General features: G+C 36.1%; 48 protein-coding genes and 1 tRNA gene. 19 read left to right on the forward strand and 30 right to left on the reverse strand.

Going from position 1 to position 51,774, the window contains the following annotated elements; genetic code table 11:
- The 5 genes from L6N96_01910 to L6N96_01930 all read right to left on the reverse strand — a co-directional run.
- Positions 1–459: hypothetical protein (locus L6N96_01910; GenBank protein ID MCP8322919.1), on the reverse strand; the 459-nt coding region annotated here is incomplete at its 3' end.
- A gap of 153 nt (positions 460–612) precedes the next feature.
- Positions 613–687: transfer RNA gene (locus L6N96_01915), tRNA-Arg, on the reverse strand.
- 335 nt (positions 688–1,022) lie between these two features.
- On the reverse strand, positions 1,023–1,556 hold the full coding sequence (locus L6N96_01920) for an S-methyl-5-thioribose-1-phosphate isomerase (GenBank protein MCP8322920.1): 534 nt from the start codon (positions 1,554–1,556) through the stop codon (positions 1,023–1,025).
- 62 nt (positions 1,557–1,618) lie between these two features.
- Entirely contained in the window at positions 1,619–2,107 is a 489-nt protein-coding gene (locus L6N96_01925; protein MCP8322921.1) for a hypothetical protein, read from the reverse strand.
- Between the two features lie 163 nt (positions 2,108–2,270).
- Positions 2,271–2,843 carry a hypothetical protein gene (locus L6N96_01930; GenBank protein ID MCP8322922.1) on the reverse strand — a complete coding sequence of 191 codons (573 nt, stop codon included), beginning with the start codon at positions 2,841–2,843 and terminating at the stop codon, positions 2,271–2,273.
- Between the two features lie 495 nt (positions 2,844–3,338).
- Between L6N96_01930 and L6N96_01935 the strand changes: the two genes are divergently transcribed.
- Positions 3,339–4,187, forward strand: a complete 849-nt coding sequence (locus L6N96_01935) for an inositol-3-phosphate synthase (protein ID MCP8322923.1) — start codon at positions 3,339–3,341, stop codon at positions 4,185–4,187.
- A gap of 56 nt (positions 4,188–4,243) precedes the next feature.
- Positions 4,244–4,783 carry a tRNA-intron lyase gene (gene endA / locus L6N96_01940; GenBank protein MCP8322924.1) on the forward strand — a complete coding sequence of 180 codons (540 nt, stop codon included), beginning with the start codon at positions 4,244–4,246 and terminating at the stop codon, positions 4,781–4,783.
- Between the two features lie 42 nt (positions 4,784–4,825).
- On the opposite strand, the gene L6N96_01945 is transcribed toward endA, so the two are convergent.
- The 3 genes from L6N96_01945 to L6N96_01955 all read right to left on the reverse strand — a co-directional run bounded on the left by L6N96_01945 (position 4,826) and on the right by L6N96_01955 (position 9,274).
- Complete coding sequence (locus L6N96_01945) at positions 4,826–6,160, reverse strand: hypothetical protein (protein MCP8322925.1); 1,335 nt, start codon at positions 6,158–6,160, stop codon at positions 4,826–4,828.
- A gap of 89 nt (positions 6,161–6,249) precedes the next feature.
- Positions 6,250–7,710 (reverse strand): RtcB family protein, encoded by a 1,461-nt coding sequence (locus L6N96_01950; protein MCP8322926.1) that lies wholly within the window; start codon positions 7,708–7,710, stop codon positions 6,250–6,252.
- A gap of 229 nt (positions 7,711–7,939) precedes the next feature.
- Positions 7,940–9,274, reverse strand: coding sequence for a tRNA (N(6)-L-threonylcarbamoyladenosine(37)-C(2))-methylthiotransferase (locus L6N96_01955; GenBank protein MCP8322927.1), 1,335 nt, complete (start codon positions 9,272–9,274; stop codon positions 7,940–7,942).
- A 202-nt stretch (positions 9,275–9,476) separates the two neighbouring features.
- Between L6N96_01955 and L6N96_01960 the strand changes: the two genes are divergently transcribed.
- Complete coding sequence (locus L6N96_01960) at positions 9,477–10,547, forward strand: hypothetical protein (GenBank protein MCP8322928.1); 1,071 nt, start codon at positions 9,477–9,479, stop codon at positions 10,545–10,547.
- Between the two features lie 56 nt (positions 10,548–10,603).
- On the opposite strand, the gene L6N96_01965 is transcribed toward L6N96_01960, so the two are convergent.
- Entirely contained in the window at positions 10,604–11,233 is a 630-nt protein-coding gene (locus L6N96_01965; protein MCP8322929.1) for a PHP domain-containing protein, read from the reverse strand.
- Between the two features lie 146 nt (positions 11,234–11,379).
- On the opposite strand from L6N96_01965, the gene L6N96_01970 reads away from it, so the two are divergent.
- From L6N96_01970 to L6N96_01980, 3 genes are all read left to right on the forward strand, one after another.
- Positions 11,380–12,621 carry a hypothetical protein gene (locus L6N96_01970; protein ID MCP8322930.1) on the forward strand — a complete coding sequence of 414 codons (1,242 nt, stop codon included), beginning with the start codon at positions 11,380–11,382 and terminating at the stop codon, positions 12,619–12,621.
- The gene (locus L6N96_01975) at positions 12,605–13,285 is read left to right on the forward strand and encodes a fibrillarin-like rRNA/tRNA 2'-O-methyltransferase (GenBank protein MCP8322931.1); all 681 of its coding nucleotides are present in this window, start codon (positions 12,605–12,607) and stop codon (positions 13,283–13,285) included. The genes L6N96_01970 and L6N96_01975 overlap by 17 nt, the downstream gene beginning before the upstream one ends.
- Before the next feature lie 251 nt (positions 13,286–13,536).
- Positions 13,537–13,800 carry a GYD domain-containing protein gene (locus L6N96_01980; protein ID MCP8322932.1) on the forward strand — a complete coding sequence of 88 codons (264 nt, stop codon included), beginning with the start codon at positions 13,537–13,539 and terminating at the stop codon, positions 13,798–13,800.
- A gap of 118 nt (positions 13,801–13,918) precedes the next feature.
- Here the strand turns inward: L6N96_01980 and rnhB are convergent, their stop codons facing one another.
- Both rnhB and L6N96_01990 read right to left on the reverse strand, forming a co-directional pair.
- Positions 13,919–14,569 carry a ribonuclease HII gene (rnhB, locus tag L6N96_01985; GenBank protein ID MCP8322933.1) on the reverse strand — a complete coding sequence of 217 codons (651 nt, stop codon included), beginning with the start codon at positions 14,567–14,569 and terminating at the stop codon, positions 13,919–13,921.
- Entirely contained in the window at positions 14,550–15,134 is a 585-nt protein-coding gene (locus tag L6N96_01990; protein MCP8322934.1) for an NTPase, read from the reverse strand. The genes rnhB and L6N96_01990 overlap by 20 nt, the downstream gene beginning before the upstream one ends.
- 354 nt (positions 15,135–15,488) lie before the next feature.
- Here L6N96_01990 and L6N96_01995 point away from each other — a divergent pair, with 354 nt between their 5' ends.
- Complete coding sequence (locus L6N96_01995) at positions 15,489–16,652, forward strand: tRNA (guanine(10)-N(2))-dimethyltransferase (protein ID MCP8322935.1); 1,164 nt, start codon at positions 15,489–15,491, stop codon at positions 16,650–16,652.
- Positions 16,653–16,752: 100 nt separating this feature from the next.
- Here L6N96_01995 and L6N96_02000 read toward each other — a convergent pair whose 3' ends face one another.
- The 9 genes from L6N96_02000 to L6N96_02040 all read right to left on the reverse strand — a co-directional run bounded on the left by L6N96_02000 (position 16,753) and on the right by L6N96_02040 (position 24,702).
- Entirely contained in the window at positions 16,753–17,346 is a 594-nt protein-coding gene (locus L6N96_02000; GenBank protein ID MCP8322936.1) for an RlmE family RNA methyltransferase, read from the reverse strand.
- 26 nt (positions 17,347–17,372) lie between these two features.
- The gene (locus tag L6N96_02005) at positions 17,373–17,753 is read right to left on the reverse strand and encodes a transcriptional regulator (GenBank protein MCP8322937.1); all 381 of its coding nucleotides are present in this window, start codon (positions 17,751–17,753) and stop codon (positions 17,373–17,375) included.
- 29 nt (positions 17,754–17,782) lie between these two features.
- The gene (locus L6N96_02010) at positions 17,783–18,763 is read right to left on the reverse strand and encodes a transcription factor IIB (GenBank protein MCP8322938.1); all 981 of its coding nucleotides are present in this window, start codon (positions 18,761–18,763) and stop codon (positions 17,783–17,785) included.
- On the reverse strand, positions 18,750–19,001 hold the full coding sequence (locus L6N96_02015; GenBank protein MCP8322939.1) for a Gar1/Naf1 family protein: 252 nt from the start codon (positions 18,999–19,001) through the stop codon (positions 18,750–18,752). Before L6N96_02015 ends, L6N96_02010 begins: the two co-directional genes overlap by 14 nt.
- Before the next feature lie 132 nt (positions 19,002–19,133).
- Entirely contained in the window at positions 19,134–19,430 is a 297-nt protein-coding gene (locus L6N96_02020; protein ID MCP8322940.1) for a hypothetical protein, read from the reverse strand.
- Between the two features lie 77 nt (positions 19,431–19,507).
- On the reverse strand, positions 19,508–19,894 hold the full coding sequence (locus L6N96_02025) for a 30S ribosomal protein S8e (GenBank protein ID MCP8322941.1): 387 nt from the start codon (positions 19,892–19,894) through the stop codon (positions 19,508–19,510).
- Between the two features lie 33 nt (positions 19,895–19,927).
- Positions 19,928–20,539, reverse strand: a complete 612-nt coding sequence (locus L6N96_02030; GenBank protein ID MCP8322942.1) for an SMC-Scp complex subunit ScpB — start codon at positions 20,537–20,539, stop codon at positions 19,928–19,930.
- Positions 20,493–21,149 carry a hypothetical protein gene (locus tag L6N96_02035; GenBank protein MCP8322943.1) on the reverse strand — a complete coding sequence of 219 codons (657 nt, stop codon included), beginning with the start codon at positions 21,147–21,149 and terminating at the stop codon, positions 20,493–20,495. Before L6N96_02035 ends, L6N96_02030 begins: the two co-directional genes overlap by 47 nt.
- Positions 21,142–24,702, reverse strand: coding sequence for a chromosome segregation protein SMC (locus L6N96_02040; GenBank protein ID MCP8322944.1), 3,561 nt, complete (start codon positions 24,700–24,702; stop codon positions 21,142–21,144). The genes L6N96_02035 and L6N96_02040 overlap by 8 nt, the downstream gene beginning before the upstream one ends.
- 219 nt (positions 24,703–24,921) lie before the next feature.
- On the opposite strand from L6N96_02040, the gene L6N96_02045 reads away from it, so the two are divergent.
- The gene (locus L6N96_02045; protein MCP8322945.1) at positions 24,922–25,995 is read left to right on the forward strand and encodes an aminopeptidase P family protein; all 1,074 of its coding nucleotides are present in this window, start codon (positions 24,922–24,924) and stop codon (positions 25,993–25,995) included.
- Between the two features lie 69 nt (positions 25,996–26,064).
- Here L6N96_02045 and coaBC read toward each other — a convergent pair whose 3' ends face one another.
- From coaBC to L6N96_02070, 5 genes are read right to left on the reverse strand one after another with little or no spacing between them, the layout of a single operon-like run.
- A complete protein-coding gene (gene coaBC, locus L6N96_02050) occupies positions 26,065–27,309 on the reverse strand; it encodes a bifunctional phosphopantothenoylcysteine decarboxylase/phosphopantothenate--cysteine ligase CoaBC (GenBank protein ID MCP8322946.1) in 1,245 nt (414 codons plus the stop codon).
- Entirely contained in the window at positions 27,293–28,168 is an 876-nt protein-coding gene (panB, locus tag L6N96_02055; protein MCP8322947.1) for a 3-methyl-2-oxobutanoate hydroxymethyltransferase, read from the reverse strand. Before panB ends, coaBC begins: the two co-directional genes overlap by 17 nt.
- A gap of 11 nt (positions 28,169–28,179) precedes the next feature.
- Entirely contained in the window at positions 28,180–29,328 is a 1,149-nt protein-coding gene (gene mfnA / locus L6N96_02060) for a tyrosine decarboxylase MfnA (protein MCP8322948.1), read from the reverse strand.
- A gap of 59 nt (positions 29,329–29,387) precedes the next feature.
- Complete coding sequence (locus L6N96_02065; protein ID MCP8322949.1) at positions 29,388–30,173, reverse strand: phosphopantothenate/pantothenate synthetase; 786 nt, start codon at positions 30,171–30,173, stop codon at positions 29,388–29,390.
- Entirely contained in the window at positions 30,170–31,072 is a 903-nt protein-coding gene (locus L6N96_02070; protein ID MCP8322950.1) for a pantoate kinase, read from the reverse strand. The genes L6N96_02065 and L6N96_02070 overlap by 4 nt, the downstream gene beginning before the upstream one ends.
- A 95-nt stretch (positions 31,073–31,167) precedes the next feature.
- Here L6N96_02070 and L6N96_02075 point away from each other — a divergent pair, with 95 nt between their 5' ends.
- On the forward strand, positions 31,168–32,169 hold the full coding sequence (locus L6N96_02075) for a hypothetical protein (protein ID MCP8322951.1): 1,002 nt from the start codon (positions 31,168–31,170) through the stop codon (positions 32,167–32,169).
- Positions 32,170–32,239: 70 nt separating this feature from the next.
- On the opposite strand, the gene L6N96_02080 is transcribed toward L6N96_02075, so the two are convergent.
- Positions 32,240–33,856, reverse strand: coding sequence for a CTP synthase (locus L6N96_02080; protein MCP8322952.1), 1,617 nt, complete (start codon positions 33,854–33,856; stop codon positions 32,240–32,242).
- Between the two features lie 113 nt (positions 33,857–33,969).
- On the opposite strand from L6N96_02080, the gene L6N96_02085 reads away from it, so the two are divergent.
- Positions 33,970–35,322 carry a bifunctional hydroxymethylpyrimidine kinase/phosphomethylpyrimidine kinase gene (locus L6N96_02085; GenBank protein ID MCP8322953.1) on the forward strand — a complete coding sequence of 451 codons (1,353 nt, stop codon included), beginning with the start codon at positions 33,970–33,972 and terminating at the stop codon, positions 35,320–35,322.
- Between the two features lie 54 nt (positions 35,323–35,376).
- Here the strand turns inward: L6N96_02085 and L6N96_02090 are convergent, their stop codons facing one another.
- The 3 genes from L6N96_02090 to L6N96_02100 form a co-directional block, all read right to left on the reverse strand.
- Positions 35,377–37,344 carry an ASKHA domain-containing protein gene (locus L6N96_02090; protein MCP8322954.1) on the reverse strand — a complete coding sequence of 656 codons (1,968 nt, stop codon included), beginning with the start codon at positions 37,342–37,344 and terminating at the stop codon, positions 35,377–35,379.
- 201 nt (positions 37,345–37,545) lie between these two features.
- On the reverse strand, positions 37,546–38,598 hold the full coding sequence (locus L6N96_02095; protein ID MCP8322955.1) for a hypothetical protein: 1,053 nt from the start codon (positions 38,596–38,598) through the stop codon (positions 37,546–37,548).
- Between the two features lie 267 nt (positions 38,599–38,865).
- Positions 38,866–39,654 (reverse strand): corrinoid protein, encoded by a 789-nt coding sequence (locus tag L6N96_02100; GenBank protein ID MCP8322956.1) that lies wholly within the window; start codon positions 39,652–39,654, stop codon positions 38,866–38,868.
- 311 nt (positions 39,655–39,965) lie between these two features.
- On the opposite strand from L6N96_02100, the gene L6N96_02105 reads away from it, so the two are divergent.
- The 8 genes from L6N96_02105 (at position 39,966) to L6N96_02140 (ending at position 47,502) form a co-directional block, all read left to right on the forward strand.
- Positions 39,966–40,991, forward strand: coding sequence for a hypothetical protein (locus L6N96_02105; GenBank protein ID MCP8322957.1), 1,026 nt, complete (start codon positions 39,966–39,968; stop codon positions 40,989–40,991).
- 182 nt (positions 40,992–41,173) lie between these two features.
- Positions 41,174–41,731 carry a DUF2148 domain-containing protein gene (locus L6N96_02110; GenBank protein MCP8322958.1) on the forward strand — a complete coding sequence of 186 codons (558 nt, stop codon included), beginning with the start codon at positions 41,174–41,176 and terminating at the stop codon, positions 41,729–41,731.
- Positions 41,732–41,866: 135 nt separating this feature from the next.
- The gene (locus tag L6N96_02115; GenBank protein ID MCP8322959.1) at positions 41,867–43,519 is read left to right on the forward strand and encodes a hypothetical protein; all 1,653 of its coding nucleotides are present in this window, start codon (positions 41,867–41,869) and stop codon (positions 43,517–43,519) included.
- A 97-nt stretch (positions 43,520–43,616) separates the two neighbouring features.
- Positions 43,617–43,862: a hypothetical protein gene (locus L6N96_02120; protein MCP8322960.1), complete on the forward strand. Its 246-nt coding sequence runs from the start codon at positions 43,617–43,619 to the stop codon at positions 43,860–43,862.
- A 369-nt stretch (positions 43,863–44,231) separates the two neighbouring features.
- Positions 44,232–45,149 carry a dihydroorotate dehydrogenase gene (locus L6N96_02125; protein MCP8322961.1) on the forward strand — a complete coding sequence of 306 codons (918 nt, stop codon included), beginning with the start codon at positions 44,232–44,234 and terminating at the stop codon, positions 45,147–45,149.
- Positions 45,133–45,954, forward strand: a complete 822-nt coding sequence (locus L6N96_02130; protein MCP8322962.1) for a dihydroorotate dehydrogenase electron transfer subunit — start codon at positions 45,133–45,135, stop codon at positions 45,952–45,954. The genes L6N96_02125 and L6N96_02130 overlap by 17 nt, the downstream gene beginning before the upstream one ends.
- Before the next feature lie 43 nt (positions 45,955–45,997).
- Positions 45,998–46,162, forward strand: a complete 165-nt coding sequence (locus L6N96_02135) for a 30S ribosomal protein S30e (protein ID MCP8322963.1) — start codon at positions 45,998–46,000, stop codon at positions 46,160–46,162.
- Positions 46,163–46,284: 122 nt separating this feature from the next.
- On the forward strand, positions 46,285–47,502 hold the full coding sequence (locus L6N96_02140) for a glycosyltransferase family 4 protein (GenBank protein ID MCP8322964.1): 1,218 nt from the start codon (positions 46,285–46,287) through the stop codon (positions 47,500–47,502).
- An 8-nt stretch (positions 47,503–47,510) separates the two neighbouring features.
- Here L6N96_02140 and L6N96_02145 read toward each other — a convergent pair whose 3' ends face one another.
- Positions 47,511–50,792, reverse strand: a complete 3,282-nt coding sequence (locus L6N96_02145) for a glycosyltransferase family 39 protein (GenBank protein ID MCP8322965.1) — start codon at positions 50,790–50,792, stop codon at positions 47,511–47,513.
- An 84-nt stretch (positions 50,793–50,876) separates the two neighbouring features.
- On the opposite strand from L6N96_02145, the gene L6N96_02150 reads away from it, so the two are divergent.
- Positions 50,877–51,774, forward strand: an 898-nt coding sequence (locus L6N96_02150) for a hypothetical protein (protein ID MCP8322966.1), incomplete at its 3' end; no start/stop codon positions are given.

The following is a 51,774-nucleotide window of genomic DNA, read 5'->3' on the forward strand; positions in this document are numbered from 1 at the left end:
TTTACTATTGGGAATATGTTCCTTAATTTGATCTATGATTTTTAGCCTTTCTCTGTCCTTTTCCTTCAATATAATTTGTTTTAGGGGCTTGGTTTCACTCTTACTCTTTATAATTTTATGAGTAAAAGTGTCCATAAACCCAAATTCTAATAACTGGTCAAAAGCATTGCCCGATTCACCTAATCTTTGAACAAATTCAATGAAACTATCAGGTATTGCGATCTTCTCGTTATTGACTTTGTACGTTATTTTTTTATCAGATCGAGAGATAACTTCAAATTCATTTGGCTGGATTTCTCCCTTAATGAATGATGTGAATAGTTCAATAGGTAAGCTCATAAAATATATTTTCTTCATATCAATCTGTTCAGGATTCATGTATGCTTGGATGTATCCGAGTGAATGACCATCCAAATATAATGGAATTGTTTCATCTGCTATTTTTGTAATTTTATTCATAAAATTGCTACTCTATAATAAAAATGCTATAGAGTCTATAGCAATAAAAATAAATCGAAATAAAAATAAATCAAATTTTGTAGCTATATTCCCTTATTTAAATACGATTTAAATTACTTGATATAAAGGTTATAGAAGTTAAATTGCGGCGAGTGGGGCTAGTGGGATTTGAACCCACGATCGTCAGCTCCGAAGGCTGACGCCTTATCCATGCTAGGCTATAGCCCCAGTTATTGACTACAATACTCGATGTTTAATAATGTTCAGAACATGCTTCTTTATTGGTGGATAAGTTAAGGAATTATATAAAAAGAAATGCTTGAGTAAAACAACTATATCTGATAGTTTATATTGAAGAAACATCACTGAAAAGTCCACGGGCATCTATAGTTGATTAGGTGCAAATATGATAAGAATATTAATTTGGACAATCTCTAATTATTTAATAGTTGGTCCTGACATAATTAAAAAGTTCAATCATAAATGGCTTTCCCTATTAGATATTCTCTGCGTCTCATCTATAGTAAAATACGAATCCACATCCTATTTAACTTCGGTTTAAATTATGATTTTATATTAAAGATACTTTTGATAGATTCTTCATATGGTGGTAGCAATAATCCCTTATCCGTTATTATTCCAGTAATAAACTCTGGTGGCGTCATATCGAAGGCAGGGTTCAGCACCTTTATACCCTTAGGTGCTATCCTCTTTTCGTTTATCTTAACAACTTCTTCTACTCTTCTCTCCTCAACGATTACATCTTCATACTCAGTAGTTTGATCAAACGTTGAGATTGGTGCAGCTATATAAAAGGGAACTTTATGAATCTGAGCAAGTGCCGATATCTGGTATGTCCCTATCTTGTTAAAGGTATAACCAGACTTTGTTATCCTATCAGCACCAACTATTATTTTATCAATTAGTCCTTTTTGCATCACATAACCTACCATAGAGTCAGTTATCAGAGTCACAGGTATGTTATCGTTCTTAAGTTCAAAGCATGTTAGCCTTGCTCCTTGGAATGCAGGTCTCGTCTCTGTAGCTATAACCTGTACGCATCTTCCTCGCTCCCATGCCGCCCGAATTACCCCCAAAGCTGTACCATAACATACTGTTGCAAGTGAACCCGCACTCTGCTGACTTATTGAAAACTAAGTCATTTACAGTGGGTTAGCACTACATCTCCTTCTTCAAGGATTGTAATACCGTTTCTACCTATCGCATGGTTTATTTCCACATCTTCTTCTGAAATTTGTAGAGCTTCATCTTTCACAGATACTTTCACATCTTCTAGCTCACCTTCGATTGATTTCGCTTTTTCAATGACCCTTTTAACCATCCAAAATAAGTTCACTCCTGTTGGACGTGTCGCTTTAAGATTTCTTGCTACAACTTCAAGCTCTTTGATCAAGTCCTCTTTTGTTTTCGCCTTCGATTTTTGGGCAGCCAATCCAAGTGCCATAGCAGCAGCCACTCCTATAGCAGGCGCTCCTCTCACAGCCATATTTTTAATGGCTTCTACTATCTGAGGATAATCATTGCACTCTATAAATTCTAATTTATTAGGCAACTTCCTTTGATCGATTAAGACTATGCTTTCGTCTTTCCAACTTATTGTCCTTTTAGAATATCCACTCCAGACCATTTTTACTCCCTTTGACCTCCCATAATAAATAAAGAAAGATTTAGGGCTTAAAAATGATACCTAAATGACAATATAATAAGCATAACAGTTAGATCTGGTAAAATTCTAAATCTGTCTCTCAACACTATTGAGGAGGGGTTGATACATAGGAAGCTTTTAAATTTTAGAGCGTACCCTCTTCGGACTTTTGTGCCGCAGACTCCCCGCCTTCAAGTAGCCTCGCCAGAGTGCCTGCGTCATGCTCGTCCCAGAAGTAGATCGCATAAACTGAGTCTCTGGACTTAACCCCATCAGGCGCCTCGAATGACACGACGTGATCTTCCGACACTTTGTTGATTTGGGAGACGTATGGCAGGATGACTATCCACAAGCCGTTCCTGGCCCAGCCATGACCGATCTTCACACGCTTGACCGCGCTTATTGAGAACGAGGTAATTTTATGACCCCCCATATTAGCTATCTCCCAGAAGGAAGCTGCCCCGATCCCACCAAATAAGATATGAGCACCCAGCAAAGCTAGCGTGAGAACTAAGTACCACCAGTCCCAAAGTATTACCGCCGCCAAAAGAGACGGCACTATTAGCCCGAGGAGAACCACCTGTATGGCTATGAACAGGCGATATGTAGGAACTCCCACTCGTGGACCAATTACCGAGACCCTCATGTCATTTACTAACACTTTGACGCGGCTACCAAAACGGGAGCTGGTCCGGTACGAATACCCCTCCAACGTCATCTCTTGATCAACTATTGCCCTTCCCCCCAGATCAGCAAAATAAAAATTGTAATTTATAAATAAAAATTAGAGAATGATTACAAAACTAGTCATTGATTTCCTAAAATCAAAACAAGAAGTTCTCTAAGGAAGGAATAAAAAGAACCAACTATTAGGCGTTTACTAAGTTTGTTTAAGTATGAAAAATGGATCCTAAGGAAAGATTTATTTCTAACTAATTTCAAAAGCAGCAAAATTATTCAATTTGTGTTTAATACTCAAAGGGGGGTTTAAATATTAAGTAAAATAAAGGTCGCCATCGCTGGTGTAGGAAACTGCGCTTCAGCTCTAGTTCAAGGTGCGCATTACTACAGTAGCCTAGATAATGATAAAATACCTGGACTATCTTTTCTAACCCTCGGTGGTTACAAGATTAGTGATATTGAATTTGTAGCTGCTTTTGACATAGATGCTACGAAAGTTGGCAAAGACCTCTCTGAAGCCATATTTTCAGGGATGAATGATACAAGGCATTTTGCAAATGTACCCAAGCTTGATGTGACGGTGTCAAAAGGCCCAGTTATGGATGGATTTGGTAAATATCTTAAAGAAGTTTCGATCATTGCTGAAAAAGAACCTATTGATGTAGCACAAGTCTTAAAGGATACAAATGCTGATATGTTAATTAATTACTTACCAGTAGGTTCTGAGAAAGCCACACATTGGTACGCTGAACAAACTCTGAAATCGAGTTGTGCTTTCGTTAATTGTATGCCTGTATTCATAGCTTCAGACCCTGAATGGGCTATTCGATTCGAAGAGAAAGGTGTTCCAGTTGCGGGGGACGATATCCAAAGCCAGCTTGGTGCCACAGTACTCCATAAAACACTCGTGAATCTCTTAAATGAGAGAGGAGTAGTAATTGATGAATCTTATCAATTGAACGTTGGTGGTGACGCTGATTTCCTCAATATGTTAGAGCGTGAACGACTCCATTCTAAAGAAATCAGCAAGACTTCTGCAGTCAAAGCTATGGTACCCTATAATTTTCCAGTTAAAATAGGTCCCAGTGATTACATACCTTTTCTCCATAATCAAAAGATATGCTATATCTATGTTAAAGGAAGATACTTTGGCGATAGTCCTCTTGCGATCAATCTAAAATTATCTGTGTGGGATGCACCGAACTCAGCAGGTGTGGTCATGGATGTAATAAGAGGTGTGAAGCTTGCTTTAGATAGGGGTATTGGTGGTCCTCTGAATAGCATTAGTGCTTGGGCATTTAAACACCCACCAATTCATGCTCCAGCTTCAGTAGCAAAGCATTGGGTTGAGGAATTCATTAATAGTAAAAGGCTTCGATAATTACTATTGAACAAAGGAATTTCAATTAAATAGAATATATCTATTGTTGATGTATTTTGGTAGAAGAATTACCTTGCATATTAACTGGGCACTTATCAAAAAAAGGCGTCATAATAGACGATAAGATAGCTATTGAAGAATTAGAAAATAGAGGCTATGGAGAGAGGGTAGATGGAAAATTCGTGTTAAAAGATTATGAAACTATATTTCTGCTATACAATGATATGATAAAAATATTTGAAGGAAAAAAAGAAATGTCTGTCAATAAGCTGGTGGATTATGCTATATCTAAGGACTCGAGTGCCTGGACCCGCTTTTTAATTTATAGAGATTTGAGGAGTCGGGGATATGTAGTTCGTGAAGGGTTTGGATTCGGGTTTGATTTTAGAGTTTACGATAGAGGCGAATATGGAAATAAATCAGCAAAATATGTTGCCTGTGGTTTAAATGAAGGCACAAAAACGCCTATAAAAGAGCTAAATGAGATTGTGAACCAGATAAAAATAATGGGAAAAGAAGCGGTTATAGCCGTAATAGAAAGACGTGGAGAGGTTATATATTATAAGATTCGGATCTGGAGACCTTACCAAGATTAGTTCTATATTCTGAAAAGCATCTTTACTTATTACTAAAATATTTCAGCATAATTCAGAAAAATATTTTTCGACCTGTTCTTCCATCTCCTTATTCGAAATAGCGGTCATCCTGCCTTTTGCATACTTCTTTTCGACCCATTCACAGATTTTCTTCACCTTTTGATCATTTTTGTTTATCCTTTTGTTTCCATTTAATTTAAAGTATTGATTAATCCAAAAAGTTATGCCTGCCGCTCCAGAGTAGGGCGTTATAGCAATTGTTGGTGGTTGGTTCAAAATTTTCTCTGTATTAAAAGGAAGGTATATCTCTGGATCTTTAAGAATTCCATCAGCATGGATTCCAGCACGTGTTACAGTAAAATTCTTTCCTACAAGAGGGTAATAAGAAGGGATATCGTACCCTATACTTTCATAAAAATCTGCTATTTCGCTTATTACTTTTGTATCCATTCCATTATCAGTGCCCTTTAATTGTATATATTCCATCACCATCGCCTCAAGAGGTGTGTTTCCAGCCCTTTCACCAATCGATAGCAATGTACAGTTAACATATGTACAGCCATACATCCAAGCACTAGTTGCATTCACCACTCCTTTATGGAAATCGTTATGTCCATGGAATTCTAATCTTTCATGAGGTAATCCAGCATCGTTAATTAACCCATAGACCATTTTTGGAATACCCCTTGGGAGATCTGCTCCAGGGTAAGGTAGACCAATACCTAAGGTATCACTGATACGTACTTTGACAGGGAGTTTGTACTTTTCTTCAAGGCGTATAAGTTGCTTTACAAAGGGAACAACTGTACCATAAAAATCGGCCCTTGTAGCATCCTCTAAGTGACAACGTACGGAGATACCGGATTTAAGGGCTTCTTTACATATTTCAAGGTACTTCTCTACAACTTGGCTTCGGCTAAGACCGAACTTGTATAGGATGTGGTAATCAGAGATAGAAGCAAGTACTCCGGTCTCTTCAAAACCCATACTCTTTATCAACTGGAGATCGCTCTTTTTCGCCCTCATCCAACCTGTAACTTTGGGAAAGTCGTAACCTCTTTCCCTAACCCTCTCAATCGCTTCTCTATCCCTTTTCGTATAAGGAAAAAATTCACTCCATCGTATGATGCCTTTTGGACCTCCAAGTTTATGTAAAAGGTCGAAAAGATTTACCATCTGATCTACAGTATAGGGCTCTCTAGCTTGTTGACCATCCCTGAAAGTAGTATCCGTGATATAGATTTCATCGGGTAGGTTCATAGGTACGTTGTTAGAAGACCATGGTATCTTTGGTATGCCACCATTATTAAAGATATTTTTGTATAGCTCTATCTCATCATCTATAATCAAGTCTGATGGGGATTTCCTTTTATGCATAAAATCTATTCAAATTAGAATAGACTAGGTTAAATATTTTCTCATTAAAAGGTTATGTACGAAGTACTATTTTCTCGATAAAGGTTAAGTTACCCTTTTACAACACCCATAGGTATAAGCCTTGCCACTTTGGTCGCTATTCCTACTTCATGGGAGACTTCTGCTACTGAGTCTACGTCTTTATAGGCTCCTGGCGCCTCTTCAGCAACACCTTTCCAGCTGGCTGCTTCAACGAGGATTCCCCTTTTCTTTAGTCTCCTTTTAATCTCATTTGCAGGATATGTCCTTATCGCTTTTGCTCTTGACATCATTCTTCCAGCACCGTGAGCAGTTGAGCCGAAGCTCACCTCCATAGCTCTGGAAGTGCCAAGGAGAGCCCAGCTAGCTGTACCCATAGATCCTGGTAAGAGTACAGGTTGACCTACATCTCTATAAGCACGAGGTATAGTAGAACTCCCTGATGGGAAAGCTCTGGTTGCGCCTTTTCTATGTACAACAAATTTCTTCTTCGATCCATCAAAGGAGTGCTCCTCAATCTTGGCTATATTATGAGCTACATCGTATACAAGCTTCATTCCAATATCTTTCTCTGGCATCTTAAAAACCTTCTCGAAAACATTTCTAGTCCAGTGAGTAATCATTTGTCGATTACACCAAGCGTAATTTAACGCTGTTGCCATGGCCTTCATATAATCTTCAGCTTCTTTTGATTTATTTGGAGCGCATGCAAGCTCTCTGTCAGGAAGGTAGATATTGTACTTACGTACAGCGTTTTCCATAACCTTTAGATGATCGCTACATACTTGGTGACCAAAACCTCTTGAACCTGTATGGACTAATATAACGACTTGCCCAATTTGTAGCAAACCGAATCTTTTTGCAGCATCCTCATTGAATATATTATCCACTAACTGTATTTCGACAAAATGATTACCAGAACCTAGACTACCTAATTGGGATAGCCCTCTCGACTTGGCCCTCGATGATACTTTATTTGGATCAGCATTCTCCATCGTACCATTCTCTTCACAGAACTCAGCATCCTCGTCCCATCCATAACCATTTGAGATAGCCCACTTCACACCATCAGTGAGTACTTTATCTAATTGACTGACACTCAACCGGATTTGACCACGACTTCCAAGACCCGAGGGAATGGCTTTGGATAATTCTCTCAATAATTTTCCAAGGTTAGGTCGGACTTCTTTCTCTGTCAGATTTGTCTGGATCAGGCGAACTCCACAGTTGATATCATAACCAACACCACCAGGTGAAACAACACCTGTTTCAAGATCCGTAGCAGCAACACCCCCTATTGGGAAACCATATCCTTCATGACCGTCTGGCAAAACTATAACATGCTTATAAATCCCTGGAAGGTAACTCACGTTCACAGCTTGATCGATCGTCCTATCTGTAAGCATTTTGGTTAGAAGAGTCTCATCTGCAAAGATAGTTACGGGTACTCTCATACCATCTTTTGCATCGGTTCCGATACTATATTCTACGTCATTGATCTTTTTGATTGGATAGCGAAATTGTAGAGCCACGATATTATTCCACCAGAAAAAATTGTTAATTATTTTAAGTTATTTTTAAAATTATAAGTCTTTCTATATACAAAATTAGTACAATTAACAATTAGAATATTTATGCTAAATTTTCTAATAGCTTGATCAAGCTGTAAAAATATAAATTAGAGAAAACATAGGGAGATTGTTCAACTCTATTATGAAAGCTCACACCTTTGCAACTTTATATGTGATAGGTTTAGATAATTCAGATAATTTTACCCAATAGATAAGTACTCTTCGCCTCGACTATTTCGACATTTAAAAATTCACCAAATATGTTTTGCTCACTCTTTACAACTATAGGTTTATAAGCGAAATTTCTTCCTATCCATGTCCCATCCTTTTTTCCCTTCTCATCGATCAAGCATTTACCAGACCAGCCCAACCATTTTAAATTTTTTTTGTAAGATATGTCTCTTACTATTTGAACTAATTGTTTACATCTTCTATTAACTAAACTGTAGTTCAACTGTTTAAATTTTGAAGCTTTTGTTCCAGGACGTGACCCAAACTTTGAGATATTTACTATATCGGGTCTAATCGTCTGAACGAACTTAATTGTTTCATCAAAGTCTACAGTATCTTCTGTAGGAAAGCCGACGATTACATCAATTGATAGAGTCAGAGAAGGAAAATATTCCAGGAATTCGTCAATCATCTTGCTTACAGTATTCGGGGAGTATCCTCTCTTCATAAGCCCCAATATTCTTAAACTTGCTGATTGTATAGGAATATGCAGAAATTTGTAGATTTTTTTATCAAGATAAGACTCGATCAAACCCCTCAATATTCCTTTTACATGTATGGGATTCATCATTCCGACTCTGACAAAGAAATCCTTATCAATTTTACATATTCCTCTAAGAATATCTGGAAGTTCATACCCCTTAAAATTATAAACACCGTTGTCTTGAGAAGTGATCCATATCTCTTTACATCCTTTATCTATCAAACGATTAACTTCTTTCACTATCTCATAATCTGGATAACAGTAGACCGAACCTCTCGCTAATCTTGTACAACAATAAGTGCATGCCATAGTGCAGCCCTCAGATATCTGAATGATACCTATTATTGGGTTGATAAGATGTTTTGGTAATGAGGGTTTAATTGGAGGTTCATCTGAGAAGACTACTATATTTCGTTCTTGATCGATTTTTTCCAATATATCAACGATTAGATGAATAGATCTTGGATCCAATATCGCCGAAAAACTTGGAACAGTATTTACGATCCTTTTAAAATTTATTTTTGGCAGGCAACCAGATATAATCAACTTTTTATTTAATGAAGCGAGTTGCTTTAAAGTTGAGATAACTCTATCTTCTGTGGGTTGCTTTACCCCACAAGTATTTACTAAGACATATTCTGCCTTTTCCATTTCCGTTAAAGAGTAACCTGCTTTTCTAAGAAGCCCAATCATAATTTCTGTATCAGACTTATTCGCAGGGCAACCGAAGGTTTTTATAAAGAAATTTTTACTGAATGGAGATGATTCTTTTAATTCTTGGACTGCCTCTTCTGAAATTTCCTCATTCATCTAGAATAAATCTCATTAAAAGATATTGAAAAGCCTTTTAAATATTTTTAAGAGTATCCATTAACTTATAGTAACTTAATAGACTGGGAGAACATTTTAACCTTTCAATTTTAAATGGTTAAGACAATTTGTCTGATGGTTTAATATTTTAACCATACTAAAATTAATTTGAAAGTTGACTAAGGGATGGTGTGCGATCAATTTGAAATTTACTCGCTCTTATTCGTTATTAAAATCGGTAAAAGGTTGTTCAAATGGGTCAGGGATAGTTGCTTTAGGAATAGGAAGCGCTGGCTGCTGCATTCTTTCCCATCTTCATCGTTCTACCATCCCCTTTGAAAAATTTGTATACGTAAGCTCAGATGAACAAGACTTATGCTATTCTCCCATAGGAGAGAAAATGCTAATTTCAAAAGATTCTAACTCAATAAGATTGCCTTTAGCGATCAGAGGCATGGCAATGGATTATATCGAACAAATAAAAAACATATTAGTTGGCTTCAAGTATGTATTCATCATATCAGGCTTAGGTGGTAATGTAGGATCAGGGTTATCCCCTTTTTTTGCAAAAATAGCCAAAGATATAGAGGCAACAGTGGTTAGTATAGTAGCCATGCCATTTAAGTTTGAGAAGCATAAGCACTTCTACGCGGGGTTAGCTCTGAGACAAATGAGGAAATTATCGGATGCAGTGATAATCATCGACAATGAATCTTTACGAGAAAAAGTTCCAAAAAAGTCTATGTTAGATGTGTTTACGTTCATTAATAAAAAGATTTCAACTGCCTTCAATAAACTCATAAATCCTCCAAAAGTGGGAGAGGTAGGCATTGGTTTGAATAAGTTCATAAATATTATCAAAGAAGAAGGTTATGCTATTTTAAGTGTTTATGAATCGTTCGTAGAAACAGGAGAGTGTGTTTCAAGAGCAGCTCAATCGGTAAGTCAGATTGCTGAACCAAACCAATCAAGCAGGGCTATTCTATATCTTATGGGCGACAAAAAAATATCCACAGAAGAGACATCTACTTCGATAAGTTCTTTGGGATCGTTCTTCGGAAATGATTCTATTGAGATACAATATGGAATAAGCGAGAGTAGTGGACATGGGTCAACAGCGATCTTATTAGCTTCAGGTTTAAGAAATACAAAGTTCGATGATTACGATCCCATCGCTAATATTCTTTATAATCTAGAAAGAGACGATGATTTAGATACCAGTATAAATGTCAAATTACCAAACATATATAATCTAAATGAATGCCCTACTTAGTTCACAAATTAACTTAACTAGCAATATCGTTTACTTAATCGAATTTAACTCAGAATTCACAATTTAGATTTTGTTAAACGTAATAGATTTAATTTCACTTTATTCATGATAGAAGTAGGTTTACCGTAAACCCTTCCTTTACCTTTAATTATAGATCTTATCGCATCATTAAAGTCAGAACCTTCAACTTCTACAAAAGCATCTCCAACTGTTAATGGCATATGTGAATCACTGCCTGCTGTCACAGGAAGACCTAGCATCTTTGCATAAGCCCTTGACTGCCTATAGTTGAATTTGAACAGTAGAACTGAAGCATTTAAAACTTCAATTGCATCAATTTTCATCGATCTCCTTGGTATTTTTCCATGATGTATATCGAAGGGATGGGCAAGTACACTTATGCCCCCAGTTTCATGTATGGCATCGATTGGGTTTTCTCTCATAAATTTTATGTTCAGGGTATCTTGAATATCAATTCCTAAGACATGTCCATAAATGGTATTAATTTCGATTCCAGGGATGAACTTTACAGAATTGATAACTTCAGGTCTACTAAGGGTAACCCTCCCATGATCTGTGACAACAACTACATCTATACCTTTGAACCTTGCCCATTTACTAATTTCAAACAAATTACCAAATGCATCATGGGACCATTCTGTGTGAACATGGAAATCTATTTTCATTTAGATCACTAATATTATAAATGAGCCATTTCAATCAAATAAGTAAGATTATTTTGCAAGTTTAATTTATATACATATTCAAAAATTTTTTATGATATCCATTTATATTAAGTTAATTAAATCTATCTTGGAGATAGCAAAACCGAATGAAGGGCATATTATATATATGTGAAGTCGGGTCGATAGTTTTAGATGAGAATCTTGAGATCGTTTCGACCTGGAAATATCCAAAAAGCGCTCAAATAGATAGTTATGAGAAGCTAAAAAGAGGGGAGTTGCCCTCGGGACTAATGGACTTATTGAATTCTATAAAAAATATCGATGCTCTAATTGTAGTAGAAAGCGAATTAGGAAGATCATTGAGTAAAGAAGGTTTTCAAATAGAAGATGCATCTAACGAACTTATAGATGAACTCATGTTCAAGAAGATTAGTTTAATGGTAAAATCGGGATTAGCTAGCTCTAAAGATGATGCAAAGGATAAAATCAGGAATTTTGCGATTGCATTATCTGAATTTAAATTACGAAAAGTTTCAGCAAAGCCCGATCTCCACATAATAGAAGCTATACAAGCATTAGATGAGATAGATAAAACAAAGAACACATTATTCTCTAGAGTAAAGGAGTGGTATGGTTTACACTTCCCCGAGCTTATTTCATTTTTTGAAAACTCCACGGCATATGTAAAAGTAATCAGTAAATTTGGTGGTAGGGAGAATATTAAAAAAGAAGAGCTTGTAAAGTTGGGATTTTCTATAGAGAAAGCAGAGTCCATATCGATCTCAGCTGAAATTTCTAAGGGAGGAGAAATCCGTAAAGAGGAATTGAAGAGGATTTCAGATGTAGCTAAGGAAGTGATAAGACTAGATTCGCTAAAGGATAAGTTTACAAGTTATATTGAAAAAAACATGGGTAATGTAGCACCTAACATAACAGCTGTAGTAGGTGCAAATATAGGTGCTAGACTGATAGCAAAAATCGGAGGTTTAAAGAAATTAGCCATGCTTCCTGCTAGCACAATACAAGTGCTTGGTGCTGAGAAGGCGCTCTTTAGGGCTTTGCGCACTAATACAAGACCTCCAAAACATGGTATCATATTTCAACATAAAGCTATTCATTCAGCTCCAAAATGGCAGAGAGGCAAGATTGCCCGCTCAATAGCAACAAAGATAGCTATCGCAGCAAGAATAGATGCTTTCAGAGGCAGAGTAGACAAGGGTATAGAAGAAAGACTGCAGATCAGGTTAGATGAGATAGAAAGGAAATATCGTGAGCCGCCAAAAAAGAAAGTGAGAGAGATTCCCGAACAATTAAAGAAAAAAACGAGAAGGAAGAAGACTAGAAAAGAAAAGAAAAGAAGAGGGAAGAAAGGTGGAAAGAGAGAATAGAATAGATAGTGTTCATTGGTTGATAATAAATGGTGAAAAGAGAATAGCCACGGTCAATCTATTTCCAGGGGTGCAAGTTTATAATGAAAAGCTCATAGTTAAAGAGGATATTGAATATAGATTATGGGACCCATTTAGGAGTAAACTAGCAGCTTCGATAATAAAAGGACTCAAGACTCTACCCTTTCAAGAAGGTAGCAAAGTTCTTTACCTAGGTGCATCAACGGGAACTACTGCTAGCCATATCTCCGATATATTAGGAGAGAATGGTGTTATTTTTTGTGTAGAGATCTCTCCAAGGGTGGCAAGGGATTTATTAGACAAATGTGTGAAATATCGTAAAAATATGATACCTATAATCGAAGATGCGAGAAAATATGGTAACTATTATTCGTTATTTGGAAATATTGATGTGGTATATTGTGATATCGCCCAGCCAGATCAGACAGACATAGCCATATCAAATTGTAAGCATTTTTTAAAGAAAGGAGGTGACCTTCTTTTAGTAATCAAATCAAGAAGCATAAATGTGATTAAAAAGCCTTCTCAAGTTTTCAAAGAAGAGGAAAAAAAGTTGAGAAGAGCAGGATTTAAAGTAAAACAAATTATTCCTTTAGATCCCTTCGATAAAGACCACATACTCATACATACTATGTTTGTATGAATCATCAAATTACTATTTAATTCAAATTATTAAACTATATTAGATGCATTTTAATTTACGATTTCTGTCATCTTCCGCCTTCTATTCCGTCGGTTGTGGTGCCTCTTCTCTTGCTCCAAAGACTAATCGTTGTATGAAAATTATTACATAACCAGTAATTGTTATGCGATAGGTGAGCATGAGGAACTGCATTTTTCTAGTTTCATAATCATTATAAGTTAGATCATTTACAATAGATTCTGGAGATAGATATGTTCTTTATTGCTCTCATGAAGATGAAGACTAAGATAACGCCGGCTTTCATAGAAGCTACACAGAAGTCTTGTAAAAGCCCTCCTCCAGGTATAAAGTATCATAGTGTGTTCAGCACTCTAGGTCAATATGACTTCGTCATAACCTTTGAAGCACCCAACGAAAAGGAAGCCATGAAATGGGCTGTACCCTGGGCTGAGTTCTGTGAAACTCAAACCATGGCTGCGGTGCCATATGAAGAGACACTGAAACTCCTAAAATAAACTCTCCCTTTTTTTATGTTTAAAGTTATTAGAGTAAAATAAAAAAATCTAAAGAATCAATCATAGTTATATGTCATCTCAATATCTTTGTTAATTAGTGGATTATTGGTTAACTTAACTATCTATTAAGAAGCTTCCTTATAGTTTTCCATGATCTTCTGGCAAATGGAGGTGGATCTCTATACTCTTTTAACCAATTTTTTAAAAAATCCTGAGTTTGATGATCAGATGGATAGCCGCTACCAATGGATCCAAACTTTTCAGCCAATTCGGATATATCATGATCTCGGTTCACTTTTGCTATAATAGAGGCAGCAGATACTATAGGGAAAATTCTATCAGCATTATGAACTGAAACTAAATCTATCTTCTTTTTTAAATATTTTAAAATATTTTGCTTAAATCTCTCAACATTTACATCGGATGCATCAACATATGCGATATCAGCATCTAATGATTGTATTACCTTTGCCATAGAGATAGCCTCAAGATAATTTAACTTCTTATACTTCTTACCTTTCAAAACATACATATCTATTTGCTCAGGAGTAAGTTTGATTAAAGAAACATCATCAACTACATCTATGATCTGATAGTAGAGTTTGGCTCTTTTATATGAGGATAACAACTTGGAGTCTTTTACGCCTATCTCGATCAATTGTTTCAAGTCATTCTTGTCTATGCACACCCCCGCAATAACTAAAGGGCCTAAGACAGAGCCCCTACCTGAATCATCTACACCAGCTATCTTACATGTTTTTATTTGCATTGAATTCACTTCTGATCATTGATAATATTCTTTCAGCCAATATTTCAGGTAGTTTCGCTCTATTCTCTAATGTAACTTCTATCACTTCAACAAAAGGTTCTGACTTTAATTCTTGGATAAATGGCTCATTAAAACGCTTATGTATTACACCAAAAATGGGTTTTCCACTTTGTATTATAGTTTTAACGGCACGTCTGAAGTCAGGGCTAAAAAGCTCCATAGGTCCTATCTCGTCGCATACAATTACATCACAGAAATCGATAGCATTTAACAGCCCTTCAACTCCTATTTCAACCAAATCTATAAGATTCACTCGGTATTTACCAAGCTTAGGTCCTGTTTTGGACTTTATAGAAGCCAATAATCCTTTTCTTCCTGATGCAACATCGATTATTTCGAAGCCTGTTCTTTCTCCTTTAATTCTAACCTCTCTACTCAACATGCCACCTATCGCATATCCATTCACCCTTATGATATGGATTGTCTTCATAAGAACTGTTGTTTTGCCAATTCCTGGCTTACCTGTTATGAGCCAAACTTTTGTGTTTTGTTTCGAATTTTTCATATAGAAATTACTATATTTTTAAATATAATTTAAGTTAATATGTTAAGTAACTCTAAAGAATGAACCAATACCTTTATTTTCTTAGGACTATTGTAAAATGCCTCAGCAATCAGATAATTAGTAAAAGATACAGAGCATAAAATTTCTAAACTATTTCGATGAGAATAAAGGACTCAAAGAAGACCCTATCGAATAATGAATCATATATAAAGAATGTTTTCAAAGCATATTATAAAAATAAAAAATATTTCTCTTTGAGAAGTATTTAACATAAACATAGGTATAAATTATACTCTGGATTCTATTAAGTTAAAATAAGTGTTTTATTATGGTTTTTCTTCTGGAGTGAAGTTTTTGTGTATTTTCGATCAATCAGTTAAGATATTAGAAGGCAAGACTCTCCTTTTAGTGCCAAAAGTTAATGTCGAATCTAAGTTCTTACATAAGATGCCTGCATTTTATAACACTCATGCAAAGTTAAATAGAGATTTATCAGTGATCATCTACAGAGGCTTAACAAGAAAGTTTTCAAAGTATATTAAAATGGCAGATTCGTTGGCAAGTTTAGGAGCTAGGGGAATCAGAGTAGCTTTTGAAGCCCCTGAAGTTGATAAAGTTTTCATAAACGATCTCAACCCCATAGCTATAGAATATGCAAAAGCATCTGCCAAGATTAATGGTATATATGACAAATGTTCATTTTCTGTATTGGATGCATGCCATTTTTTAATAAAACACTCCGCTCCTAAAGAAAGATTCGAAATAGTAGATATCGATCCCTTCGGTTCTCCTGCTCCCTTTTTAGATTGTTCTATAAGGGCAGTTCGAGATGGAGGTATGGTTTCCATAACCGCAACAGATACAGCTGTATTATGTGGCATGTACCCAAAAGTTGCTGCTAGAAAGTACTTCGGCTATTCACTTAGAACAGAGTATTGCCATGAGATAGGAATCAGGCTATTATTAGGTGCATTAGCACATTCAGCCATGAGGTTGAATATAGGTATCCATCCTGTTTTTTCGCATAGCACAAGGCATTATCTTCGCATCTATGTTCTCTTATCTTCAGGTGCAAGTTATGCCGATAAATCAATGGAAAGTCTAGGATACATACTTCATTGTTTTAATTGTGGGAATAGAAGGGCAGACTTAACTTTTCGTGATAACTGTGAAGAATGTGGAAAGAAAATAAAAATTGCTGGACCACTCTGGTTAAAAGATATTCATGATCATAAGTTCTTATCGGATTTATTAAATTTGGGCCTTGATCTAAATACAAGGTATACAAACATGATTAAGATGGCCATAGATGAGACAAAAATGCCTCCTACATATTATATATCTGATAAAATATCTGATACTCTACAAGTTATCACACCAAGCTTAAATAAAATAATTGACTCAATAAAAGCTAGGGGTTTCAAAGCAACAAGAACTGTTATCAATCCTAAAGGTATTAAGACAGATGCACCATCGTCATTAGTTGTAGAAGAAATTAGAAAGTTATCAGGTAGATAGTAACTTATTTAACATAAAAGAAACTACGAACGATTAAAGTTTAATAATGATACATAATAGGGTTGAACACAAAGTCAAGTTCTTTGTAGTTATAGACCTATCAAGTATAACCTCTACACAATAAATACACTTCACTACTTTGAGACCTGCTGGCTGGAGGCTTCACGATAATCACTGATTGAAAATCCTTCTTGAGCTGATTCAATAAAATATCAGATTGTCCTCCTTGAAAGATTTTTAGAATGGCAGTTCCCCTTTTCTCAATTATTGACGGAAAGAGTTCAACAACCCTTGAAGTCAAATCAATCTGCCTTGTAACATCGAGCTCCCATATTCCAGATAAACTCTGTGATAAATCGGATGTGACTACATCTGCCTTCTTTGGTAATCTACTTACAATTTTATTTTCAATATCTGAATCTCTTACATCGGCAATTAAAGTTATTACGTTTTTCGCGATAGACTTTACTTGTTTCAAATCTATTCCAAGAGCGAAGCCTTTAGTTCCAATGACTTCAGATATGTATTGTAACCATCCACCTGGTGCACAACCGAAATCTACGACTACGTTATTACTTTTAAGGATCTTATATTTTGTGTCTAGTTGAATAAGCTTGAAGGCTGACCTACTTCGATAGCCTTCTCTTTTCGCCATTCTTCTATAAATATCTCTTTTAGCTTGATCTAGCTTCATCAATAATCTTTCTTAATATTATTATACTAAGCATCTTCTGCGCTATTCTGCTTTTCATCATACTCTTGTAATATCCAGTTCTCAAGCTTTCGACATTTGTAAGGACTCAATGTACCATCTAGAGAACATTTTTCTTCATCGGGGCAGACAATGCAAGGAGATTGCTCTATAGATTTTATCTGAACTGGTAACCTTATTGGGATTAAAAGATATGTCCATCTTCCATCATCCAAGACTTTCTCTCTTTTTATTATACTCCTCTTTTCGAGTCTTATAGCCAGCCTTGATCCATCCCTACTCGTAAGCCCAAGTTCCTTCCAGAGAGTACTTTGTAATATACCCTCCTTTCCATGTTCAATTATTAGCTTATAGACTTTCGTTGTTAGGTCGAGGTGCTCTTCTTCCATTATTTAATATACCCCATTATAATATAATATTAACCAAAATTTAAACTCTCATGGTAACTATGAGCAAACATACTCTTTGGGATAACTTTAAGGTGTTGTTTTATTATAAAGTTGTTGAGGATCTCTCGGCTTCTATTCCTAATTGTAACCTCTGTCACTTCTGCTGCCTCAGCTATCTCCCTCTGAGGAACATGAGCCCCCGATAGTACAGAAGAGATATATACAAAAGATGCAGCTAGACCTGCAGGCGCTTTACCATCAAAAATTTTTGAGTTGGATGTATCCGACATAAGTTTGATAGCTAACCTCTCCACTTTTGGATCTATCTTTATGATGTTCACAAGTTTAGAGATATATTTCCCAATAGATAAAGGGGGAACATAATTTTTTTCAGTTTCTTTAAGTACAAGTCTATAGTATTTCGCGATAGTCCTCTTATCTGCACCTGTGGCCCTCCCAACTTCCTTTAATGAACGACTAACTTTACATTTTCTGCAAGCTAAATATATAGATGCTCCTGCCATACCCATTACGGATCTGCTCTTCGCGACCTTTTTCTTTGCTAAGATCCTATAGGTATGTGCCGCTGTCTCGATAACTGTTTTAGGCAAGTTGAGATTTTTTGAGATTTCGTTTATCTTAGAAAGAACGATGGATAGACTTCTCTCCTCTGAAGAGGCGGTTCTTATCCTTCTCTGCCATTTCTTCATCTTCTTAACACTCACGCGCATATAAGGGCTTAAGGATGTTCCATGTGAATCTTTAAAACCAGTTCCTATTACGGTTGTTAGTCCATCATCATGAAGTGAGAGAGTTCTAGGTGATCCAACTCTGACCTTTCTTTCTTTTTCCTCTGGATCAATCGCTTTCCATTCTGGTCCTTGATACTCATTACGATCTTCTACTACGAACCCGCAAGCTGAACAGATAAGCTCACCCCTATCATAATCCCCAATGAGTGATTTACTACAAATAGGGCATTTTCTTCGAGAATCACTACTTTCCTGCAATTCTCATGCCTCGTTTCATATTGATCATAACTTTATTACCAGCTATTCTCTTTACATTTTTAGTTAGAGGAATTGCAGTTACATAAGGAGATTTTACCGGTCCAATAAGTTCCGTTACCTTCGCTAATTTTTTTCCACTAGAATCGAATAAAACTGTTCCCGGTTTTATCCATCGATCTACTTTAATAATCACACGACCACTTTTTGCCAGAAGGATAACATTGCCAACTTCTTCCAATTTATAAATCTAATGACTTCCTTGCTTTTAAACTAATTGATGAGCATAATTAATCATTTTTCTACCTTTTTTTACAAATATTAAATCAGATAAATGGATCATCATAATTATGCTTATTTAGCCTAAGATAATTTATCTTTTATATTCTTCACCTCTAACTTTGGTCAAAGCCTTAGAGATTGCTTTTAAAGCGATAGATTTTGGCTTAACCTTCTTGATAGATATATAACCAGAAGGGGTCAAACTTCTTTTTGGGTAAGATGCTACAAAGGGCTCAGGTTCATATCCCGTGATTTTCGCAGCTTTTACAAGTTCATCTAAAGTTGGGTTCTTGATCGAAATATTCAGGGGAACTTTTCTTCCTTCCGATCTTTTTAAGCTTGAGTTGAAATAATCTAGCCACATCACAAGCAAGTCATGATCCTTCAATTGAGTTCACACAAATTTAGAAATACGCCCAGAAAAAGTTTATGTAACTCTTAAAACGAGAATTAGAAATATTAAGATCATTTTATCAAAATGGCGTTGACTATACTTTCTTGCCCAGGTCTTGAAATAACTTTTGCCTTACCAAACTCTGTTTCAATTACGGCGCCCTTAGTAATTACGCCACGTCGGTCATAGTCTCTATTAGCCAAGTTCTCGACTACTTTGATGATCTTCATCTTCTTAACCTTTTTTGTAGAAGGATCGAGTACATTTGCATATGAGGTTCTCCTAAGAAATAATTTTATATTGTTTCCTCGTACTCTTTTTTTAACTACTTGATCATCTCCTAAAGTAGTTTCAGCTGGGTATCTCTTAATCTCATATGTTCTCCTCCCCCTATAGGCAGTTCTTTTACCACCTGTTGGCTTGCGCTTAGCTAAGTTTTCGATTGGTCTAATTGGCAATATCTCACCACGTTTTAGGCTTAAAACTTATACTTAAATCTTAAGTCTCTTTTGTTTTTTCATACGAGATTGACCTTTAGAGGCTCTCTCTTTCCTTTGGAGATCAATCTGTAAGAGTTGTTTCTTCATAGTTTCAAGATTGTTACTTAGCCCAAAATATTCAGAAAAAGCTGAAGTTGTTCTATAAATTTTTGTTCTGCCTGATGGTTCTCCTGAGATAAAACCTAGTTTTTCCAATGTCTTGAAGTGTGGGTAAGCATGTTTTCCCCTTTGCTCAACTAGTTCCAAACGAGATATAGGTTGAAAGTAGGCAATGTAAGAGAGAGTCTTAAGCGTTGAGTGGGGTAGAAGAGGCTTTATCGAGAACTTTTTAGCGATGGGGTTATACTTTTTTCTTAGTTGCATAACAAATTTTTGATTTTGGAGCTCCACGACCTCAATAGCCTTCAAAGTCGAGTTTAAAATATTCGCTATATTCCTAGTAATTTTTACTGCTTTTCTTTCAGATGTTATGCATGCAGCAGACGCTAGTTCTTTTGGAGTAAGAGGACGGCCAGCTGCGTAAAGTGCAGATTCTATTTTGGCCTGAATTTCATTATCATTGAGTAATGAATTGGACTTCTCTTTTAACTTTGATATCTTCACCCACCTGCTCTAAAGTTATGATGCCTTCTGTTGCAACAAATAGTAACATGATAAAAGATCGAATTGCATCTATGAGATGCATCCCACGAATATATTCGCTGAAGAAAAGCTCCTCTTTCTTTTTCAATACACTTAAAAGGTTAGATCTAAATGAAGAGATTAACTCTTTAATTTTAACTGAGAATGGGTCTACCTCTGAAAAGGGCTCATGTTCTACAAGTTGTTTTGGTTTTTCTTTCTTAGGTTCTGCAACCGCTTTCTTAATAATTCGTTCAAGAATAGTTATTAACTCATCTAAAGATGTTGAGTAAAGCTCATGTCTAAAGGGCATCTCAAAAGAAGGGGGTTCAGTGTATTCGATGGGTTTCCTCTTTGCCTTAAGTTTTTCAAATAAGAAGAGCGTTTCAACCTTTAACCTATAGATCAATGCTGACGATATTACAGCTGAACCACAAAGACGAAGGTCTAGTACCTCCGAGCTTTCAATCATTGAAGATAAAATCTCCAAAAGATCAATGATGTCTAACTCCCAAGGCTTTTGCCTTTTTATAGCTTCAGGATTAACTAAGAGATTAAGTGGAGGTTTTGAAAGTGAATGACGGTCAACCACTTCTAACCATCACCTCAACTTTAGGCTTATATCTGACAACTCGAGATAATCCATTTTTATTGTAAACTCCATATGTGGCAGATGATCGAGCTATCATAGATGGTTTCAAAGTAATCAAGATAATCTGAGAATTCATTGATCTTTTCTTTAAAAGATCTGCAAGCTTCTCAAGATTTATGGCATCAAGATGCGCATCTATCTCATCAAACAGATAAAAAAGAGATGGATATACAGATTGAATGGATAGTATAAATGCCAATGCAGTGACCGTCTTCTCCCCACCACTGATAGATGTCGACTCTCTTGGAGTTTTTCCTGGAAATTGAGTCATAAGGAATATGCCGCTCGAAAAGATGTCACTCGAATCTTCTATTTCAAGCCATGCAGATCCACCTGTTAAATCATTAAATATAGATCTTAGCTCTCTATCGATTTTCTCGAAAGAACTGATAAAAACATGCTTCTTTTCTGCTTCAACTCTTTCTATAAAACGAACTATTGCGTTTCTCTCGCTCTCCAATTGGTTCTTTCTTACAGATATATTCTTATAACTAGTTATTATCTCCTGATAGTTACGATTTGCTAATAGATTTACGCTATTTTTAAGTCGAGAATATTCAAGACTTATTTGTGAGAGTATCTTTTCGGCGCTATCAAAGGTTTCTGATGGCTCACAGTAACCTAAAGAAGATAACTCGTTTAAGATTCTTTGTTCTGTTTCAGATGATGATTCTAAATTTTTTTTAGCAAAGAATATCTCCTTTTCTATTCGGTTTATCGAGCGTAAGCAACCATCTCTAGCATTATGAATTTCTTTTAGCCTATTTTCGTAATCTTCTAAGATAGGTTTTGATTTTCTATTCGCTTCTATTAAGTATGATTCCTTGGACTTTAATTCTTCAAAATTCTCAGAGATTTTTTTAAGGTTTAAACGATCTTCCTTTAGAGAAATTACTTTCTCTTCTCTTTCTTTCTCTAATTGTGATATCTGTTTGATCAAACGCTCACAATTAGGCCGCAAGATATTTTCTAAATTTGCTTTATCTTTTGTTAAAAGAGTAATCAATTCACAGATTTGGGAGGAAAAATTCTCTAACAGATCATTAAAAGATTTTTTCTTCTCATCAATATGTATGATTTCTTCGTTCAAAGACTGAATATTAAGTTCAGAAATCTTTTTCTCATATTCCTCTATTTTCCTAAAACCATCTGTGCGAGTAGACAAAAACCTGTTGATCTTTTTCTCTTGTCTCTTTAATTTATTTTCAAGCTTTTGTATTTTTTTACAGATCGTGAGTTGAAGTCTTCGATACTTCTTTAAGAAATTTTTAATATTGGTGAGTTGAGTTGTTAAACGTTCAAGCATCAAAGATTTCTTAATTTTTTTCTTATTCAGTTTCGTAGATTGCTTATTAAGTTTTTTCAGATGTGATTTTCTTTTTGCGATAATATTTTTTAATGAATTTGATGCCTTCTTTACTTCTGAAAATGAAGTCTCATCACGAATTAAATCAAATAAATTATCTAATTTTACAATGTAACCAGTTTCAAAGGCAGATCCCTTTGGTTCAAAAATGTCACCATTCAAAGTAACTGCCCTATACCCCTTTGAGGAGGCGAAAAATGCAGCTTTATTTGAGCTTACCAAAATTGTACCGCCGAAGATAAAGTTCACAGCATCATCTAGATCCTTGGTTGTGGATATGAAGTCCGAGATAGTTCCTAATGATCCTTCTATCGGAGGGGGGGTTATTGGGTCGATGTTTGAAACTTCTGAAAGAGGAATAATCAATAATCTGCTCATCTTTAGCCTTTTTGCTGTTTCAGCAATTTTTAGCATTACATTAAGATTCTTTAATATTATTGCTTTCATCCATTTTCCTGCACTTGCTAAGATTGCTTGCTCGTATCTTTTTTCGTAATTAATCAGATCCTCAAGCTTGCCTATAAAACCTCCAATAGCCCCAGCCTCTGCCAATTCTTTCAATTTTCTAAAATTCGATTCGTATGAGGCTACAGTCTCCACAATGGAGCTTTGCGCTTCATATTTGAGGACAGCCCCACTTGCCTTATCTAGAGTTGACATTGCTTTTGTAATCTCTCTCACAAGTCTGATTCTCTGATCTGATAATAAGGTAAGAGATGCGTTAACTTTATGTAAAGATTCTTGTTCAATTTCTTTTAGATGTTGGAGTTCTGAGAGGTTCTTTTTTAATTGACTTAAAGTATCGAGGAAGGATTTGGACTTTCCTTTTAATGTATCAAGCTTTTCAGATGTCTCTGATTTTTGTATCTCCAATTCAGCGATTCTAGTGGATAGTATCTCGACAGTCTCCTTTTTCTTCATTATCCTTTGTTTTAATCTTTCATATCTTGGATTTACTTTCGATAAGAATGTGTCCAGCCTTTTCTTTCTATCCTGAATTTTTACAAGTTCTTTAATAGTATCGTCTTTATCCTTATTCAGTTCGCTCAAGTTTTCTGCTAACTGTCCGACTTCCTTCTCTGCAACTCCTAACTCCTTTAACTTTTCATCATGCATTTTATATAGAATAGGTAACGTATCATCAATTCTATTCACTGTAATTTCATTCTCTTCTATTTCTGTCCTTAACCTATCGATCTCATTTGATAATTTTGCAATAGCAAACTGTAACTCTAGATGTTCTGAACCTGATTCGTCAAGAACGCTAGAAAGGAAATCGCTACGCTCTTGCTCTAAAGATTTAATCTGGTTTTCTATTTTTTCTCGTTTAGATTTTAACTCATTTAATTTATTAGAACATTTTTCAACTAAATCATTTTGATCGAATATCTTATCTTTCACTGATTCAAGATTTTTTGATAGTATTACAGATTTTAACCAATTCATCTCTTTTTCTAAATGCTTTAACCTCAATTGATCATTCCTTTCACCCTCCAAGGAGTCAACTCTATCCTTGATTTCACCTATTCTGGCTAAAGCAACTTGCAACCTAAGATCTGCTTCCTTAAGTTGATTTTCAGCTTCAGACTTCTTTTCATCAAATTGTGAGACGCCTATTACATTTTCGATCAATCTACGCTTTTCATCGGGCGATAATTCCGAGATTCTAGTGATCATTCCTTGGGGTATAATATTTAGACCTGTTGACGATATAGTGGCAACATCGAGAAGCTTTAATATCGTATCCCTTCGAACACGTCTTCCATTTAAAAAATATGAACTCTCTCCACTTTCCTTAAGTTCCCTTGATACAGTAACTGTATCAGAGTCTACAGATATTAATCTATTGACATTATCGATCGTTATCAGTACTCTTGTTCTTTTGTTCGAGCTTTCTGGGATATCAGACTTGAGAAATTTTTGTTTGTTGACTCTTAAAGATTTAGGGCTATTCTCTCCCATACAGAACCTTATAGCATCGAGGATATTGCTCTTACCAGAGCCGTTTGGTCCTGTTATTATGTTAAGACCTTCTTCAAGTTTTAAAGAAGTTTTTAACCCAAAAGACTTGAAGTTGGATATCTCTAATTTTGTTATATATGTGCTTTTTTTAACATTAGAGTTCATCTTTCCACCAGACCTTCGATAAAGATTGAGAATAATTGAAAATAAATCCGATTAAGTACATTTTAATTTTCTTGAGCATTCATCACTCATATAGATGCTCAACTGTAGCAATTTATAAGTATAGATTTACAAATTTTTGACCTTTATGTGTAATTAATGACATTTTTAATTTGTTGATGTATAAGAATAATAATAAGTCGAGTGTATTTCCTTCAAAGCATGTTCATAAAAAGAAGAAGAGCGTTAATAAAGAGTGCAATGGAAAGTGGTTGTAATGTAGTTTGTGCTGCAACACCTCAAAATCTCTTCTATGTCACTGGTTTTTGGGGAGATGGTACTGCGGTCATAGATCAAGATGAGACAACCTTGTTTACAAACTCATTAGAAGGAGAGAGAGCGAAACTTTTTGCGAGGAATTGTGATGTTATTGTCAGTGAAATCGGAAAGAGTTTAAGAAAAATGGTTTTAGATAATATCTCCACCAAGGGGAAAGTATGCTTTGATGGTGTGCAGTTACCTTTACAGATTGCTATTAAGAAGGTTTTAAAAAAAGATGTTATCTTTAATCCAGATATCTTCTATTCCATAAGAAGGATAAAAGATGAGACGGAGATATCTGCTCTAGCTCGAGCCGGTCAGATAATGGATGGATTGTTAAGCTACGCCCTAAGTTTGATTAGACCTAAAGTAAGCGAGAGGGAGTTGGCTGCCGAACTCTTATCTAAAGCTATTTCACGTGGCTGCGATCTACCATCCTCCCCTACTACTCAGAATCCAATAATAGTTGCCTCAGGACCCAACTCATCTTTCCCTCATGGGAATTTGACAGATAGAAAGTTTTCAGAGGGTGATATTGTTATTATCGATATAGTAATTAGGTTCGAAGGTTACATAGTTGATACTACGAGAACTTTTGCGGTAGGAAAGGTTAAAGATGAAATTAAAGATGCATATGAAGCTGTCAAATCTGCTCAAAATAAAGGTATTAAAGTAATAAAGCCAAGTGTCCTCACTGGATACGTTGATGAAAAAGTAAGAGGGATCATTGATGAAAAAGGATATAGTCAGTTCTTCATTCATAGTACGGGACACGGAGTAGGATTAGATGTTCATGAATCTCCATCTCTCAAGATTGGTGGAAAAGAAGTCCTTCAAAAGAAGGAAGTAGTAACTGTGGAGCCGGGTATTTATATACCAAATAAGTTTGGCATAAGAATAGAGGACACAGTTCTTGTATCAGATAAGACTGTGCCTTTTACAAAGTTTTCGAAGGAGTTTTTAACCTTGGGATAAGTAAAAGATAGAGATCTTGTCATATCCATACTTAGATAAGATTGTAGATTTCTATAAGTGTTTAAAAATTTAATTAAATTTTTTACGTTCCTTTAATATCATATCAAGTATTTTTTTTGCTATGATATCTTTTGGTAAAAGTGGAACATGAACAATATCATGGTTTATATTTATTATGAAAACCTCATTTGTGTCAGTTCCAAAACCGACTCCCTTCTTGCTTACATCGTTTGCTATGACGAGATTCGCCTTTGATGCCTTTAAAAGCTCATAAGCTTTATCGACAAGTTCTTCTTCTGGTAGTCCATATTCTGCTTTAAATGCTACTAAAAATATTTTTGGATGTAACTCTCTTGCCTTATCAATTAATTTTGGCAAAGGTTTGAGCGTGATATTTGATTCAACTTTGCTCATAAGTTTGCGATCGTATTTTATTGTGGGGGCGAAATCTGCAACGGCACTAGCAGAGATTAGCACATCGTATACTTGAACTTTAAGCTCATATAATACTGAGTTATATAACTCTTCAGTAGTTTCTATATTTATGACTTTTATACATTGAAGAGGAGATACTGTCCCACGACCATAAATCAAGGTAACTTCAGCGCCTCTTCTAAAAGCTTCTTTGGCTATTGAAACTCCCATCTTTCCAGAGCTTTTATTCGTTATAATTCTAATTGGGTCAATATACTCTAAAGTTGGACCTGCCGTTACTAAGATTCTAATACCACCCATATCCTTATTTGATAATCTTCTGATAACTGCCTCTACAATATCATCAACACTCGCTATCTTCGCTTTTCCTTCTTCTATTTTTGGACTTACGAAATCAACGTCTTTAGAAACAAGTTGCTTGATATTTTCTCTTACTAGTGGATTTGCGAATAGGGGTTCATGCATAGCCGGAACTAAGATGACAGGTATCTTAGAACCAAGTGCTGTCAAAACAATACTAGTGACGGCTGTATCACAAATACCACAAGATATCTTGCTTATCGTATTTGCAGTAGCTGGGGAGACTAGTACTAAATCGACTTTATTTTTATGTAAACCAGCCAAGGCTACATGCTCAATCTTACCAGTTAATTTTGTTATTGGGGGGTTTCCAGTAGCCCATTCCATTAAGTTCGGATGTATAATTTCTTGGGCTTTTTGAGAAAATATAGCTATGACTTCAGCACCATACCTCATGAGTTCTCTAGCTATTTTAGGACATTCAGATGCAGAAACACTCCCAGTTATACATAAAGCGATTTTTCTACCCTTAAGCTCTTGTCCTTTTGTACTGATGATTTCTTTAGAAGGATGATTCATCTAAATCACTTTTTTTTATCAATTCTTTAAGCTTCTTGAACTCGGATTTGTCCATATTATAGCAGTGTTGGTCGGCTGGAAATATACCTTTATGGATTTCGGCTTTATATGTCTCTAAAGCCTTAAGAATCTCTTTATTCAGATTCGCATACTTTTTTATAAACCTAGGTTCGAATTTATCGAATAAACCGAGAATATCATATAAAACTAGTACTTGACCATCACAATCTGGACCAGCGCCTATACCTATAAGAGGAATCTTTATCTTCTCAGCTATTATCTTTGTAACTTCGGTTGGTATTGATTCAAGGACTATAGAGAAGACACCAGCATCTTCTAGAATTTTAGCATCTTGAATTATCATAATGGCTTCTAATGCCTCTTTTCCTTTTACTTTATAACCACTCGACAAGGTGTCTGTCTGCGGGGTCAATCCTATATGTCCCATCACGGGTATTCCTGATTCAACTATAGCTTTGACGATGTCTTTAATTATAATTCCACCTTCAAGTTTTATTACATCACAACCTCCTTCTTTTATGAATCGACCCGCATTTCTGATCGCATCATCTTTTCCCACATTGTATGACATGAAAGGCATATCGCCTACGATAATAGAACGTTTTACTCCTCTTTTTACAGCTTTACAATGGTGAATCATCTCATCCATCGTGACAGGTAAAGTAGAATCATATCCTAATACAACCATACTCAGAGTGTCACCAACAAGTACGATGTCTATTCCAGCTTTATCTACTAGAAGAGCAGTGGGATAGTCATAGGCAGTAATAGCTGTGATCTTCTTCTTCTCTTCTTTCATTCTAAATAATTCTGCGATCGTCAATTTTTCCTTTTTCATTCTCACCATCTTTATGCCAATTCTTCTAAATCAGATAAAAATTGTATAATATGTTTCTTCTTCAGATGGGGCATCACAACCAATCGTATATATTTCTGAGTGAAGGAGATAGCCCATCCCCTTTGCTTTAATTTGTCTGCCAATCTTTTAGGTTCTATAGATTTCGAAGCCAACCCAAGGACATTCATGGTTGGATTTATAACCAAATATACCTTCTTTGATCTCTCAACTTCCTTGACTACAAGATGAGTTAGATCCATACATCTTTTAACTACCTTCTGATATCCCTTTTTCCCCATATGTTTAAGAAGAGCCCAAACAGCCACAGCCGATGCTCCAGATCTTGTGCCTGAAATTGTATATTGAGTCCCTCCTCCTAGTGATAAGTAAGGGGCCATTACACTTACAGTCCTTATTGCATCTGAATCCCTAAATAGTATCCCGCCTGCTGGAATGGGAGCGAGCCCCATCTTATGGGGATCGACTGTTATAGAGCAGACACCTTTCAACTTAAAGTCGAATTCTGGAGAATTGTAGCCAATATCCTTCAAAAATGGAAGAACAAAACCTCCAAAAGATGCATCTACATGGAGATATATACCATGTTTTAGGGCTATATCTGAGAGAATAGATATTGGATCTACAACTCCTAATTCAGTCGATCCTGCTACACCTACGATAGCTACAGTATCCTTGGTAATGACGCCCTTTACAGCTTTTATATCTATTTGGTAGTGTTTGTTAAGACCAACCTTTATCAATTTAAGTCCAAGTAAATCTGCAGCTTTATCAAATGAAAAATGAGCTGATTTTGGAACTATTACTTCGGGTCTATCTTTTTTTAATAAATTTCTTGCAACACGCATAGCTGTCAAGTTCGCTTCTGTCCCACCTGAAACTATATACCCCAATGCATCTGGTTTTGATAGTAACGATCCTATCATGCTTATAGCTTCTTGCTCAAGTTTTGCAGTTCCAGGAAAGAGGCGTAGATCGCCTAGGTTCTTTTCCATAGATTTAACATAGACCATCTTCGCAAAGGGGTGAGGCGATGTACACATTGAGCCAAGAATTCTTCCAGAATTGTATGTCATATCTTCATGTAAATATTCGTTAAGTAATTTTAGAACAACTTCTTTCGACATTCCTTTAAAATCCAATTGATTTCACCTAATCAATCGATCTCATTTAACTTAAGGTGTACGACATTATCTAAGACTTATGGATAGAGTTCACCTCTTCCTTTAATCTCCGTTAACCTCTTAGCTATATATTCATAGTATTCTAATAAGTTCTTCTCATTATCAAACCTTCTGATTATATTCCATAGCTCTCTTTTACCCTTGATCTTTAGTTTTTGTACTTCTTTTTTAATAAGAGGGATTGCGCGAATTATATTTTCAACAATAGTAATAGAAGCGTAACGAGCTGTACGTGAAAGTGGGTTAAGGTCAATCGCTATAACACTCTTACCCATCTTACGAAGAGCTTCTGTTCTATCACCATCTTCTAGTGGAACCAATACTACATCAGCAGAGTATATACCATTTACATCTACGTTTCTTCGCTCACTACTGAGCTCTGCTATCCTAGCCGACGCTTTCTCTCCAACCCCTAAAACTTCCTCTGCTCCAAAATTCATTAGAACGTTCTTTATGGCTATTTCTCTCTCATAAGAACGGTAAAATAGGTTTACTTCGATCTTACTCCTAGTAAGTTTAGCTAGCTCTACCAACTCTCTAGCTGCCAGAGCTGTCGAATTTCCATTTACAGAGATGACTGGATGCTTAGCTAGAAGTAAAGCTACTCCAGCAACTTTTATAGCTCTATAGGTTGGCTCTATGGTTTTTTCGTCTAAAAGGTAGTCAAAGGCTTCACCCCTTCCATGAGCGATTAATCCTTCAGGGACAACGATCCCAAGCCGATAGAATTTAACGAGTATCTCTCGAATCCTTAGAGATTCAGCCCTTGGATGATCTGGGGGGACGTCAATTTTCCCCTTCATAAAAGTCTAGCTCCCTTCCTGTCGATAGAGCTAAAGATCAAATCTTTTTCAGATCTTGCATACTTGTAAAATATTCTAGCTAGCTTTTTTGCCTCATTAGTCTTCGTAAAAGAGAAGATCGACTCTCCTATCATAGCCATACTACAAGTAAAACCATATAAATCAACTTCATTTAAAACATTCTTGATTCCATTTGTAAAAATATTGATCGAATTAGCAAATATCCTTGACAATTTCATAAAATTTTCAGGACTGCGCTTCTCCATCAAACTATTAATTAGACCTTTGCTAGATTCATTTATGCACTTACATAAATTTCTGTCATCCAGGACTTTTTTAGTAGAAATTGGGCTTAAGTTTAAACATACAACTGAATAATCATTGCCTACAGGGATTTGCTCTATTTTACCTATACCTGGAGCTCCGGCTTTAATCCTGACTTCAAATCCCCCATATGTTTCAGCTAAAACTGTTCCTAATCCAGTTTTATACTCTATCTCTGCAAGGTGAGCAAATTGTGCAGCCTTAATCTTAGATAGACCTATACCTAATGCTTCATTGATGGCTAATGCTAAGCTAAGATTGCATGCTCCGCTAGACCCGAATCCTGATCCTATAGGTACTTCTATCTCATGATTTACTAAGATTGAGTATTTTCTATCTCCTTGAAGTAACTTATCTATCACATATCTTGTGAGTTGAGTTGAGAATAAGATTTTATCATTTATAATGACTTCTAACCTAGGACTGAGAGATTCTTTGATCTTCACATGAGTCTTTACTCCTTTACTCAAGGAGACACCCGCTCCCAGTGATCCTTTTAAGAGGGGTTCCGATTCTTCATCAACTATTTTGAAAAACCCAGTTATATGCGATGGAGAGAAAGCTGATGCTTCCATGACTTATAAAAAAAGGAGTTCTTTTTTATATAATTAATCTATAGATTGACTAAATCTCTATAAATAACTATTGAGTAAAATCTTGATTGGTGATAATGGAGCTTCGTAAAGTTCAGGAGATGGGTGGCGGAACATATCTCATTTCCCTTCCAAAAGAATGGGCAAGGAAGAATATGGTAAAAAAAGGTAGTTTCTTGACAGTTGATATGACGAAGAACGGTTACCTCATCATATATCCTTTCCAGAAAGAGGAGAGGTCTATTAATGAAATTGTTACAAGATATCCTGCAGAAAAAATAGAATATATGATTAATGAGATTACTGGTGGTTATCTTTTGGGATATGATGTAATCAAAGTCCAAGGTAAAGATCAAATAACCTACGAGGATAGAGGGAAGATTAAGAAAGCTGTAGAACAGTTAATTGGTCTTGAGATTGTTGAGGAGGATGCACAATCGATAACTACACAATTTTTACTTGAGCCGACATCCTTTACTCCAGATAAGGTCTTCCGGAGAATGCACACGATATCAAGGGATATGTGTAACGATGCAATAATTTCTTTAGTTAAAAGGGATAAATATTTAGTCAAAGTTGTAACGGAGAGAGATGATGAGGTGGATAGACTCCACTTTTTTCTTGTCAGGCTTATCAGAAGCGCGCTTTTAGACCCTAAGCTACTAAGTAATTTTAAACTGAATCCTATAGATTGTTTAGATTATCGTGTGGCCTCTAGTCTTTTGGAGACTATTGGAGATTCCTCTATTAAGATAGTAAAAAATGTTTCGAAGCTACCAAGATTCGATTTTAGCGATGAACTCAATAATATGTTTAAAGAAGTCAAGGAGACATTAAAGAAGATGCAAGACTTAGCAGTAAAAGCTTTTCTAACAAAAAGTATAAACGATGCTAGACAAGTAATGGAACTCTATAATACATTATCGAGAAGATTAGATGATTATGAAAAAGTTATACCAAGTAAACCTTTATCAATTTTCATGGGGCTCTCGGTAATATTTTTATCGATAATTGAGATATGCCGTTGCAATGCAGACATAGCAGATCTCGCAGTACCCATATACTCTAATATAAGATGAATGACATTACTTAATAGATAACCAATTTAAATGGTTGTTCTTCACAATTTCTTCATTAAAGATGAAGAAGTCAATTACGGATTTCATGACTTCTTTTCAAGGCTGATTCTAAAAAACCTGCGAATACAGGTTCTGCCTTGCCAGGCCTACTTATGAGCTCGGCATGGTACTGAGTAGCCAGATAGAAAGGATGGCCAGGGATCTCCATAATCTCGACTCTTTTTCCATCACCACTAAATCCTGAGAATACCATGCCTTTTCTAATAAAGATCTCTTTATAGTTCTGATTGAACTCATATCTATGCCGATGTCTACCTCTCACAACTTTCTGTTGGTATATTCGAGAGGCCAACGTACCTTCAACTAAATATATGTCACATCCACCTAACCTCATGGTAGCTCCTAGATCTTTTATTTCTCTCTGCTCTGGCAATAAATTTATGACAGGATATGGAGTACTAGGATCTAATTCTATGGAGTTGGCATTCTTCAAACCACATACATACCTCGCGAAGGATACAATAGCTAACTGAAAGCCAAAGCATAAGCCGAGGTATGGTATTAAATTATCTCTACAATAATTTGCTACAATAATCTTACCTTCACTTCCTCTTTGTCCAAACCCCCCTGGCACTAGTACACCATGATACTCTAACAATTCATCTAAAGACTCTTTCCGATTCTCGAATTCTTCAACATCAACCCATCTTACTTTTACCTCTAAGTTTTGGTGAGCTCCTGCATGAGCCAATGCGTGGTTTATGCTGACATAACTATCTGATAGTGAAGTATACTTGCCGACCATAGCGATTCGAACTTCTTTTTTATGCCCAATGAAAGATTTTGAGATTTTTTTCCACTCTTCCCAATGTATTTCCTTTTGACCCAATTGGAGTTTTTCACATATGGTAGATATAATCCCCTCCGAAGCAAGATTTTCTGGAACACTATATACTGATTCAGTGTCAGGATTCGAAATCACGCTTTTAAGGTCTACACTCGTAAAAAGAGCGATCTTATTCTTAGCTTCTTTTGTCAACGGTTTTTCACTTCTGGCAACGATAATATCCGGCTGAATACCAATCCTTCTAAGCTCTTGAACACTATGTTGAGTAGGCTTCGTTTTTTGCTCACCTACTACATCAAGAATCGGAACCAATGTCACATGAATGAAAGAAGTGTCAGAAGGTTTTTCTTCAAGCCTTATCTGCCTTAAAGCCTCCAAGAATGGGAGGCTCTCTATATCGCCTACAGTCCCACCACATTCTATAACAACGCAATCAGCGTCATCAATCTCGGCAACGAATCTTATACGACGCTTTATTTCATTAGTTAAATGAGGGATCATTTGGACACATTGACCCAGATAGTTGCCCTTTCTTTCATCTTTTATAACATGTTGGTAAACTTGACCACTCGTGATATTATGGTAGCGTGTTAAACTTTTATCAAGAAATCTCTCATAATTACCTATATCCATATCACACTCAGAACCATCATCGCATACAAATACCTCTCCATGAGCAATAGGATTTAAAGTGCCAGCATCCACGTTTAAATAAGGATCGATTTTAACAGCTGAAACATTTAACCCTGTCATCATGAGAAGCCTCGCTATTGAGGCAGTAACAATACCTTTACCTAAGCCTGACATTACGCCTCCAGTAATAAAGATCCACTTTGGCATATTGTTTTAAGTTAAGTATAATGAAATAAAGTTTTCTTTAGAAATTTTAAAGTTCTGTAATCAAATATAAAATGTTTTATCAATGAAGTTTCAAACTATCTTAGTCGATTTAAATGGTTTCCAAAGTTCTTAGTATAGCTGGATCTGACCCTGATTGTGGAGCGGGTATACAAGCAGATCTTATGACTTTCACAGCCTTAGGCGTTTACGGCATGACAGTAATAACGACAGTTACTGCACAAAATACAGTCAAACTCACAGCTATCCATGATGTACCAGTAGATGTGATTAAAGTACAGATAGAAGCTCTCTTCAGCGATATAGGCGTAGACGTAGTAAAAACAGGTATGCTTCATACAAAGGAGATAATTGAAGTCGTATCTGAAAAGATAAGAAAATATAATGTTCCAACAGTAGTAGACCCTGTTATGATGTCGAAAAGTGGGGTACATCTTATTGAACGAGATGCCAAGAACACTTTGATTAAAACCCTTTTCCCATTGGCAACTATTGTGACGCCTAACTCTATCGAAGCAGAAAGAATATCAGATATTAAGATCAAGATGATTGAAGATGCAAAAGAGGCTGCAAAAAAGATTGCAGAACTAGGACCTAAGGCGGTAGTGATAAAGGGAGGACATGCATTCTCTGATGAGAAGGCTTACGACCTTCTTTATTTCGAAGGAGATTTTAAGATATTTGAGACAAATAGATTAAAAACTAAGACGACACATGGCGCGGGTTGTACTTTTGCCTCAGCTATCACAGCAGAATTAGCAAAAGGAAAGAACGTAATAGAAGCAGTAAGGGTTGCAAAGGAGTTTACAAACATGGCTATAAAGTTTGGACATGCAATAGGTCACGGTTTTGGGCCTGTCAATCCTATGGCTCATTTGTATAATGAAGCTGAGAAATATAATGTTATAAAGAATATTAAAGAAGCTGTGACGATCTTGGAATCTCATCCAGAATTTTCGTATCTTATTCCGGAGTCTCAAACAAATTTAGTAATGGCTCTGCCTATGGCAGATGACATAACGGATGTAGCAGCTATACCAGGTCGTTTCGTTAAAATTTGGAGAAGGGTGAAAGCATCGTCGTGTCCCGAGTTTGGCGCTTCATCACATGTTGCAAGAACAATCTTGACTGTAATGAGGTATAATAGAATGATAAGATCCGGCTTAAATATTAAATACTCAAAGGAAATCATCGAAGTTTGTAAAGATCTCAGATTGAAAGTATCTTCCTATGACAGAAAAAATGAACCTCTTAATGTAAAGAGAAAGGAGGGTATGAGCATAATTTGGGGTGTAGAACAAGCTTTAAAGAAAGTAGTTACAGTACCGGATGTAATTTACCACAAAGGAGACTGGGGTAAGGAGCCAATGATAACATTGCTTGAAAAGACAGCAATTGAAGTCGCAAATTTGGCGGTTAGGATAGCTGATCAAATAAAAAATAAATAAAAACAAAAAGTGTGGGTGGCACGATTATTCGAATTTGGCGTGCCTATTTGAATTTTACTCTGGGTAGATGAATTTTCCATTTTCGTCTATACGGCCAAGTCTTAGTAGTAGGTCTTTTGTGAGAGGATACTTGTCAAGATTCTTGTATGGGAAATAGTTTGCCAATGCGTATTCACTTTGGAATTGTTCATCGGTAGCTAGCTCATAATACACAACTGTTTTGGATATCTTTTCAACATATTCCCTCTCTTCTTGTGATATTAATGACATTCTTGCACCGGTTCCAGCAGCGTTTCCTACGAATACATATTTTTCAGTAGGTAGCTCTGGATACATTCCTATGGTCCTAGCGTTTTCAGGGTTGATATAGTTACCAAATGCACCAGCTAGCCATAATTTTGTTATATCCTTCTCGGTCATGCCCATCCTTCTCAACATGAGTTCAGCTCCAGTATGCATAGCTGCCTTTGCCTTCTGTAATTCTCTTACATCCCCTTGTGTTATCACTATGTCATGCTCAGTAGCAGATTCTTCTTTCGAAGCTATCATATATTCCCACCCTTCTGGTCCTTTCCTTAATCTTTCGGTCTGCTTAGCCATCTTAGAGACGAACTTACCTTTAAGATCTATTAACCCAGATTTTAATAGTTCTGCTGGAATATCGATAAGTGCAGATCCACAGATCCCGACTGCAGGCTGATCTTCAATGGTCCTTATTATAAGCTCTAAGCCAGACGGGTTAATGGATACTGCCTCTATAGCACCAGTTGCAGCCCTCATGCCGAACTTGATCTCCATCCCCTCAAAGGCTGGACCTGATGCACAAGAATCAGACATCACTAAGTCTTTGTTTCCAAGTGCGATTTCAGTATTGGTGCCTATATCTACATCCATAGTGATTTCGTCTCGCTCTAACATCCGAGTAGCTTGTATGACAGCTATTTGGTCTGCACCCACGAAGCCTCCTATAACTGGCACAAAGTAACAGTTCCCATGTGGATTAGATTTCAGATCTATTTTAGGTGCAGGTACGTTGACCCCACGCCTTAGCACAGGCGGGTATGGAGAGAAAGCAGTGTATTGAGGCCATAGTCTAAGGAAGAGCATTTGCATAGCTGTATTACCGACGAAGCAAAGTTCGTAGATTTCATTGGTGCTTACCTTGGCCTTTTCGCAACACTCTTCAATAATCTCGTTGATTCCGCCTACAACAAGATTGTGGATTCTATCTTGAGCTTCCTTACCACCCATCATAACGGAGGTTATCCTTGAAAGTACGTCTTCGCCCATAGGTGTCTGAGGGTTCATCCTTGAACCTACCGATTGAACTTTGCCTGTGTTCAAGTCAATTAGGAAGCCTGCAAGTTTTGTACTTCCTATATCGCAGGCAAAACCGAAGCACCTGTTAGAAGTATCTCCGGGTTCGATTGCAATAATTTTGTAATTGGCATTATTTTCTTTCAATACTGTAGCTGTTATCTGCCATTCTGCTTCTCTCGCAATGTTAGGGAAATCATTTGCTATATCGAATTCCATTACTAGAGTATTCGGATCAAGGTTATGTTGCTCCTTTAGTGTATCTAAAAGTCGATCTTCGTCTGCCCTTATATCATGCAAGCTAGGTACTGGTATCTTTACGAAATATTTTCTAACGAAAGGATTAGCAGTTACAGGTACCTCAAGTCCCTCGGTCTGTAGCCTCTGCTTTCCTACTCTGCTTATTTCAGGGACATATACTTTCAAAGGTGCCCGTATCTTGGCCAAGCAAGCTAATCTGTAGCCTTTATCGATCATGTCTTTTGTCAAGTGTTTTTCCTCTGAAGGTTTGATCTTACCAAGCGAGTCATAACCTTCATCGATTCTGACTTTACATTTACCACATGTACCCTTTCCTCCACAGTCTGAAGCAAGGTCAATCGCCAATGCTTGGGATGCGTCTAATAATCTGGTTCCGGATTTGAATGTATCACGTCTTCCATGTGGAAGGAAAATTACTTCAAATTTTTCTGTATCTGAAGTCAATTCGAATCAAAAAAGCTTCCAGTTGTACCTTAGATAAAGGTTTCGCTAAACTTTTTATATAATTTGTAAAAGATGTTTAATAATTATAAATAAAATTTTCATTAATTATATAAAAACATGACCATATTAAAAGTAAGGATAAAAAAAAGAGTGCCTTAGTAGTACTAAGGTAATTATTACTTTTATTGCTTCTTATTGTTTTTACTTTTTCCAATAAGGTGGAGTCCCGAATTCTATGGTTGCATCTACGAACGCCTTTATATGCTCTGACGGAGTTTCTAGCCAATAGTCACATCCAGGCATCACCATATCTACATGCTTTTCAATAACTTGTTTTACAGAGTCTCTTATCTTCTCAATGGGCCCTTCAAATATAACTGTAAATGCGTTTATATTACCACCTATCGGAAGATCTGGCTTGATTTTATCTCTTATCTCTATAGCTATCTCTAATGGAGTTCTCTCCTCAATACTAAGAGCGTTGCCTCCACATTCTAACAATCCACTCATAGTTTCTATGTCAGGTTTTTCTCTACTGATTAGCTGTCCACAAGTATGAAGGATTATAGGTGGCTCTATAAGCCCAATCAGTTTCGAAAGGTACGGCTTGATAATCCTGTCGAACGCTTTCGGGGAAATATTATCAAGAGAGACACCCTCTTCAGTGATAACTATCACATCAGCACCCGCATCCTTAAAAGCATTTGCAAAACCAGCATAAGTATCTGTAGCAGCATCTACGAACTCTTTGACTTTCTCAGGTTTTGTTCGAATCCACTTTAAGAACTGGGTAGGTTCTACTATATAGCTACTTATACTTGTAAAAGGAGCATTTAGGATACCCATTACTGGAACTTTTCCTTCAAATTCTTTCTTTAATATTCTTATTGCCTCACATAAAACTGGGATTCTTCCGGCTTTTGAAGGATCTTCAGGCAATTTCATATCGGATACTTCTTCGGCAATGAAATCCTTGACATTAACCCACTTGACTTCTTTTCCTCTGCCTTCAAAGAAATCTATAGGAGCACCTATAGCTTCAGCTTCTAAGGTCATCTCAAAAGGAACGGATATGTTCTCATTACCTGTAAGTCGATATACTCCTGCAGCCAATTTAGCCATTTTATCAGGATCTTTATGAGATTCTGGCCAATATGCATCGTATTTCTCCATGGCATCCTTTATATATGTTCGAGCAGCGCATAAAGCAGGTATTCGGTCGACCTCTTGTCTCCTTCCCTCGAGGAGAGCCATTATTCGCTCATATGAGTTCAATTCTATCAATGTGAGTTAAAATATATATCTTAAAAACCTTTTCGGATGAGTTACGAGCTTATAATGGCGGGCTTTTTCAAATCCTAGAAGATAAGTACAAATGGTTTCATCCTTTTATTATTTGATTTATGGTCAATTTCTAATTAAAAATCATAATGTTAAATAGAGTAAAAAAAAATAAGTAGTCAATTCTCCATTAGAATTGGTATCTTTTCTAAACTTCTGGGTTCATTGCTTCCGAATTTACTATTGTTCTTTTGTCTCTTTCATCTTTCTGACAGCGACCATGATCTGATCGATCAGCATCTTTACTTTGTCAACTGCTTCCATTGCATCTTTTCCGTAAGCATCTGATCCTATCTTTGCTCTCCACTCATCAGTAACTGAACCACCACCAATGATTGTCTTGACTTCATCCTTCATTCCCTCTTTGGTCAATTTATCTTCAACAGACTTCATAGACATTAATGTAGGTGTCATCAGAGTAGACATAGCGATCACCTGCGCGCCTTCTGCCTTAGCTTTGTCGATGAATTCATCTGTTGGAACATCTCTTCCCAAGTCTACAAGTTCATACCCTGTAGCTGTTAGCATCGCCTTGACTATATTCTTGCCTATATCATGGACATCTCCTTCGACTACGCCCATAATTATCTTTCCTTTAGATCCCTTTTCTTCCTTAGGAATAAGTGGAAGTAAATAATCCAGTCCTTTATACATTGCATCAGCCGACATAAGTACTTCAGGTAGGAAGTACTCCTTACATTCATATTTATCCCCGACTATCTCCATCCCTTTAGCCAAACCATCTATTATAGCTAAGTAAGGTTCCATGCCTGCTTCTACTGCCTCTTTTGCTGCCTCTTCACACATCTCTTCGTCTCCAATATCAACGCCTCTAATGAGTTTTATATGGGCGATTAGTTGAGCATCTCCTAGTTCTTTTGCTTCATTCATTGCCTCTTCGATCTTATCTTCGTCGCTTTCAGTGGAAGCTTCAGTAAATTTATTCAGAATTTCCTCTTTTTTGCTCATTGCCATCATCTTTGGGGGGATGTAAAGTTATATATTAGGTTTACTATTTAAAATAGGATATAATTAGAAATATTATTTTAAATTTCTTCAAATATTTGAAGAGAAACATTAGTTAAAAACTCGTCAAACAATACTTTACAAAACAATTTTTAACCGCTATAAAACCCTCCAATTCAAATATGTATATATATATCATCACCATATTATATTAATATAATATAAACTGAATCTTCAAATTATCAAACCTTCCGCTAATCACTATTTCTGGGATACCTTAAAATAGTACAGCTAAAAAACGTCCTATGATGGAAATGAATTCATATGATAGATTTATAGAAGTACTAAATGGAAACAAAGATGTTGATAGAATCCCTTGTGTAAACTCCGTAAGTGTAGCTACAATAGATTTCATGAAGTCATATGATGCAACCTGGCCTCAAGCTCATAAAGATCCTGAAAAGATGGCCAAACTCGGCTCTGCAGCGCATAGACAATGTGGTCTTGATAATGTATCAGTGCCATTCGATATGACGGTTGAAGCGGAGCTGATGGGAGCTACTATAAATTACCATGAAGATACAATAAAGTGGCCATCTATAAGGGAGTTTCATGCTAAGGATGTTTCAGACATTAAAATACCTAAAGATATCTCAGCGACAGGTAGAGTACCCGCAATTACTGGAGCCATCAAAATCTTAAAGGAAGAATTTGAGGGAAAAGTTCCAGTAAATGCCTACATAGTTCCTCCATTTACAAGTATAAGTAGTTACGTAGTAGATAGCATCGTTTTCTTAAAGTCAATTAGAAAAGCGCCAGATAAAGTTCATGAATTTTTAAAAGTGTCGATGGGATTTTATAAAGAGCTTGTTGGACTTTATGCAGATGCTGGTGCCGATGTTATAACATTTCATGAGATGGGCGGTTCGACAGATAATTTATCACCAAAACAATTTGATGTGTTTATCAAGCCTTACCTAAAGGAGATAATCAAATCTGTAAAAATACCTATTATACTCAATATATGCGGATCTGCTGAAATGATTGCCGATAAAATGGTTGAAAGTGGAGCCAAAGCGATTGCTGTAGACGAAAGAACGCCTATCAAAGAAGCAAAGGAGAAAGTGGGGGAGGTAAACCCTAAAGCAGCATTATTAGGTAACATTCCAGCTCATGGAGTGGTACACTTTGGACCTGTGGAAAGGATTAAGGAATTCGTGAAGAAGGCAATTGACGATGGTGTTGACATGGTTGCCCCAGGATGTGACTTTTGGCTAGAAACACCTACAGATCATATAAAGGCGTTCGTAGATGCAACAATAGAATTTGGTAGTCTATAAAAGAAGGACTGTTCATCATTCATAAGTCAATACTAAGAGAGTAGATAAGCAGTATCTTCCTCTCAATCACTATTTATTTAATATTATACTCATTTAGAAATATTGATAAGATATTTACTTACACAAATAATCCCTATGAGTTATATATGTGGTAATCTCGTCTTAGTATTGGTGTGATGGTTATGCCTATCTTTGAAGATGCTGAAGGTGAAACAGAAGGCATACTAATCGCTTCGAAGCTCATGGCTATCGCAGCGAGAACAGCTCCTAAAACCAAAGGAGCAGATGATATCATTACTGCGATAGTCTTAGAAGGTGAAAAAAATGCTTTGGCAGATGATATGAATAAGATAGCCGATGAGAGAAATATATCTGGCTTTAAACGTGATGCGCAAAATGTTAGGGATTCGGTTGCTGTATTTCTTATAGGAGTTTGGTCAAACAAGACTTCTGGGTTTGATTGTGGTGCATGTGGCTACAACAACTGTGAAGAGTTTAAGAGTGCTCGGAGGAGATTTGGACAAGACTTCGATGGGCCATCATGTATATTTAAAATCCTCGATCTAGGAATAGCATTAGGATCTGCAGCTAAAACTGCAAGCATTCTAAATATAGATAACAGGATTATGTATCGTGTCGGTGTAGCAGCTAGAAGGCTAAAGATGCTGAAAGGAGCTAACGTAATCATTGGTATTCCGATATCAGCTAGAGGAAAAAATATATATTTTGATAGAAAATAGATCTTGTTCCCCTAATCAACAACATGTAGACTAAAAAATATTTCTTGATCTTAACCAAATTGTTGAAATTTATTGAGCTTTATAGATTAGAAGTAACCCAGAGATATCATCTTCAAGTTGCTTCAACTTGAGCATATGATCATTGAATATCCATACGGACTTAATATTAATCCATTTTCTCATGTACCGACTCCAAGCCTAAAGGCTGCCAAAGTTCTAGGTGGTAGAAGGTGGAAGGAAGTAAAGAAAGGAATTATTACTTGTATTGATGAATTAAAAGAAACATTGATTAGGGAGGGGCAAGGTTTTAGTATCGTAAACGTCGTTGGGCCTCTAGGAACAGGAAAGACACATATAGCTCTACACATGGAAACATTGAAAGATGAGTACAAATGCATCTATTTGGATCTTACGAGAATCGAACCAAAAGATCTTCAGCATGTTTATTTAGCTATTGTGAAAAGTTTGGACATTACTTTCTTTGAAAAGTTACGAAGCACTCTAATTTTAAAACTAGCTGATAGGGCTGAAGAAGGTAACAAAGATGCCATAAAAACATTAAAAATTGGCATACTTGATAAGATATTCAGAAGAAAACCAAAAGGAATAGCAATAGATATCATTGACAAAAGACGGGGCGCCAACTTTTCTTTTCTAAAAAAAGCCTTGCCTGAACTCGTGAATAATGTAGTCTATAACTCAGCTTATAACATATTAACTGAAAGAATGGATTGGTTTTTAGAAGTAAATGATTTTAATGAAGCCTTAAATAAATTAAAAGGGCTTACAAACATATCTTGTATTGCTAGAAGAGTTTTGTTGATTGAGATAGATGAAATCTCAGCTTCCAAACCTTTATTGGATGGATTAAAAGCCATCATAAACGAGAAGCTTCCAGGGGTGATCTTAATGACTATATTAAGGTCAGAAGCAGATATAGAGATAGGAGAAATTGACCCCTCACTTGCCGATCGTCTTCGAAAAGCAACATTTACGTACTCTTTATCACAACCAAACGATCCAGAAGAAATTTGGGACATAATCAAAGCATATCTGAAGTACTATAACGCTGCCATTACAGAAGAAGATGATAAATCACTCAAGTACTTAATAAAGTACGTTTACAGGGAGTTAGGCATAAATGAAATTCGAGACATTCTAGCTTTGATGAGAGAAGCTCTAGAGCTTGCTAAGGGGAGTGGAAAACTGAGCGAAGAGCATTTTGTTGAAGCGATAAGTAGAATTCGGCCTGCGACAGTACTAAGAGACAGTATAATGCACATTCCTATCCCTGATTATCTAAGAATTCTAAGGACAAAAATGAAAAATAATGAGGATATATCGGAGTATCTAACTAGAGCAATTCGAGACTTAGGGCATTACTTATTCATGGAAGATATCATATTCTATGCTCATAGAGCTTCGAAAAGGATTGATACTCCGGATGGATCGAAGAGCTACCGCTTAGCAGATATTTATCTGGAGGAAAACAATGGCAAGAGGATTATAGTAAGTGTGAAGTTAACTAAAAAAGACCACCTTACGAAGCAAGATATTGAAGATACTATAGAAGTTATAGAATATGGTAAAATTGATCGGGCAATTATTTTGACGAATGTAGCTCATAGCAAGGATCTTGAACATTCAAAGTTGATATTTTCAACGGTAGGAGATAGACGCTATATAGCAGATTATCTGTACTTTGGAGAGAAATTTCAGGATGGGAAATTGACAGAAAATGATAATGAGAATGCAATAAGACTTGCAAAATATTTAGGAATTGGATAATTATTATAATACTTAATCATAAAAATTATTTACATAAATCTTTTCTAAAGAAAAAAATTAATAGTTATTTAATTTATATTATTATTAGGTTGATTAGATGGAGGAAGTAGGTAAGGTTATTCATTATTACCCTAAGATAGGAGTCACTGTTATTGAATTAAAAGCACCCATAAAAATTGGGGATAAAATTTTGATAACAGGGAGTACAACAAATATTGAACAAATCGTGGAATCTATGCAGATAGAACATGAAAATATTTCTTTTGCAGAGGCTGGAAAGCTTATCGGTCTAAAAGTTGAGGATAGAGTTCGGCCTAATGATGTCGTTTATAAAGTAGATTAAATACATTATTTTTGGCTTGAAGGGTAAAAACGTCTTTAGATAGTTGACCACTCATCTCGGCACTATCATAGCTAATTTCCTGTTTTTTTATATATCTTTCCTATTATAACAAATAGAGTTCAAGCGCCGGGAGTGGGATTCGAACCCACGAGACCCCGAAGGGTCACAGACTTTCGTTCGATAGTCTCAAGGCCTGCGCATTCGTCCACTCTGCCTGCGAGGTGTGAGAATTATGATTTTCTCAATCACGATCCCGGCAAATTTAACCCGGCAATTTAAAATTCTTCTATCTCCTTAAAATCCTTTCCAATTGTAATTAGACAAAACCTTAAGTTAAAAGTATTAATTTGATTTTTTTAAGTGTGATCTATGCAAGTGCCAGATTTATCCATAGAGATATCGGGTTTTAAGATGAAAAGCCCATTAATGCTAGCATCAGGTATTTTCGGGACTTCTATAAAACTTCTGAGGCGTATATTTGAAACTGGGGCAGGAGCTGTGGTTACAAAATCCATTGGTTATGTGAAACGCATGGGATATAATAATCCAACTTTAGTAGAAGTCTATGGTGGGTACTTGAATGCAATAGGACTTTCGAACCCAGGTATAAAGGAAGTCTATAAAGAGTTATCTCGGTCAAAAATAAATGATCTACCATTAATTGTAAGCCTTTTCGGGGCTGAAACTTACGAATTTACAGAAATGATATCTCTTCTTGAAGATTTAAAGGTAAAAGCTTATGAGCTGAACATATCTTGTCCTCATGTTGAAGGTTTTGGTGCTGAAGTCTGTCAAAATTCGGATCTAGTCAAACAGTTAATAATGGCAGTAAAAGCAAAAACTCGTAAGCCTTTATTCGTAAAGCTCTCTCAAAATACGACTGATATAGTTCAAATAGCGAAATTAGCTGAAAATGCTGGAGCAGACGCCCTTACAGTCGTCAACACTCTTAAGGCTATGGCTATAGATATAGAGACTGGCAGACCAATTCTGGCAAATAAGATAGGGGGGTTATCAGGACCTGCTATCAAGCCTATAGCTTTAAGATGTGTTTATGAAATTTATCAGAATGTAGAAATCCCGATAGTAGGTTGTGGAGGTATAATCAATTGGCAAGATGCTATCGAGTTCTTTCTAGCTGGTGCTACAGCCATACAGATAGGTACAGGGATTGCTTACGAGGGATTGAGTGTGTTCGAGAAGATAAAACAAGGTATAAAGGATTATTTAATTTTGAAAGGGAAAAGAAGTGTGAAAGAAATAGTTGGTTTTGCCCATAGCTTCTAATAAACCTAGGATTGTGCAAGTATTAGATATAAAAGAAGAGTCTGAGACTGTACGATCCCTAATATTTAGGGATGATTTATGCTCCAAGGCGAAGCCTGGTCAATTCGTTATGGTATGGATACCAGGGGTGGATGAAATCCCCATGAGTATCTCTATGATGGGAGATCAAAGTTTAGCTGGTTTTACTGTAAGGAAGGTAGGAGAAGCCTCCAAAGCTCTATTTGATATGAAAGTTAAGAACATTCTGGGTATAAGAGGACCTTATGGGATGCCTTTTACACCTATTTTTGGAGATGTGATGATCGTAGGTGCTGGGACGGGACTTGCTCCTTTACTGCCACTCGCTGAAATTCTAACGCAAAAATTTGCTTCAATCAACATAATAATTGGAGGTAAGACTTTATCCGAGTTTGTTCTTGTAGATAGAGCGAGGAAAACCCTTCTCAAGAATAATAGTGAGATTATAATAACTTCTGAGGATGGGAGTTATGGGATCAAAGGCTTGGCAACCGATGTAATGGAGTCAATTTTAAAGAAAAAGTACATAGACATAATCTATACGTGTGGTCCAGAATTGATGATAAAGAAGGTCTTTGAGATTGCCCAAAAATTTAGTGTACCAATTCAAGCTAGCCTCGAAAGGATAATGAAGTGTGGTATTGGTATTTGTGGCAGTTGTTGTATTGGTAGATATCGCGTATGTAAAGATGGCCCGATATTTGATTCTAAAAAACTCGAAGAAATTATTGATGAATTGGGTTTATTCAGAAGGGATCATTCTGGAATGGTTACCATGATAGAGTAAAAGAATATATTAGAGCCTTTTCATATTATTAAAAGGTGTATATATGCCTACTCACGGATCACTGACAAAGGCAGGTAAAGTTAGGAGTGCGACTCCGAAGTTAGAGGCCAGAAAAAAAATTGCTCCTATACCAAAAAGTGGGAATAGAAAGAAATTTATAAAAAGATTCTTTTTGGAAAGAAGACCAGGGCAGAACTGGTTAAGTTAATAATTCGAATCTTAACATCTTTAAATTCTAGATATTATTGTAGATCAGGATCATTTTTTATAACCTCCTTACGTTATATATCATAACTCTTTTAAACAATGATCCATTTTTGATGGCATAATATGTACAATATTGCTCTCACCCATAGCTCCTTTTCCGAATTTGGGGGTGCTGAGCGGGTAATCATTAATCAAGTAAAGGGGTTAAAGGGGTTGGGGCACAACGTCACGTGCTTCACGTCTACCTCTTCTAATGAGAAGTTTTCTGATACAAATGTTCAATGTTATGGGATGGAAATTCCATCACCTTTTTGTCGTTTACTACTTAATATATCATCTAACGTGATAGGGATATCTAAGATTGCTAAGAAATTGCGAGGCTACAATTATATTCTTTCTCACCATCATCCTGGACCCTTGGTAGCATATGAGGTAAAAAAGAAGTTTGGGATACCTTATATCGTTTATGTTCACCATCTACCTTTATTCCTTTATCCATTGGAAGTAGATAAAAAGCCCTTGAAATGGGCCCATAATGGGAGTAGGTTTACTATCGAAATATTATCAAAAAGTCCAGGGATCAACCAATGGCTCAAAGGGGCTGACAGAAGGGCAATCATGTATGCCGATGCTCTACTTACAAATAGTCAATATGTAGCGCGACAGATTCGATCTATATATAATCGCGAGGCCCAGATATGTCGGCCAGGTGTTGACACATCCTCTTTTCAAAATCTAGTTGATGATCCGAGTCTTGATAATTTTAAAAAGCTACATGGATTAGGTGATAATGCAATAATTTTGGTAGCTCGAATGACACCTCAGAAAAAGTTTGATTGGGCCATTCAAATTTTAAAATTAGTAAAAAAGAAAATTAAAAATGTCCAATTGGTGATAAAAACTGAAATCCCCCATTATAATAAATGGACGCAAGTATTGTTTCAAAAAATGAATGTTGCCAATAGTGACGACAAATCAGTTAGATGGATAACGAACCTTGATAGGAAAGATTTACCATTACTTTATAAATCAACGAAAGTATACATATCAACTTCTGTTAAGGAGGCTTTTGGTATCAGCCCTATTGAAGCAATGGCATGTGGCTTACCAGTAGTCGCATGGGACGATGATTCTGGCACAACTGAATATATCGAAAATAGTCGGAATGGTTATCTATGTCGTCCTTACGATCTTAAGGATTTTGTTGAAAAAATTATCTACCTATTAACTAACGAAGATGAGAGAAAAAGATTAGGGAAACAAGCTATGCAAAATGTAATGAAAAACTTCGATTGGAAAGTTCATTTAGATATATTAAACTCGGTTTTATCTAAAATTTAGTGAATTCTTTAATTTACAATCTTAATTGAAGATTGATCATCAACTTTTTGTCGTTTCAACTTAGATTGAAAAGTTATAAAGAGTAAATAACCGATTCCAACGATTATTGTAAATAAAGAAATCGCATAGTTTACATACATAATTTTTTGAGGGGTGAACTCTACATTTATTTGGTAAGTTCCATTGTGAGATATATAAAAGCTATTAATAAATGAATAGCCGATAACACTCTTTATTTCTTCCTCTCCTCCAGTTAGAGTCCAAAAGGGATTATATGATTCGCTAAAAATTAGAAAAAATGGTTCTTCGTTTGTAGAATTAATTATGTAACATGCCGGGTTTATCATTTTAAAAGTAACATTAGGAAGGGAATCTACCGATAAGATAGAGTATAAGTTTTGTTCTTCATCATCAGGCAATCTGTATAGAACAAGTTGATCCAATATTACTTCTCCGAACCCTTTAATTATAAGTTCATGTTCACCTTTTGCAAGATTCCTTAAATCAACGTCAATTAAAGTAAAATTTTTAGGAATAGAAGAGAGGTTAAAAATCAACTCATCATCAAGATGTAGTCTAATATAACTATCTATCTCCCGTTCCCCTCCACAAACTCTTAAAGAAAGGGCGTAATCTCCATCATTTGGAATATAAAGCTTTTTGCTAACTGATAGTGGTCTATTACATAGACAGTCTTCCAATCGAGGGTCATAAGTCATGATAACTCCACCCATGCTTGCCTCTGGAGTATAGTAGGGATACACATTCCATTCATCCTCAATAGATGAGAATGTCTTTTCTGCTTCAATAAGGTAAATGAACTCTTTCTCTTTAAAAAGATCAGTTACGGTTTCAAAGGCCTTCTCAATCTCGCTAGGAGGTGCAACTACGATATCATCTATAGCACTTAAACCATTTTCGTTTATTATTTTTAAATTATGGGAGCCTTTCCCTAAGAAAATTGGTTGGGTTGTCAATTTAATCCATTTGAAGCCCGAGTAGCTACCATAAATTCCTTCTTGAGTTTTAGGTTCAATAGTTGCGGGTCCTTGCGAAGTCATGTTCAAATCATCTATCAAAACTGTAAGTGAGCCAGCATCGTTCCTATAAAAAACCCGTATCCATATATCAAAGATTCCGCTTACATCGGTTGAAAAAGGAATTGATAATGTAGCGTTAGCTCTAGTAAAAACGAAATCTCCTTCTAAACTAAACTCAGATAGGTAGAACCTTAGATCGTCTATAAGAAAGACATTATACCCAATGGAATCAGGTACCCAACTCCAGCCACTTCTTACCCATGTAGAGTTCACCGATATACTTTGTGCAGCGTATGGATTTGTATCAATTCGGTATTTTTTAGGAAGAAGTATTAGGGAAAGATCGGATATTTCACTGTCTTTGAAAACAATTAGGCTCGATAAATCGATCTGATGCTGTAACTCTTCAATGTCCATTTGATAACCAAAAATCACAAGCCAATCTCGGAGTACTGTGTCAGAAAGGTAACTAAGAGATACTAAGGAATCCATTCCACCAACTACAAACATACTCTTTGAAGTAGCAAAAAAATTAGCTCCTACATTCTGATTCTCATATATAGAAATTGGGGCATCGTCTCTTAAGTAAGAAATATCACTCTGATTTTGTAGAGATTCAAGGAAGTAGGTCCAATCATCTGTTTTTTGATCCATCCTAACTAATGTATATCGGACATTTGCTAAGGATAATATCTGACCCAACCGATTGGTACTCCCCTTCACCATCACATTATAAAGAAAATTTTGGAAAGAGTTTGAGGGCATTATCTTATCAGAATGGCTCAAGATAGGGCGCCCAGAAGTATAAAAAAGGATTGGGTCGATCGCATAAGCATTCGTCCAGTTGTACGATACGACTGGGAACCAGGGTGGAATCCAGAGAACTCGAAAGTCATCTGACTGATCTGAAAGCCAAGTATTGACGGAATCATAATATTCTGGAGTTTGTATTGTTCGGAGACCCCCAAAGTTACCATAAGAAATCGGCATCATCGGGGTCACTAAAATTAATATTATTACCGTTACAATTACAAACATTTTAGATTGTTTTCCAAGATTTTTTGGCAATCGTTCTTTTATAATTGGAATCAACGACTTTAAACCAAATCCAATAAGAATTGAATAGGAAAAAGAAGTGATCGCTAAGAACTTCGTCGGGTCTCTAAAAGCAAGGAAACCAGGAACATTATAATAGAGCCAAAATGAAAAGCTTTCAAAAGATCCATGAGTCCCTTGTGCAAAGATCAACGATACTAAGGCAACCAAAGCCCAAAATATTGTCTCCTTATCCCTTCTCAAAAAGATAGGTGTAATGAATGATATGAGAGCTATCAGATATCCGGAGGTAAGCCATAAAATCGTGGGGTTCATAATCTGTGAAAGTAAGGGGTAGTTCAAAGCCGCATCTTCTGCAAAGCCAAGTCCATACCCAGATAATCTTGTTACGTTTAAAAAGGAGGAGTAGCGGCTAAAGTAATTTATCTCTTCTATTGAGAAATCAAGACGAGTAGTACCAAAGGTAAATTCTCCGATTGTAACGAGTAGAAATGGTAAAATCATTATTAGTATAATCACCAATACTCTAAAATTCTTTAATGTTGAAATGAGTCGACCACGTTTCCATGGAGAAGAGTGATATAAAGTATAAGCAATCATAAGAATAAGAAGAAGTAACGCTTGGTGAGGATAGCCTATCAATGACATAAGAAGAGAAAACACAAGCCCCGTTAGGATAGCTCTTTGGATGCTAAATCTTTCCATAGCAAAAAGAAATAATGTAAAGATCAAAGGAGTTAAAGAGTACCCCAAAAGTAAGTTTAGATGACCCGATAGAATTCTGTCAACAACAAAGGGATTATATGTATAGATTAATGCTGAGATGAGACCTACTAGTCTTCCACATTTGCACACCTTTCTCGTTAAATAGTACATTGAACATGATGATAGTAAAGGGATAGAGATGAGCCAAATTTTTTCTATTAATTCAGGACTAAACACAATAGCCATAATGGCAGAGATAACCCAAAAACCAGCTAGTTGCAGAGAGATTATATTATCACGACCAAGCGTTGGGTAGGCGTCCCAGACGTATGAGTACCTATAAACTTGATCAAAGATCTGTTGCTGTGAAGTAGGAAAAACTAGGTCACCATGGAAGACCATCCCAGAAGAGAATAGAATGTTTTGAAGAGAGAGTATCGATATAAAAGCAAGTATCAATAAATCTATTAGAATGATCTTTCTATTCAAATGCCAATCACCTTAAATTATCATGGCTATTAATTTTATACCATTAAAAGAATATATTTAGGTTCCAGTAGATGAGATCGAAATATGAATAGGAAGATGAAGTATTCTGTTATAATCGTATTGATGCTTATATTTCTAGCCTCCTTTTTCGTCTTTTTACCTCAGCAACCTACATCTAAACTTTTCATCTCTGATCCTGACTTTGTATTGAAACTAGAACAAAGAGTCATAGAGATCGAGATTGAGAATAGAGGTGATAAAGATATCGAGTTTCAGCAACTTTGTATAAATGATACACCAATTCTCACATGGTCGCCTGAAAAGATCATATTAAAAAAGGGTGAGGATACAAATGTCTCTATAAGCTACCATTGGCTTCCTGAGGAGGAATACATCATTGATGTTTACGCTTACCCTGATGTCCATGGTTACATTCAAGCTAAATCACCAGTGATAGAACCAAAAATCATAATTGAAATTGGAAACGGTACACTTCAAGAAATAGGTGATCTGAAGTTCATCAGCTTTCCCTATAAAATAGAGTCTATTGCGACTGACTGGATTCATATAATCCTATTTACATACAAATCATTTTATGCATGGAATAGACCGATATATGTCTTATACGATACAGTATTTATGGCACCATCAAGCATAGATAGGGCATCTGCGTTTACTGAATTGGCGTTGAAGTATGGCATCCCTATACAAAAGATTAACTGTTCCGATCTCGGAAGTATTGCGAGGGATCAAGTATCATCAATAGTAATATTCTTCGATCCATTAATGGACTGGCTAGAGAAAGAAGTTCATGATGCTTTGCCAGCAGTAGTTCTAGATCCAGATAAAGATGGTCATGTAAGGGATAACTCTTCTCATGATAAGTCATTACTATATGATTGGATGTTTGACAATGGTTTAATCTTAGTTACGATTGGTTCGACTCAACCCCATAAATACATTTTGAATTCCGATGGTCGTG

This window comes from Candidatus Methylarchaceae archaeon HK02M2 (genome assembly GCA_024256165.1).
GTDB lineage: Archaea > Thermoproteota > Nitrososphaeria > Nitrososphaerales > JACAEJ01 > HK02M2.

Coding starts and splice junctions, on each gene's coding strand:
- L6N96_02120 (MCP8322960.1), top strand. CDS start 43,617: ATGGAGGAAGTAGGTAAGGTTATTCATTATTACCCTAAGATAGGAGTC.
- L6N96_02005 (MCP8322937.1), bottom strand. CDS start 17,753: ATGGAAGAAGAGCACCTCGACCTAACAACGAAAGTCTATAAGCTAATA.
- L6N96_02095 (MCP8322955.1), bottom strand. CDS start 38,598: ATGGCTCTCCTCGAGGGAAGGAGACAAGAGGTCGACCGAATACCTGCT.
- L6N96_01990 (MCP8322934.1), bottom strand. CDS start 15,134: ATGAAAAATTCGAAACAAAACACAAAAGTTTGGCTCATAACAGGTAAG.
- L6N96_02125 (MCP8322961.1), top strand. CDS start 44,232: ATGCAAGTGCCAGATTTATCCATAGAGATATCGGGTTTTAAGATGAAA.
- L6N96_01930 (MCP8322922.1), bottom strand. CDS start 2,843: ATGACGTTGGAGGGGTATTCGTACCGGACCAGCTCCCGTTTTGGTAGC.
- L6N96_02085 (MCP8322953.1), top strand. CDS start 33,970: ATGGTTTCCAAAGTTCTTAGTATAGCTGGATCTGACCCTGATTGTGGA.
- coaBC (MCP8322946.1), bottom strand. CDS start 27,309: ATGAATCATCCTTCTAAAGAAATCATCAGTACAAAAGGACAAGAGCTT.
- L6N96_02110 (MCP8322958.1), top strand. CDS start 41,174: ATGCCTATCTTTGAAGATGCTGAAGGTGAAACAGAAGGCATACTAATC.
- L6N96_01935 (MCP8322923.1), top strand. CDS start 3,339: ATGAATGATACAAGGCATTTTGCAAATGTACCCAAGCTTGATGTGACG.
- L6N96_02075 (MCP8322951.1), top strand. CDS start 31,168: ATGGAGCTTCGTAAAGTTCAGGAGATGGGTGGCGGAACATATCTCATT.
- L6N96_01945 (MCP8322925.1), bottom strand. CDS start 6,160: ATGCATAAAAGGAAATCCCCATCAGACTTGATTATAGATGATGAGATA.
- L6N96_02065 (MCP8322949.1), bottom strand. CDS start 30,173: ATGAAGGGGAAAATTGACGTCCCCCCAGATCATCCAAGGGCTGAATCT.
- L6N96_02045 (MCP8322945.1), top strand. CDS start 24,922: ATGTTCATAAAAAGAAGAAGAGCGTTAATAAAGAGTGCAATGGAAAGT.
- L6N96_01965 (MCP8322929.1), bottom strand. CDS start 11,233: ATGAAAATAGATTTCCATGTTCACACAGAATGGTCCCATGATGCATTT.
- L6N96_01970 (MCP8322930.1), top strand. CDS start 11,380: ATGAAGGGCATATTATATATATGTGAAGTCGGGTCGATAGTTTTAGAT.
- L6N96_01980 (MCP8322932.1), top strand. CDS start 13,537: ATGTTCTTTATTGCTCTCATGAAGATGAAGACTAAGATAACGCCGGCT.
- rnhB (MCP8322933.1), bottom strand. CDS start 14,569: ATGCAAATAAAAACATGTAAGATAGCTGGTGTAGATGATTCAGGTAGG.
- L6N96_02000 (MCP8322936.1), bottom strand. CDS start 17,346: ATGAAGCTAGATCAAGCTAAAAGAGATATTTATAGAAGAATGGCGAAA.
- L6N96_02070 (MCP8322950.1), bottom strand. CDS start 31,072: ATGGAAGCATCAGCTTTCTCTCCATCGCATATAACTGGGTTTTTCAAA.
- L6N96_02115 (MCP8322959.1), top strand. CDS start 41,867: ATGATCATTGAATATCCATACGGACTTAATATTAATCCATTTTCTCAT.
- L6N96_02080 (MCP8322952.1), bottom strand. CDS start 33,856: ATGCCAAAGTGGATCTTTATTACTGGAGGCGTAATGTCAGGCTTAGGT.
- L6N96_01925 (MCP8322921.1), bottom strand. CDS start 2,107: ATGGTCTGGAGTGGATATTCTAAAAGGACAATAAGTTGGAAAGACGAA.
- L6N96_02105 (MCP8322957.1), top strand. CDS start 39,966: ATGAATTCATATGATAGATTTATAGAAGTACTAAATGGAAACAAAGAT.
- L6N96_01955 (MCP8322927.1), bottom strand. CDS start 9,274: ATGAATGAGGAAATTTCAGAAGAGGCAGTCCAAGAATTAAAAGAATCA.
- L6N96_02100 (MCP8322956.1), bottom strand. CDS start 39,654: ATGAGCAAAAAAGAGGAAATTCTGAATAAATTTACTGAAGCTTCCACT.
- L6N96_02040 (MCP8322944.1), bottom strand. CDS start 24,702: ATGAACTCTAATGTTAAAAAAAGCACATATATAACAAAATTAGAGATA.
- panB (MCP8322947.1), bottom strand. CDS start 28,168: ATGAAAAAGGAAAAATTGACGATCGCAGAATTATTTAGAATGAAAGAA.
- L6N96_02140 (MCP8322964.1), top strand. CDS start 46,285: ATGTACAATATTGCTCTCACCCATAGCTCCTTTTCCGAATTTGGGGGT.
- L6N96_02135 (MCP8322963.1), top strand. CDS start 45,998: ATGCCTACTCACGGATCACTGACAAAGGCAGGTAAAGTTAGGAGTGCG.